44 protein-coding genes and 1 pseudogene (1 of these 45 running past the window's edge) are annotated in these 46,587 nt (G+C 64.0%); 21 read left to right on the top strand and 24 right to left on the bottom strand.

The genetic code is table 11. The features are described from left to right. The 5 genes and pseudogenes from F600_RS31835 to F600_RS0101490 all read left to right on the top strand — a co-directional run. Positions 1–1,434, top strand: a pseudogene (locus F600_RS31835) (hypothetical protein); the annotation flags it as partial. After that, on the top strand, positions 1,409–2,020 hold the full coding sequence (locus F600_RS0101505) for a hypothetical protein (protein WP_018158811.1): 612 nt from the start codon (positions 1,409–1,411) through the stop codon (positions 2,018–2,020). The pseudogene F600_RS31835 and the gene F600_RS0101505, both read left to right, overlap by 26 nt. Further along, positions 2,020–3,018 carry an HTTM domain-containing protein gene (locus F600_RS0101500; protein WP_018158810.1) on the top strand — a complete coding sequence of 333 codons (999 nt, stop codon included), beginning with the start codon at positions 2,020–2,022 and terminating at the stop codon, positions 3,016–3,018. The genes F600_RS0101505 and F600_RS0101500 overlap by 1 nt, the downstream gene beginning before the upstream one ends. Positions 3,019–3,089: 71 nt before the next feature. Next, positions 3,090–4,310: a PucR family transcriptional regulator gene (locus F600_RS0101495; RefSeq protein ID WP_018158809.1), complete on the top strand. Its 1,221-nt coding sequence runs from the start codon at positions 3,090–3,092 to the stop codon at positions 4,308–4,310. A 136-nt stretch (positions 4,311–4,446) separates the two neighbouring features. Next, positions 4,447–4,833: a hypothetical protein gene (locus F600_RS0101490; RefSeq protein ID WP_018158808.1), complete on the top strand. Its 387-nt coding sequence runs from the start codon at positions 4,447–4,449 to the stop codon at positions 4,831–4,833. Positions 4,834–4,837: 4 nt separating this feature from the next. On the opposite strand, the gene F600_RS0101485 is transcribed toward F600_RS0101490, so the two are convergent. The 11 genes from F600_RS0101485 to F600_RS0101435 form a co-directional block, all read right to left on the bottom strand. Next, positions 4,838–5,095 carry a LuxR C-terminal-related transcriptional regulator gene (locus tag F600_RS0101485; protein WP_018158807.1) on the bottom strand — a complete coding sequence of 86 codons (258 nt, stop codon included), beginning with the start codon at positions 5,093–5,095 and terminating at the stop codon, positions 4,838–4,840. A gap of 101 nt (positions 5,096–5,196) precedes the next feature. Further along, positions 5,197–5,904, bottom strand: coding sequence for a LuxR C-terminal-related transcriptional regulator (locus F600_RS26370; protein WP_051090705.1), 708 nt, complete (start codon positions 5,902–5,904; stop codon positions 5,197–5,199). Positions 5,905–5,945: 41 nt separating this feature from the next. Beyond that, positions 5,946–6,974 (bottom strand): hypothetical protein, encoded by a 1,029-nt coding sequence (locus F600_RS0101475; protein WP_156024351.1) that lies wholly within the window; start codon positions 6,972–6,974, stop codon positions 5,946–5,948. Then, entirely contained in the window at positions 6,971–8,149 is a 1,179-nt protein-coding gene (locus tag F600_RS0101470; protein WP_018158804.1) for a sensor histidine kinase, read from the bottom strand. Before F600_RS0101470 ends, F600_RS0101475 begins: the two co-directional genes overlap by 4 nt. A 64-nt stretch (positions 8,150–8,213) precedes the next feature. After that, a complete protein-coding gene (locus tag F600_RS29965; RefSeq protein WP_018158803.1) occupies positions 8,214–8,978 on the bottom strand; it encodes an adenylate/guanylate cyclase domain-containing protein in 765 nt (254 codons plus the stop codon). 9 nt (positions 8,979–8,987) lie between these two features. Next, on the bottom strand, positions 8,988–10,709 hold the full coding sequence (locus F600_RS0101460; protein ID WP_026306046.1) for an aldehyde dehydrogenase family protein: 1,722 nt from the start codon (positions 10,707–10,709) through the stop codon (positions 8,988–8,990). 81 nt (positions 10,710–10,790) lie between these two features. Next, the gene (locus F600_RS0101455; RefSeq protein WP_245541449.1) at positions 10,791–11,711 is read right to left on the bottom strand and encodes a MerR family transcriptional regulator; all 921 of its coding nucleotides are present in this window, start codon (positions 11,709–11,711) and stop codon (positions 10,791–10,793) included. A gap of 13 nt (positions 11,712–11,724) precedes the next feature. Beyond that, on the bottom strand, positions 11,725–13,257 hold the full coding sequence (locus F600_RS0101450) for a flavin-containing monooxygenase (RefSeq protein ID WP_051090710.1): 1,533 nt from the start codon (positions 13,255–13,257) through the stop codon (positions 11,725–11,727). A gap of 65 nt (positions 13,258–13,322) precedes the next feature. Beyond that, on the bottom strand, positions 13,323–14,243 hold the full coding sequence (locus F600_RS0101445; protein WP_026306045.1) for a reductase: 921 nt from the start codon (positions 14,241–14,243) through the stop codon (positions 13,323–13,325). 1 nt (position 14,244) lies between these two features. After that, positions 14,245–15,147 carry an SDR family NAD(P)-dependent oxidoreductase gene (locus F600_RS26360; protein WP_018158798.1) on the bottom strand — a complete coding sequence of 301 codons (903 nt, stop codon included), beginning with the start codon at positions 15,145–15,147 and terminating at the stop codon, positions 14,245–14,247. Continuing rightward, positions 15,147–16,124 (bottom strand): alpha/beta hydrolase, encoded by a 978-nt coding sequence (locus F600_RS0101435; protein ID WP_040629986.1) that lies wholly within the window; start codon positions 16,122–16,124, stop codon positions 15,147–15,149. Before F600_RS0101435 ends, F600_RS26360 begins: the two co-directional genes overlap by 1 nt. An 84-nt stretch (positions 16,125–16,208) precedes the next feature. On the opposite strand from F600_RS0101435, the gene F600_RS0101430 reads away from it, so the two are divergent. Together F600_RS0101430 and F600_RS0101425 are read left to right on the top strand one after the other, a co-directional pair. After that, positions 16,209–17,240, top strand: a complete 1,032-nt coding sequence (locus tag F600_RS0101430) for a ferredoxin--NADP reductase (protein WP_026306044.1) — start codon at positions 16,209–16,211, stop codon at positions 17,238–17,240. 124 nt (positions 17,241–17,364) lie between these two features. Then, on the top strand, positions 17,365–18,723 hold the full coding sequence (locus F600_RS0101425; RefSeq protein ID WP_018158795.1) for an ABC1 kinase family protein: 1,359 nt from the start codon (positions 17,365–17,367) through the stop codon (positions 18,721–18,723). A 14-nt stretch (positions 18,724–18,737) separates the two neighbouring features. On the opposite strand, the gene F600_RS0101420 is transcribed toward F600_RS0101425, so the two are convergent. From F600_RS0101420 to F600_RS0101410, 3 genes are all read right to left on the bottom strand, one after another. After that, on the bottom strand, positions 18,738–19,280 hold the full coding sequence (locus tag F600_RS0101420; RefSeq protein ID WP_018158794.1) for a carboxymuconolactone decarboxylase family protein: 543 nt from the start codon (positions 19,278–19,280) through the stop codon (positions 18,738–18,740). A gap of 50 nt (positions 19,281–19,330) precedes the next feature. Continuing rightward, a complete protein-coding gene (locus F600_RS0101415; protein WP_018158793.1) occupies positions 19,331–20,374 on the bottom strand; it encodes a hypothetical protein in 1,044 nt (347 codons plus the stop codon). Between the two features lie 94 nt (positions 20,375–20,468). Beyond that, positions 20,469–21,110: a TetR/AcrR family transcriptional regulator gene (locus tag F600_RS0101410; protein ID WP_018158792.1), complete on the bottom strand. Its 642-nt coding sequence runs from the start codon at positions 21,108–21,110 to the stop codon at positions 20,469–20,471. A 110-nt stretch (positions 21,111–21,220) separates the two neighbouring features. Here F600_RS0101410 and F600_RS0101405 point away from each other — a divergent pair, with 110 nt between their 5' ends. From F600_RS0101405 to F600_RS0101370, 8 genes are read left to right on the top strand one after another with little or no spacing between them, the layout of a single operon-like run. Further along, entirely contained in the window at positions 21,221–22,351 is a 1,131-nt protein-coding gene (locus F600_RS0101405; RefSeq protein WP_026306042.1) for a VOC family protein, read from the top strand. After that, positions 22,348–23,286, top strand: a complete 939-nt coding sequence (locus tag F600_RS0101400; RefSeq protein WP_018158790.1) for a fumarylacetoacetate hydrolase family protein — start codon at positions 22,348–22,350, stop codon at positions 23,284–23,286. Before F600_RS0101405 ends, F600_RS0101400 begins: the two co-directional genes overlap by 4 nt. Before the next feature lie 5 nt (positions 23,287–23,291). Further along, the gene (gene mhpA / locus F600_RS0101395; RefSeq protein ID WP_040629985.1) at positions 23,292–24,839 is read left to right on the top strand and encodes a bifunctional 3-(3-hydroxy-phenyl)propionate/3-hydroxycinnamic acid hydroxylase MhpA; all 1,548 of its coding nucleotides are present in this window, start codon (positions 23,292–23,294) and stop codon (positions 24,837–24,839) included. Further along, the gene (locus tag F600_RS0101390) at positions 24,836–26,581 is read left to right on the top strand and encodes an AMP-dependent synthetase/ligase (RefSeq protein WP_018158788.1); all 1,746 of its coding nucleotides are present in this window, start codon (positions 24,836–24,838) and stop codon (positions 26,579–26,581) included. The genes mhpA and F600_RS0101390 overlap by 4 nt, the downstream gene beginning before the upstream one ends. Positions 26,582–26,625: 44 nt before the next feature. Further along, positions 26,626–26,964, top strand: coding sequence for a DoxX family protein (locus tag F600_RS0101385; RefSeq protein ID WP_018158787.1), 339 nt, complete (start codon positions 26,626–26,628; stop codon positions 26,962–26,964). Positions 26,965–26,974: 10 nt separating this feature from the next. Continuing rightward, positions 26,975–27,724, top strand: a complete 750-nt coding sequence (locus F600_RS0101380; protein ID WP_018158786.1) for a 1-acyl-sn-glycerol-3-phosphate acyltransferase — start codon at positions 26,975–26,977, stop codon at positions 27,722–27,724. After that, positions 27,721–28,887 (top strand): cytochrome P450, encoded by a 1,167-nt coding sequence (locus tag F600_RS0101375; RefSeq protein WP_018158785.1) that lies wholly within the window; start codon positions 27,721–27,723, stop codon positions 28,885–28,887. The genes F600_RS0101380 and F600_RS0101375 overlap by 4 nt, the downstream gene beginning before the upstream one ends. 19 nt (positions 28,888–28,906) lie before the next feature. Continuing rightward, entirely contained in the window at positions 28,907–30,547 is a 1,641-nt protein-coding gene (locus F600_RS0101370; RefSeq protein WP_018158784.1) for a 4Fe-4S binding protein, read from the top strand. Here the strand turns inward: F600_RS0101370 and F600_RS0101365 are convergent, their stop codons facing one another. The 5 genes from F600_RS0101365 to F600_RS0101345 are packed head-to-tail and all read right to left on the bottom strand — an operon-like array spanning position 30,548 to position 35,583. Next, positions 30,548–31,588, bottom strand: a complete 1,041-nt coding sequence (locus F600_RS0101365; protein WP_018158783.1) for a tocopherol cyclase family protein — start codon at positions 31,586–31,588, stop codon at positions 30,548–30,550. A gap of 32 nt (positions 31,589–31,620) precedes the next feature. Further along, the gene (locus F600_RS0101360; protein WP_018158782.1) at positions 31,621–32,160 is read right to left on the bottom strand and encodes a putative antibiotic biosynthesis monooxygenase; all 540 of its coding nucleotides are present in this window, start codon (positions 32,158–32,160) and stop codon (positions 31,621–31,623) included. Then, positions 32,157–33,140, bottom strand: a complete 984-nt coding sequence (locus F600_RS0101355; protein ID WP_018158781.1) for a VOC family protein — start codon at positions 33,138–33,140, stop codon at positions 32,157–32,159. Before F600_RS0101355 ends, F600_RS0101360 begins: the two co-directional genes overlap by 4 nt. Position 33,141: 1 nt before the next feature. After that, complete coding sequence (locus tag F600_RS0101350) at positions 33,142–33,999, bottom strand: alpha/beta fold hydrolase (RefSeq protein WP_018158780.1); 858 nt, start codon at positions 33,997–33,999, stop codon at positions 33,142–33,144. 18 nt (positions 34,000–34,017) lie between these two features. Then, the gene (locus F600_RS0101345; protein WP_018158779.1) at positions 34,018–35,583 is read right to left on the bottom strand and encodes a bifunctional 3-(3-hydroxy-phenyl)propionate/3-hydroxycinnamic acid hydroxylase; all 1,566 of its coding nucleotides are present in this window, start codon (positions 35,581–35,583) and stop codon (positions 34,018–34,020) included. A 233-nt stretch (positions 35,584–35,816) separates the two neighbouring features. Here F600_RS0101345 and F600_RS0101340 point away from each other — a divergent pair, with 233 nt between their 5' ends. Genes F600_RS0101340 through F600_RS0101325 form a run of 4 tightly spaced genes read left to right on the top strand, consistent with a single transcriptional unit; the run spans position 35,817 to position 39,608 of the window. Further along, a complete protein-coding gene (locus F600_RS0101340) occupies positions 35,817–36,617 on the top strand; it encodes a 2-keto-4-pentenoate hydratase (RefSeq protein ID WP_018158778.1) in 801 nt (266 codons plus the stop codon). A gap of 8 nt (positions 36,618–36,625) precedes the next feature. Next, positions 36,626–37,579, top strand: a complete 954-nt coding sequence (locus F600_RS0101335; RefSeq protein WP_018158777.1) for an acetaldehyde dehydrogenase (acetylating) — start codon at positions 36,626–36,628, stop codon at positions 37,577–37,579. Further along, positions 37,576–38,586, top strand: a complete 1,011-nt coding sequence (gene dmpG, locus F600_RS0101330) for a 4-hydroxy-2-oxovalerate aldolase (protein WP_018158776.1) — start codon at positions 37,576–37,578, stop codon at positions 38,584–38,586. Before F600_RS0101335 ends, dmpG begins: the two co-directional genes overlap by 4 nt. Further along, a complete protein-coding gene (locus F600_RS0101325; RefSeq protein WP_018158775.1) occupies positions 38,583–39,608 on the top strand; it encodes an amidohydrolase family protein in 1,026 nt (341 codons plus the stop codon). The genes dmpG and F600_RS0101325 overlap by 4 nt, the downstream gene beginning before the upstream one ends. 2 nt (positions 39,609–39,610) lie before the next feature. Here the strand turns inward: F600_RS0101325 and F600_RS0101320 are convergent, their stop codons facing one another. After that, positions 39,611–40,243: a TetR/AcrR family transcriptional regulator gene (locus tag F600_RS0101320; RefSeq protein WP_018158774.1), complete on the bottom strand. Its 633-nt coding sequence runs from the start codon at positions 40,241–40,243 to the stop codon at positions 39,611–39,613. A 253-nt stretch (positions 40,244–40,496) separates the two neighbouring features. Between F600_RS0101320 and F600_RS0101315 the strand changes: the two genes are divergently transcribed. Then, the gene (locus tag F600_RS0101315) at positions 40,497–40,994 is read left to right on the top strand and encodes a hypothetical protein (RefSeq protein ID WP_018158773.1); all 498 of its coding nucleotides are present in this window, start codon (positions 40,497–40,499) and stop codon (positions 40,992–40,994) included. A gap of 9 nt (positions 40,995–41,003) precedes the next feature. On the opposite strand, the gene F600_RS0101310 is transcribed toward F600_RS0101315, so the two are convergent. Beyond that, positions 41,004–41,834, bottom strand: coding sequence for a lysophospholipid acyltransferase family protein (locus F600_RS0101310; protein WP_026306040.1), 831 nt, complete (start codon positions 41,832–41,834; stop codon positions 41,004–41,006). 149 nt (positions 41,835–41,983) lie between these two features. Here F600_RS0101310 and F600_RS0101305 point away from each other — a divergent pair, with 149 nt between their 5' ends. Beyond that, positions 41,984–43,819 carry an acyl-CoA dehydrogenase gene (locus tag F600_RS0101305; RefSeq protein WP_018158771.1) on the top strand — a complete coding sequence of 612 codons (1,836 nt, stop codon included), beginning with the start codon at positions 41,984–41,986 and terminating at the stop codon, positions 43,817–43,819. A gap of 61 nt (positions 43,820–43,880) precedes the next feature. Here the strand turns inward: F600_RS0101305 and F600_RS0101300 are convergent, their stop codons facing one another. From F600_RS0101300 to F600_RS29960, 3 genes are all read right to left on the bottom strand, one after another. Further along, positions 43,881–44,783, bottom strand: a complete 903-nt coding sequence (locus F600_RS0101300) for a cyclopropane mycolic acid synthase family methyltransferase (protein ID WP_018158770.1) — start codon at positions 44,781–44,783, stop codon at positions 43,881–43,883. Positions 44,784–44,954: 171 nt separating this feature from the next. Further along, positions 44,955–46,361 carry an acetate metabolism transcriptional regulator RamB gene (ramB, locus tag F600_RS0101295; protein WP_018158769.1) on the bottom strand — a complete coding sequence of 469 codons (1,407 nt, stop codon included), beginning with the start codon at positions 46,359–46,361 and terminating at the stop codon, positions 44,955–44,957. Between the two features lie 52 nt (positions 46,362–46,413). Continuing rightward, positions 46,414–46,587: the 3' portion of a DUF2510 domain-containing protein gene (locus F600_RS29960; RefSeq protein ID WP_018158768.1), read on the bottom strand. It continues 423 nt past the right edge of the window; 174 of the gene's 597 nt are visible here — the last part of the coding sequence; its start codon lies off the right edge, out of view; its stop codon occupies positions 46,414–46,416.

Below are 46,587 nucleotides of genomic sequence, written 5' to 3'. Positions count from 1 at the left end.
CTGGCGACAGGTGGCGCGACCGGCACTGGCCTCGCGACGGGCACTGGTCTGGCGACGGGCACTGGTCTGGCCACGGGTCTTGCTGCTGGTGGTGCGACCGGCACCGGCCTCGCGACGGGAACCGGGCTCGCGACGGGAACCGGGCTCGCGACGGGAACCGGGCTGGCCACGGGTCTTGCTGCTGGTGGTGCGACCGGGACGGGTCTCGCGACCGGAACCGGCCTCGCGACGGGAACCGGGCTTGCGACGGGAACTGGTCTGGCGACGGGTCTTGCTGCTGGTGGTGCGACGGGCACCGGCCTCGCGACGGGAACCGGGCTCGCGACGGGAACTGGTTTGGCGACGGGTCTTGCAACCGGAACCGGTCTTGCCACGGGAACCGGTCTGGCGACCGGCCTTGCCACTGGAACGGGTCTAGCGACCGGCCTTGCCACTGGAACGGGTCTAGCCACTGGAACTGGCCTCGCGACCGGAACTGGCCTCGCGACGGGGACTGGTCTGGCGACGGGTCTTGCTGCTGGTGGTGCGACTGGAACTGGTCTGGCAACGGGAACCGGTCTGGCGACCGGCCTTGCCACAGGTACCGGACTCGCAACAGGTTTGGCCACGGGTCTCGCAACCGGAACCGGGCTTGCCACGGGAACCGGTCTTGCGACCGGTACCGGTCTTGCGACTGGAACTGGCCTCGCGACGGGGACTGGTCTGGCAACCGGCACCGGTCTTGCAACCGGGACTGGCCTCGCGACGGGAACTGGCCTCGCGACGGGGACTGGCCTCGCGACGGGGACTGGTCTGGCAACGGGCACCGGTCTTGCAACCGGGACTGGCCTGGCGACGGGCACCGGTCTTGCGACCGGAACTGGCCTCGCGACGGGGACTGGTCTGGCAACCGGCACCGGACTTGCAACCGGGACTGGCCTGGCAACCGGCACCGGTCTGGCGACCGGCCTCGCGACGGGCACTGGTCTGGCGACCGGCCTTGCCACCGGAACGGGTCTGGCAACCGGCCTCGCCACAGGTACCGGACTCGCAACAGGTTTGGCTACGGGTCTCGCGACGGGCGGTGCCACGGTCACAGGTTTGGCCACGGGTCTCGCGACCGGCGGTGCCACAGTTACCGTCGGCGGTACCGTCACGGGCTTCTCGTCGGTAACGGTGACCGGCGGTGGTTTCGGATCGGGGACTGGTTCCCCAACAGGTTCGGTGTCGACCGGTTTGGGTTCCACGCCTCACGGCACCTCGTCGAGTACGGTGTCCGGGGCAGCGACGGCAGCATCGTCGACCGGTGTTCCGAGGCTGCCGCGCACGGGAGTCTTCCTGGCACGGTTGGTCAGCATCGGTCTGGTCGCTATCGCCGTCGGCTTGCTTCTCGTGGCATTGGGTCGCCGGCGAGTGGGGAGACATCATCGTGGAGCTGTTGCAACGAGCGCGTAGGGCTGGGAGCCTCCAAGAACAGATCGAGAGCTCATTCGTCGGTCAGGTCGCGATCACCGCTTTGGTGCTCCTTCTGATGGGCGTGTCGCTCGTGTTGTGCATGCCGGAATCCGCACTCAAACGGGCGATGATCTCGACCGCTGCTCCCGCCGGAATGGCGCTCGGACTCGACCAGGATTGGCGGGTCTTCGCGCCGAACCCGCCGCAGCGCGTCGACGTTGTGAAGGTCAACGTCCGGCTTGCCGACGGCGATCAACTCAACTGGACCGTGCCGCATGGGGACGGGCTCATCGGCCAGTACAGCTGGTACCGGTGGCAGAAGCTCAAGGAAAACCTGACCAGTTGCCTGCAGATCCAAGGCAACCCACTCCAGGTGACGAACGCCGGCCAACCGTGCGCGAAGTATTGGCTTGACTTCGAACGTTGGGTTTTGCGCGATCTTGACGTTGCCACTGGGACTCAGTCGCTCGTGACCATCACGGTGCACTCGAAGGTGCTGTTACCGCCCGGCGTGCCGGGCAAGGACCCAGAGGCGATCGTCCTCGTGTGCCAGAGCGACACCTACTGCGGACAACAGGCGAAATGATGACGAAGACGACCAACCGCGTTCGCGGAATCGCAGGGGCGTGGCGGAACTTCTGGTTCGAGCCACAATCGATGATGACGCTCGGGCTTCTCCGAATTGTGTTCGGCGTGGTCGTCTTTGGCTGGGGTCTCTCGCTGGGGCCCGATCTGTTCGACCTCTTCGGTCGCGACGGTGTCATGCCGGAGCCGATCTCGAGCCCCTATCTGTGGGGCCTGCTCCACGTGTTCCCCTCGGACACCGCGGTCGTGATTCTGTGGGGGCTGCTGCTGGTCGCGGCGGCCGCGCTGACCGTCGGTTGGCACAGTCGTCTTGCCGCGCTGGTCGTGTTGTTGATCGTGCTGTCGTTCGAGCGCCGGAACATGTTCGTCTTCAACTCCGGCGATGTTCTGCTGCGAATTGAAGCACTCTTCCTGGTGCTGAGTCCGTGTGGCTCGGCGCTGTCGTTGGATCGGAAGCGCACCGCGGGCTCGTTCTGGAGTGCGCAGATGCGGGCGCCGTGGACCTTGCGCCTGTTCCAGTTGCAGCTGTCGCTCGTCTATCTGGTTTCCGTCCAGGGCAAGCTCGCCGGCGGTACGTGGATCGACGGGACCGCGGTGTCGTACGCGCTCCGGGTTTCGGACCTGACGACGTTCAGCCTGCCGTCGTGGGTCATCAACAGTCCCTTGTTCATCAACTTCGCATCCTGGTCGACGTTGGTGCTGGAAGTGGCACTCGCGATCCTCGTCTGGAACAAGGCGGCCCGCCCCAAGGTGCTCGTTCTCGGCGTGATCATGCACGTGACGATCCTGATGTCGCTGGCGGTGGCCTTCTTCTCGTTCGCGATCTTTGTGCTCTATCTGTCGTTCCTCAGTCCGGAGACGGCAGAGCGCTGGGCTCGAAAGTTGTTCGGTTGGAAGATTGCCGAGCGACCCATCGAGGTTGTCGACGCCAAGAGCGGCAAGCGCGCCAAACGTTCCTCGGAGCCGGTCGAGGAATTGGTCGGCGCAGCTTCCTCATAATTCGAATCGGGGCCTGCTGGCTCAGCGACGATGGACGCATTGCCCAACATGAATCGTGTTGAGGAGGCGCAATGCACATCTGGGGACCGCCGTCGGATCAAGTAGCCGAGCTGATTCGAATCGGAACGTCGAGGATGCTCGAGGATTCCACCCGGTTGCTCGATGAAGTGGATCGCGTGGCGATCGAAGCAGCGGATCCCATCGTGCAGATCGAACCCCGCCTCGTTGACGTCATTCGGGCGAGCAGTCGGGCGAACTTCGCGCACTGGGCACAATCGAACTCGCGAGCACCTGGCATGCCCGTACGCCCGAATCTTTCGGCCGAAACGGTGGACCTTGCCCGGGACGTCATCCGCTACGGCTTCGACGAGGCCATCATGCGGACCTTTCACAGTGCCCAGCCCGTTGCCATCAAAATCTGGACGGACGTCGCGTTCGAACTCACCGACGATCCCGCGCTGCTGCACGAGCTTCTGCAAGTTGTCACGCGGTCCGTCTTCGCGTTCGTCGACGACACCGTGGCCGCTCTCTACGAACTGATCAATCGGGAACGCAGTCAGCTCACCGACGCGACGCATGTCGCACGAATGGAGACGGTGTCGCTGATTCTGGAGGGTTCACCGATCTCGTCCCGGCGGGCGAGCGATCGGTTGCGCTATGAACTCGATCGCCGGCACATCGCCGCGATTCTCTGGAGTGACCACAACGAGATCGACGCGGGCCTCATTGAGCAGGTCGCGGACGCCATCGCCCGTTCTTCTGGCGCGCTCCGTCCGCTCCGCCTCCTGGTCAGTTCGTCGACGATGTGGGTCTGGGTGCCCACGATCGCGGAGCCCGACCTCGCGGTGGTGCGGGCCGCGCTGAAGTCCTCACCTGGAGTCCGGCTCGCGATCGGGCGCGCCGACTCCGGCATGGCTGGGTTCCGGCGCAGCCATCTCGACGCAGTCGTCACGCAGCGATTGATGCGCAGACTTCCGGCGTCGACCCAGCTCTCGACTTACGACGACGTAGAGGTCGTCGCGCTCGCGACGCAGAATCAGGAACGCGCCGCCGAGTTTGTGACCCGAACCCTTGGCGACCTGGCGACCGCGCCCGACGAGTTGCGCGAGACCGTCCGCGTCTACTTGAGGGAAGGATCGAGTCCGACCCACGCGGCCCGCGCGATGTACACGCACCGGAATACGGTTCTGAGCAGGCTCGATCGAGCACGCGCACTCCTGCCTACGCCGCTCGATGGCCGCGGGTTGCAGATTGCGCTGGCCTTGGAGATTGCGCACGTCTTCGCCGACTAGATGTGCAATTCGCACTGTGAAGCGATAAATCCAAGGCACTTCGTCCGTGCGTCGCCGATATTTCCTTCGCTACTTTGGAGACAAGCACGAATCGGACCCCCCGGGCCGACAGTCACTCTCTGGAAGGAGAACAGCAATGACGCTGGAGACCGACACCAACAAAACCGTCGAGTCGCTCAAGGAGGCGAGCCGCGAGCTTGCCGCACTCGTGGACGTGATCGGCGAACAGGTCCGCCCGGCCGTGAAGTTCACCGTCGACCGTGTGGACGAAATCGCGGCGGTCTTCGCGAGCGAGGCGCCCGCGCCAACCGCGCCCATCGAGTTCGAGGCCAAGTCGACCAAGGATGAACTCGACGCTGTCGCCCGCGATTTCGGTGCACTCGCCGACGCCATCGGCGATCAGCTTCGTCCCGCGATCAAGGTCGCGGTCACCGCGGCCGACGGCATCGCCTCCGCCGTCGAGTCAGTCCGGACTCGTCTGTGGAAGTCCATGATCGACCTCGGTGCCACGCCAGCCGTTTAGCGGACTACAGCGCACCTAGATCGAGGAAGCCGTCCTGCAATGCCCGCGCCAACAAGGCCGACTTCGTCGGCGCAGGACGGCCGACCATCTCGTACTTCGCGCGGATTCGGAGCAAATGGGTGTTGATCGTGCCCATTGCCACGTAAAGCTGGCGGCCAACCTCCTCTTTGGAATCGAGGCGCAGCCAAGTTGTCAGTACCTCTATCTCGCGCGGGCTCAAAGCCGGAATGCGCCACCCTTGCTCCATTACGCTCACCGTCACCGGATCTCCCGAGTCTCATCCGAACCTGTCGGTATCGACGTTAGGGCGATCAGCGAGGCAGCAGAATCCCGCGATCTTCGTCCCCGATTTTGGGGTCTTGACTAGCCGCGCTTCGTCCGTATCATCTTCGAGATCCACGATCGCTGTAGGACTGGAGGCGGAGTCGGCGTCGGAATGTATCCGTCCTCGATCGCCCTTTTTGCGAGGTCGACCTGTGAGCGTGCGGGTCTGGCCGCTTCCGCATATTTCCTTCGAACCCGGTCGACGTATTGGTTCACCGTGTGCGACGACAGGGAAAGCCGACGAGCAATCGCGCTCTCGGTCATACCGCTCGCGATCAACTCGAGGACCTGTCGCTCTCTCTCGGTCAGGCCCACCGCCTCGACCACCGGATCGCCGTCGACCGCGGACGCCCATTGCACCGACGAGACGGTGTGGCCGGACGCCGCGTCGCGCACCGCAGTCACAATGCTCTCGGCCTCGAGCGTCTTGAGCAGAACGCCGAGCACACCCGCGCGTGCCGCCTGCCGCACGAGAAACTGGTCCTCGCCGCTCGTGAACACGAGCACGTCAAGACCGGCGTCTCGCAGTTCGGCGACGTTTGCCACCGGCGAAGACCCGTCGCGTAAACGCAGGTCCAATACGACGAGATCGAGGTCGGAAGCCTTCGACAACAGGCTGCTCACCGTCTCGGCATAGGCGACGAGTTCCAGGTCGTCGGTTGCCGCGAGAGTGGCCTGCAACCCTCGACTAAAAGTCTCATGGTCATCGACGTGACCGATTCGAAGGCGCTTCTTCACGTTAAGCATTAGATCCTCATTCGGTGGGACCGCACAGTCGGCGAGGTGAATTACGCATGCACTTCGACATTTCCGTTGGCAAGAATGCCCATTTGTTCAAACTCGCCGTTCTGCTCGAAGACGAATGTCGCGACGTACTGCCGCCCAGCCGGCAGAATGCGCGCGGTCGCGGCGCCTCCCTGCAAGATGTTGAGCTCGCTCGCCAGTCGCTGCTGCACCGTTCGCAGAACGTCGTCGTCCAGTTGGCCATCTTCGACGAGAACCACGCGCGCACCTCGTTCGCGTGCGCTCCGCGCCGCGGCCGCAACCTCGTCGTTCGCCAATGAACGGCCGGACAGCCGGTCCCGCAGCGCTGCCTCGATGAGCCTGCATTCGCGCCGCATGTCATCGGTAATCGATCCTCCGCGCGCGATTTGCTCGAGCATCGGCACGGCCTGCTGCCGAATCGCTTCGAGCTCGCGATCGCGTTCTTCCGAGCGGGCTGCGATGGCGCCTTCGGTAGCGGCAACGTTCACGGCTTGACGGCGGAGTCGGACGATCTGGTCAACGGCGGGGCGTATCGCAAGCGTGAACAACGTCGCCATGAGCATCGGAGGGAGGTTCTGAAGTGACAGAACGAATCCAAACATCAAGCTGCCGCTGACGCTGAACGACCACCCCGACATGACCGCCGCGAACGACACCCAGCCGATCCAACCCCACAGCATCGCGCCCCGGGCGCATAGAAAGGTCAGCACCGCCGCCGAGACGATCATCTGCGGGAAGTACAGGTGGTCTTCACCGAGAATAGGCGGTCTCAATTGCGCCATTTCCAGCGCCGAGCCGCAGGTCACACAGCCGACGACGATCGCTGCGTAGCGCGCAGGAAGCGGATCTCCAGGCAGGAGCATGAGGCCGAGCCCGCCGAGCAACAAGAACAACAGGGCGAGCGCGATGACGGGAATCGAGGTATTGAACTGGTCCAAGAACGACTCACCAATCACGCCGGCGAAGAACCATCCGAAGACCGTCCAGCCGCCCCAGGAGACGAGTCCCGTGAAGTCTCGCACGTCGGCATCGAGAAACCTTTTGGTGTTCATGCGGCGACCCACCCAAGTTCCACCATCGTGCCGACACCCGGTTCGGACTCCACTCGGGACCAGCCACCGTCGATGGCGTTAAGGCGCGAATGAACGCTGACCGCCAACCCCATGCGCTCGCGCGATACCGCGCGCGGATCAAATCCGATCCCGTTGTCCGCGACCCGGATTCGAAGCTGGGTGGGGTTGGCGTCGACGGAGACGCGCCATTCCCGTGCCCCAGAATGGCGCAGCACATTCCGGACCGCTTCCAAGGTCGCCGACGCCATCGCATCGGAGACTTCGGCGGGAATGAGGTCGGGCTCGGAATCGACCTGCAGATCAATGGAAGCGAGGTCGTCGGCGAGAGCAACTGACGCTCGAATACGTGCGACAAAGTCTGTGAAATGAACGGCAGAGGATGTACTTCCGTCCTCCAGCGCCCGAAGTTCGGCCAGGGCCGCGGCGGCCTGTCGTTGGGTCAGCACATCGATTGTCGAGTGCGGAGTCCGCATCGCCGTGATAAGCGCCGCGAGCACGCCATCGTGGGTGAGTTGCTTGAACCGTTCCCGCTCGAGTGCACGTGATTCGGAGGCGGCCGCCGTGGACGTCTGTGCCCGAGTTTCGTCGAGCGTCTCATCGAGCACTCGACCGGTCTTGACCATTTGCCCGACGGACAGGGCGAAGATCGCTATGAAGGCGGAGTTGATTGTGATCATCATCCACGCCGGTTCGTCGTACGCCGTGATGGCGCGAAGGTTCACTTCGTACGCGGTGGTCGTGATTCCGACTGAATACCCAACCACGGTCGGCCATCGTCGAAAGAGTGCAAGGGCAATCGCACCCAAGCCCGGCATGGCATTGAACCAGGGAGTGTCCAGCGCCGGAATGTGCTGGCTATCCCACAGAAACAGCCACGAAAGATGGAGCACGACATACCCGATCGCGAAACTGTGCATTACGCGCGATAGTGCCCAGATCGACCCTCTGAGCGACGCCGCGATCGCCCCGATACCGCAGGCAACGATGAACCCGAGCGCACACGGCGTCCACCAAGCCGGAACGAGCGACGATTGGCCGCCTAGGGTCGTGGACAACACCAGCGCGTAGAACAGCGCGCCGGAACCCGTGAACGCGGCAGCGAGTCGAAGAAGCCGTGCCTGAGCAGGGCCGACGGCGTTAGTTCTTGTTGCCACCGCATGAGATTAGGTGGTCAGCGGGCAAATCGGTCACTCGAAGCGCGACGTTCGGCCGATGAATCTACGACTCGACCAGCCAGATCTCCACGGGCTGGTCGATCCCTTTGAGCGACACCTCGCGCGGACCGCGGAACGTGAGGTCGGTCTTCCCGGCGCCCAGCTCATAGAGGTCGCCGGAGATGAGAAATTCGCCGCCATTGGCCTGTCCGGCCACGCGGGAGGCGATGTTGACGACGTTCCCGAACACGTCGTTGTCGGTCACGATGGCGCTGCCCGTGTGCGCACCCGCCCGAAGCGGCAACGGGTGGTCGCCTTGAACAAGCTCCAGACCCGCGCGGATGGCCTTTGCGGGGTCCTTGAAGACGATCATCATGCCGTCACCGATGTGTTTGACCGTCATTCCGTCGAAGCGGCGAACGACCGGGCCCACCGACCGATTGTGGGTCGTGAGCAGCTCCATCGCCTCCGCGTCACCGTGTTCGGCGGTGAACTGGGTGAAGCCCTGCAGGTCGATGAACAGCACCGAGACCACCGCCTCGGTGCTGCCGCGCACCGCGAACCGATTCCAGGCGACATCCCACGACATCAACTGCAACGCATTGAGACCGAGTGCGTTGAGCGACGATGGACTGCGCTCGACGGCCCGCTCCATGAACCGCCGCATCGTTTCGACCGGCGGTACTGGTGGCAGGCCGGCCTTGGGGTTGGCGAGCCAATCCTGATCGACGATCCCGACTTCCACAGCGAGGCCGTGGAGTGCCGGGTTCGACCTCAAGAGGGCCGCCAGGCGTTCGGCGACGAATTCTGGCGGCCGCGGGCGACGCAAAGGCAAGGGCTAGCCGCGCAACGCCGAAGCGAAGATTCCCGGAATCTTCCGCAACTGCGGCCGCGCTGCGAAGCTCGCGATCCGGCGACCCGTGGTCGCGGCGGTCTTGTTCGTGACGAACCACGGCGGCTTCGGGAGCAGGTCTTTCTTGCCGTGTTTGAACGACCGCGGGAACGCGTACCACGGTCCGCTGACCACGGTCTTTTGCGGCTTGTCGAACAACAGCACGTTGTGGACGACTCCGGTTCCGGACTGGATGTCCGTCCGGGCGTGACCGGGGAAGGCGCCCCAGGTCGCCTCGGAGATCAGGAACGCACCGGCGTTCCATATGTTGACTCCGATGGCACCGTACTTCAGCCTCGCGACCTCGTTCTCGAGAGCGTCCTTGCCGATCTCCTTGATGGTCTTCGGGTGAATGAGGATCGTGGAGCCGAGCGTGCCCATCAGCTTGTCGTTGGCGAAGTCGATTGCCGTGCGCAGGAATTCGAGTGGGTCCGTGGCCGGCAGCGTGGTCTGCGCGAGCGCGGGGCAGAAGTACTCCTCCTGGAACGCGGTCTCGGCGGCGGTGGAGTCGAGGCCGCGGACGAATTCACGACGCTGGTCCCCAGTCCCAATGACTTCTGCGGATGGATAGCTCTCGTTGACGGCGTCCAGGCGTGCCGAGGCGCCCGGGTAGTAAACCGAGCGGGGCGGGAGCGAGCGGAACTGCTCATCGATCTTCTCGAGCAGCGGCTCACGCAGTTCCCAGCCTTCGGACAGGATCACGACCTGAGCGGCAATGCAGTTGTGGCCCGAGTTGTGCAGCTTCATCGTCGCGATGTTCTCGGCCTGGAACTTGACGTCATTCTTGTTCCACGGACCCGGCACGACGATGACCGGACCGACGCCACCGAGCTCGCTCGTGAACGGCTTGTCGATCTCGGGCTGGTCCTTGGCCTTGCGCTTCTCGCCTTCCTTGCCGACGCCGAACAGGATCGCGTCATGGCTGCGGGCGCTGCCGGTGATGTGGATCTTGTCAATGCCGTCGTGTCGCGTGAGGTACGCGCCGGTGGGCGTTCCGCCAGACACCACGGCGACGAATCCGCGATCGATGAGCGGCTTGAAGATCGCGCGCATGACGTCGGCGAGGTAGTCGTTCACCGGGTTCATCTTGAGCAATACGACGCGGCGATCGGCGACGAGTTCGTACAAGGTGTCCAGCGGCGGGATGGAGTTGATGTTGCCGCCACCGAGAACGAGCGCAACTTCGCCGGCGAACGGTGAGTCGTACGCGACCGCGGTCGTGCTGGCGAGGTTCTCCGGGGTGACGCCCTCCTGCATCCAGACTTCGGCGGTTACGCCGTTCATCAGGAGGCTGTCGATCACCGACATCGGGTAGACCTTCGCGATGACCTGGCCATCGGCGCGGGTTCGCACTTTCTTCGGCTTCGGCTTCTCGCCCATGGCGATCTTGCGAAGCGAGTCGGCGTAGCCCTCGAGGGCCGCGGCGGTCGCCCACGGTCCCGAGATCCACTCCTCGCCGGCCCATGGGGACGACGGATCGACCTTCTTGCCCGCGACGGATCGCTTGACCCACTCGTCGGCATTGTCGGCGATCAGGCCGCGAATCTCGTCCATGAAGTCCGCTTTGTCCGCGGCCGGAAGGTCTGCCCACTCCTTCGCGTGCTCGTGAAGGCTGGCGACGATGGCATCCAATTCCGCTGTGTCAAGCGGTGTATCGGTGGCGGTCATGGCCTGACTCTACGCCCGCGCGCGGGGTGGCCGGGGCGCGTTGAAAGTCCGGAATCGTGGCAGCTGGGAGTACGAATACGGTCAGTCGCTCGGCTTCCGTCCGCGCTTATCGGCGACGCCGACCAGATAATCGGCGAGCTCGGTCTCCACCGCTTCATCGAGTGCGCTGGCCAAGGTGGTGTGCACCGCGGACACCCCCACTTCGCGGAGGGTGTTGAGCATCTCTGTGAGGTGGCTGACTTCGTCGTCGCTGTTGGGTAGCCAGCCATTGCCGTGTTGTGCGGTGATGTGGGATCTCGCCGCATGGACCAGTAGGTCCGCGATCTCTTTGACTCGTCCGCTGACCGACGTGAAGAGATCGATGAGTTCGGCTAGACCGAGTCCGTACTTATTCAGCGCCTGAAATGTCTCGAGCAGTTTGGGCTGAGTGATCGTGACGTTGTCGGCGTCGAGTTGTGCGATACCGAGGCCGCTGAGTTTGGCGAGGAGTTCGGCGTCGCCGTCACCGAGGAAGGCCGAGGCGAGTTCACGCGGAATCACGATGGCCTCGGCCGCCTTGGTCCACGTGGCGGTCACCGCATGTTGGAGGCCCAGGACCTCGGTCAGGTCCTTGCCTGTTTCCCAGCTGGTGATGAAGTCCGCGATGTGGGCGGTGGTGAACCCTCGTTGCAGGAGGAGGTCGATGATCTTGAGCCGTTCGAGGTGCGACTCGTTGTAGATCGCCGCCCGGCCTTCGCGACGCGCGGGTGCCATGAGCAGACCCCGCTCTTGGTAGGCGCGGACGTTTCGTACCGTCGTGCCGGCGGCGCGCGCCAAGTCGTCGATCCGGTACTCGCCGGTCACTGCGCTCCTCTCGGGGTTGACTCCCGAGGTCCAGCTTATCGACTTCATGGCAGGTCCAAGGCCCGGCAGGCGGGACAGCGGCCGGCGGAGGGGAAGCCCCACCGAGGCAGTACGCGCCCGGCCCGTCGACTGGTTTCGACTGGTGGCCGGGCGCGTCATGATTCGTTCTCCTCTAGTTCGATGCGGATACCGTCGCCCGCTTGGTCTGCCGGGGTAGGCGGCGGGCGGGGATCGCGGTGTAGTCGGTCAGCTCGACGCTCTTGAGCTGGCCGACGAATTGGGTGGCGAATCCGGGGAACATCGATGGATTGAATCCGTCCTCGGTCAGGTACCAGCTCTTACAGCCTGAGTTCCAGGTGGTGGCTTTTAACCGTCGTTGGATGTTCTCGTTGTAGCGGTCCTGTCGCTCGCGCCGGACCTCGAGGATTCGCAGGTTGCGATCGAGAAGGACGCCGATCGCGTTGGTGAGGTAATCGATCTGAGCTTCCATGTAAACGAGCGCGGAGCTGTGTCCCGGTCCGGAGTTGGGGCCGAACGTGAGAAACAGATTCGGATACCCGGAAACGGCGACGCTCTTGAACGCGTACGCGCCGCGTTTCCACTCGTCGTCGAGAACGCGACCGTCCCGGCCGGTGATGGGAATGGGAGCGCCCGTCTTCGAAACATCGAAACCTGTGGCGAAGACGATGCAGTCGAATTGGTGCTCAATTCCTTCGACTGTGCGGATGCCCTGTTCCGAGATCCGTGCGATCGGCCACGTGACCAGCTTGCAGTTGTCCCGCTGGAGGGCGGGGTAGTAGTCGCTGCTCATGAGCAGTCGCTTGCAGCCGGCGTGGAAGTCGGGTGTGAGCTGTCGCCGCAACCACGGGTCGTTGACCTGGGCACGCAGGTGTGCCTTGCCGACGAGTTCCACGACGCGGGTGAGCGGCGTATCCCAGACGACACCCAGCGCGACCGATTCGTGGCCCCAGAACCAGGCCTGTCGGGCCAGCGACTCCGCGCCCGGAATCTGCCGGTAGATCTGTTTGGAGAGTGCATTGGTGCGATGGTTGACCCGGGGCAGGACCCAGCCCGGGGTCCGCTGGAACACCTTCACCGAGGCCGCTTGCTTGACGAGTTCGGGGATGATCTGGACCGCGCTCGCGCCGGTTCCGACGACGGCGACTTTCTTGCCAGTGAAGTCGTAATCGTGGTCCCAGCGGGCGGAGTGAATCTTGTGGCCCCGGTAATCCTCGATGCCGCGGATGTTCGGCAGGCTCGCGTTGGCGAGGGGGCCCGATGCGAGCACTACCGTCCGCGCGTCGATGGTGCTGTCGTGGCCTTCGACTCGGATTCGCCACAGACCGGCGTCCTCGTCGAAGTCCATTCCGATGATGTTGTGCGAGAAGCGAATCGAGGGGAGGATGCCGTAGTCGTCGACCATGCGATCGATGTAGCCGAGGATTTCCCCGCTACCTGAGTACGTCTGCGACCAGTCGGGGTTGGGCGCGAAGCTGTACGAGTACAGGCGCGACGGGATGTCGCACGCCGCGCCGGGGTAGGTGTTGTCGCGCCACGTTCCGCCGACTCGGTCGCTCCGCTCGAAGATCGCGACGTTGGTGATCCCCTTGCTCTTCAAGCGGATCGCTGTTCCGATTCCGGCGAAGCCGGCACCGATGATGGCGACGTCGAGTGTGGCCATCGGAGGCGTGTGTTGGGTTGTCATCTGGTGACCGTCCTCGTCGTTGAAGATGTCGGCATTCGAGATGTTGGCGTTCGAGATGTCGTTTGTCATGCGGCCGGCCGGTAGGTCAGTTCCTTCGACCACGTCGGTTGGCCCGAGAGCATTCCGGCGGGGATGTGCGCGGTGATCTTCACCAGCGCATCGGCGAGCAAGTGGTACGGATGATTGCGGTTGATGACCATCGAGCCGTGGAATCTGACGATCTGGTACATCGGCAGTCGTCGCGCCCACTTGCTCCGTTCGCCGACCGCCGAGTAGCGGCGCAGTGCGGCGTAGAGGCGCTCTTCGTCGACGCCCATGGCTACGACGTTGTCCCGCATCTTGTTCAGGAGCGGCACATAGCTCAGGATCCCGATCATGAGGGATGGGCTGAGCCACCCGCCAACCAGGTCGATGATCAGTTTCCGGGTGCGGGCGTGCCCCAGCAGGTCCATGACGGCGTAGTCGGTGGCCAGGTGGCGAGATTCGTCGGAGTTGATCCGGCGGAACACTTCTTGCGCGACCGGGTCCTTGATTTCATCGGTGATGAACTTGATGAGCGCGCCGTCGAGCGCGACTTCGAGCATCGGGATCACCGTGCCGAGGAACGACAGCGACATTCCGTCGGAGTACTTGTCGAGGAAGTCGATCACGAGTTTGACGTTGATGTTCGGCTGGGGGATCTCCTCGCCGTCGAGCATGCCCCAGCGGCGCATCAGTGCGAGTTCGGCGTTGGCGTGCTTCTGCTCCTCGGCGTGGAAGTGCCGATAGATGTCCTTGAGTGTTTCAGTCGGCGCTTTTTTCGCCATGGCGGCGAATCCGCGCGCGCCGACGTTCTCGATCCACATCAGGTCCGCCATGAACGGTTTGAGCTTGCTCCACAGTTCGGGGCTCATGGTGTCCGCTCCGGGGGCATCCCAATTGATGTCCGCCAGAGCCCACTGCTTGTCCTTGATCGTTTCGAGCATGTGATCGAAGTCGTATGACATGTCAGACTCCTGTTGTCTGGGTGGGGAGAAGTGGCTGAATCGAATGCGAGTTGTCTTGCGGCAGAATTCGATTCAGAAGGCCGAGGGCGGCTGTGTACTGCGCCGGCAGGTGCCGTTTGAGATGCCAGATGAGATTGGCGTCGAGCTGTGGGAGGACATAGAGGTGGCCTTTGTCGTGTGCGTCGAGCGTTGTCCGCGCGACGCGCTCGGGGGAGAAGCCGGTCCACCGCATCAAGGTGTCGGCGATCTGGAGAGACTTCTCGGTGAGGTCTCCGTTGCGGGCGACGTTCGTCTTGACGAACGTGGGGCACAGGGCCGTGACCGTCACGCCGCTGCCGGACATTTCGGCGGACATCGTTTCGGACAGCGCCAGCACCGCGGCTTTGGACACGTTGTAGGCGGCCATCCGGGGTGCGGCCGCGAAGCCGGCTGCTGAGGCGACGTTGATGATTCCCGCGCGGGCCGAGTTCGCGCGGAGCAGCGGGGCGAAGACCTCGCAGCCGTAGACGACTCCCCACAGGTTGATTCCGAGCGCCCACTCCCAATCGGCGAATCCGATGTTGCCGACCGTGCGTCCGCCGATGCCGACGCCAGCGTTGTTGATGACGAGGGTCGGCGGCCCACCGAAGATCAGCTCGGCGTGCATCGCGAGACTCTCGACGTCGTCGCGGCGCGAGACATCGCAGAAGACGGCGTGAGCTTTTCCGCCGTGCACACGTTCGATGAGGCGGACCGTGTCGTCAGCGCTGTCTTTGTTGATGTCCGCACAGAGCACCTCGCCGCCCCGTGCAGCGAGTTCGACCGCGAACGCGCGACCGATTCCGCTGCCGGCTCCGGTGACTACGGCTTTCGCGTTGTACGAAACTCCGTCTTTGCCTCCGAAAATCAAGTCCAATCCAAACATCAGCTCACCTTTTCCTCGGGGGTGGAAGCGCCGGCGAGCGTTTCGCCGACGAACGACGCTGCGCGATCGAGGGCCGGCTCGGCCTCGGGAATCAAGCGCGGCAGGGCCTGGAAGACGTGGAACTGCCCGGGCCAGATCTCGAGCTCGCACGAATTTCCCGAGGCGCTGACGACCTTCTGCAGGTAGCGCGCGTCGGCTGCGAGCATTTCGTCGCCACCTGCTTGGACGAGGATCGGCGGCAGTGCGATGCGCGGGGGGAAGGCCAGTTTGAGTCGGTGGTGGTCGTCGGGCTGGCCGGCGGTATACAGCGCTACGGTCCGCCGCGCCGCGCGAGCGGTGATGAGCGGGTCTGGTCTGTGGCGCTCCTCGGCGGCGGCGAGTTCGAAAGTCAGGTCGACCAGCGGCGAGAACAGCGCGACGCCGGCGGGCTGTGGCGTACCCGTCCGGGCGTTGTCGATGAGCAGATCGAGTGCCAGATGGCCGCCTGCGGAATCGCCTGCGACGACTATCTGGTCGGCGGTGAGCCCGCGCGACAGCAACCAGCGATAACCCGATTCGACGTCGTCGGCGGCAGCGGGAAACACGTGCTCGGGGGCGAGGCGGTAGTCGATGAGGAAGACCGGCAGCCCGGTTTTCCGTGACAGCCGGGAGGCAAGACCGCGATGGGTGCGTGGAGAGCAGATGACGTACGCGCTGCCGTGGATGTAGTAGATGGCCCGGTCGGCGTGCCGCACGCCAGGAGCGAGGACCCATTCTCCTCGAACCTTTGGGTCCCGTACGGGAACGACCGTGGTGCCGGGGAGCGGAGGTCCGAGGGCGGACATGAATGCGGCGACCGCTCCGCGGCCGATCGCCACGCCGAGTCGGTTGCTCGGTAGCGAACTGTTGAACTGACGAATCGTCCGGCGGGCCGCGGCGGATGCGGCGCGCGAGCGCCACGTCGGTGACGCTGGGACATCGAGGTTGGTGGTCGTCATTGACCGGCTGTTTGCCATGACAAACAGGATCACTCGACTATGTGCCACTTGTCAATGGCTCATTGGATGCGCACACTTGTGTTCATGAATGAAGTGACGTCCGGTGCGCGGTCCTTACGCGTGTGCGCCACGGTGCAAGAGACACCAGATGCGGTTTCGATCGTCTTCGACGCCGGTGCGATTGACGTTCCGTACCGGCCCGGTCAGTTCCTGACGGTGCGAGTATGTGGCGAGTTCGGTGCCCTGGCGCGCTGTTACTCGTTGTCGAGCGCGCCGGGAGTGGACGATCGACTCCAGATCACGGTCAAGCGCACGCGGGCTGGCCGTGCGTCGAACTGGATCTGCGACAACGTGACTGACGGCTCGTATCTCGATGTCCTGCCCCCCTCGGGGCAATTCGTGCCGCGTCGGTGGGATGTCGACTTTCTGCTGTTCGCCGGCGGTAGCGGTATCACGCCACTGCTCTCGATCCTGAAGGCTGCGCTCCACGAGCATCAGAACAAGGTCACGCTCGTGTTTGCCAACACCGATGCGCGGTCGGTCATTTTCGCTGCGCAACTCGACGACCTGGCCCGCCGCTTTCCGGACCGACTCGACGTTGTGCACTGGCTCGAGTCCGAGCGCGGCCTGCCCACTGTCACCGGTCTTCGCACCATGATCCGCCCGCCGCGTGGGCACGTATTCCTCTGCGGTCCCGGACCTTTCATGGCGGTCGTGAACGACTACCTCGAGGGCGTGGATGTCGGTCGTGACCGCGTCACGACCGAAACGTTCACGTCGCTGCGCAACGATGTGTTCGAGGGCGCGCCGGCGGTGGTGCCGGCTCCGGACGACTCCCACGGCACCCGGCTACTTGCCGAAATCAATGGTGATTCGCATCGACTGACCTGGCCCCGGGACGTGCCACTCCTGGATGTTCTCCTGGCCGCGCGACTCGATCCGGAGTACGTCTGTCGTGAAGGTTCCTGCGGTTCGTGCGCGTACACGCTGGTGAGCGGCGAGGTGAAAATGCTCGCCAACGACACCCTCGACACCTACGAGCTGAACAAGGGGATCCGGCTGGCGTGTCAGTCGGTCCCGATCGACGACAACGTACACGTCCGCTTCGATCAGTGATCGGCGCTCGACGCGCGAGTGGGGGTTCTTGAGGTGTGCCGGGTCTGTACATACCGTGATCCACGAATGTAGGTTTCGACCCACAGACCCGGCATCGATGCCCAAACCACAAGGCGAGCGTGCGATGAACAAACATGACGCCTCGTCACCGACGCTGCGCGCTGTTCCGCTGGCGACGGAGGTGGCGCGCGTCGGCTCGACGGCAGGTCAAGCAGTGTTGGGGCTTGGCCGCTTTGCGATGCGATCCAGCGTTCGGGGACCGTCCGGCGCTCGACGGCGGGCGGCCCGTGAAACCCGTGAGACCTTCGCCCGCCTCGGTCCGACGTATGTGAAGTTCGGACAGCTCATCGCGTCGAGTCCGGGAGTCTTTCCCGAGGTGCTGGCGACCGAGTTTCGCGGGCTCCTCGACCGTGTTCCACCGGCCGACCCGGTCGAAATTCGCCGGGTATTCGTCGAGGAGTTCGGCGAAGGCCCGGAGAGTATCTTCACCGAGTTCGACCCGAAACCGATTGCGTCGGCATCCATCGCCCAGGTGCATCGCGCAACGCTGCGCAGCGGTGAAGACGTTGTCGTCAAGATCCAGAGACCCGGTATCAAGGTGCGGTTGGCGGCCGACCTGCGCATTCTTCGTCGCGTAGCAGCTGTGCTGGAGTGGTCGGTATACGGGCGCATGCTCAACGCGCAGGAGATCGTTTCCGAATTCGAGGCGAATCTCAATGACGAGCTCGATTTCCGCGATGAAGCGCGGGCTATGGAGCAGTGGTACGCCGCCGTCAAGGACTCCACCTACAGCGCGAAGGTGCGCACTCCGAAGGTGTACTGGATGTTCACCGGCAGCCGCGTCCTGACCCTCGAGCGCGTCGATGCGATCCGCATCGACGACCTGTCGGCCATCGCCGCCGCTGGGCACAGAGGCGAGGACCTGATCCGGACACTCCTACTGAGTCTGCTCGAATCGGCTTTCCACGGCGGCATCTTCCATGGCGATCTGCATGCGGGGAACGTCTGGGTCGACCACGATGGACGGTTGGTCTACCTCGATTTCGGGATCGTCGGCCGGTTCGATTCAGCGACCCGGGTGCTCCTGCGACAGCTGGTCAGCGACCTGCTCATCCGCCGCGATTACGACGCCGCCGGACGTGCCTTGCAGCAGATGGGTGCCGTTCGGCGATCGCGCTTGCCGGACACCACCGCCAACGACATCGCGACGTTCGTGGCGCCGGTGGGTGTCACCGCACTCGGCAGCCTGTCCTATGGATCCCTGGTTGGGCAGCTCACCGAACTCGCTAAGAAGCACGATGCTCGCCTTCCGCGCGAACTCGTGCTCGTCGCCAAGCAGCTCCTCTACGTGGAGGGCTACATGAAGCAGCTGGCCCCGAACTGGCGACCGTTCGTCGATCCCGAGGTGTTGAAGTTCTTTGCCGGGCTGGTGCGCGAGGCAGAGGCCGAACGCGCCAGGATGCCGTCAGCCGCGATCGGGTAGGCGTCGGGAAGCCCCTAGAACTGATCGCGCCCGATCTGCAAGACGCCGATCGTCGTCGCTAGTCCGTCGTACTGCGTGATGACCAGGCAGATTTCGATGAGTCGCCGCTCGTCGTAGTGCTTGGCCAGTTCGTTCCATTCCGCGTCCTCCAGACCGCGAGTCAGCAGAATCTGGTCGACCGCGTTGAGGAGCGCTCGTTCCTTGTCGTTCCAGCCGGCCGCTTCCGGGCCTTCCTTGATGCGCTGCTGAAGCTCTGGAGTGAGTCCGGCCTTGGCGCCGAGTCGGCGGTGGTGGTCCTGCTCGTAGTCGCAGGCACGCAGGTGCGCGACGCGCAGGATGATCATCTCGGTGTCGCGTCGACTCAGCGAACCGCCGGGCATGAGTTGGCCGCTGTAGTGCAGCCAGCCGAGGAACGTCGCACCGGTGCGACCCAATGTGCTGAACAGTTTCGCGTTCGACGTCCCGGCCGCCGTGCTGATGACCTTCGCCAGTCCCCAGTTGATCGGACCGAGGTCGCGGAAGCCGCCGGGGTTGATGCGAGGGGTTTTCTGTTCCACAGGGTCGAAGGTAGTCACCGCAACCGGCGCGGGGAACGGTGACGCGCTGGCTAGCTGGCAGACGGAGTCTTCGGGTCAGTCACCTCGTGAAGCTGGCGAACCAATTCCTCGAGTCCGGGACTACCGGTCTCGTCGGCAATCCGCTCGCAGATCGTGAGCAGATTGCGGCCGGCGTGCGGCGGCATCGCGATGACCAACCAGGTCAGATCCGCCCACAATGATTCCTGTACGGCAGCGCGGACGACCGATTCCAGAAACTCGGTTGGTCGTTGCGCCATCAGGCCCGCGAAGTATTCGCGGCCGGGCTGGGGAAGCACGCCGAACAGTCCGAAAAAGACGTCCCACGCATTGAACGTGCCAACCGTTTCAAGGACGTGGGTGCGCAACGTCTGATCGAGGTTCATGAGGATTTCTGCGAGCCGAGCCCGTTGACTGGTCCCGACGACGGCAATGAGTTGCAGGATCTCGACCCAGCGGTCTTGTTCGTCGACGAAGTGAAGGATCTTGATGATGCGCTCGTCATTCAGGCGGTCGAGAATTCGATCTATTCCGGTCGAATTTTCCACGAATGGAATCGTGCGGACGATCGAGTCGTCTGACACCGCGTCGAAGGCGACGCGCAGCCGGGCATCGTCGAGATGCGACACCACGCGGCCCATCGAATGAAAATCGTGCCGTGCGTCGAGGATTCGTGCGACGTGTTCGACGGTGTCGATCGGAGCGACCGCAAGCAAATGGGTGACCCGGGTCGGATCGATGTACGGGGCCATGTCGGCGACGTATTCGGCGGGCACCCGAGTGGCGAGTTTGACGGCTCGTGGTGGGGCGAGAAGTTCGGCCACTCGCGCGGCCAGGCGTGGTGGAACCCGTCGGGTTGCGATGCGGGCGACAAACGAGACGGGCACCCGGGAAACCGCACGCGCAGCGCGCCCGAGTTGTTCGCGGTCGGCGTCAAGAAGCATGTCGGCGGCTTGTTCGCGAAGTTCGATAATCGTCGCGGTATCCAGCGGCTCGAGATACCTCAGCTCGTCGGCAGGGACGGCGAGCAAAGCGGCTAGCTTGGCCACTTCGGCGCGATGAACGAGCTTGCTCAATGTGCGAACTATCTTGTGCGGTGGTCGATTTGGTGGACGACGCTGTCCGGCACGCAGATTGTGGGTGCGCGGTGTCAGTTAAGCATGCGCCCGGCTAGCTCCGGGGTGAAGTCATCGGCAACGGGCGCGACACGATGTCCCGAGCTTCGTCACCGGAAAGCCCGAACATTCGAAGCACGTTGATGGCGACCTCGTCAGACGCGCGATCGATCTCGGCGTCGGACGCACCTTCGAGGATGTGCAGAACGCCCAAAATCGATCCGCCCGTGCACGCAAGTGCGACGACTGGATCAGACACCTCGAAGCGGCCGGCGGCTTTCGCTGTGTTGATGTCCCGCAGGGCTCGGGGAGCAAGTCCGCCGTTCGACTTCAGGTACTGCGGCCCGGTGTTGGACATGATCTGAGCGATCTGGCGGTGGGTCTTGTAGAGGCGCACGGTGAGGCGGACGCACGAAGCGAAGACTTCCGCGATGTCGTCGATGCCTTCGGTGATCTCATCGAGAAGCGCGCCGTGCTCGTCCAGGGTCTCGGCCACGGCCGCATCGAAAAGCTCTGTCTTGCTGGCGAAGTGGTTGTAGAACGTCCCGAACCCGACATCGGCGAGCTCGGTGATCTCCTGAATGCTCACGTCGGCGCCGCCGTCCCGGGCCAGAAATTGGCGGGCCGCTCCGATGAGCGCGGCACGCGTGCGCGCCTTTCTGCGGTCGACGCGATTGACCACTGCGGGCTCAGTCATGGTGCCCAAGTTATCACACAACTGATTTGTTCATCAGTTTTGATGAGACCCCTTGACATCGTCGTGGTACCTAACTGATGATTGCATCAGAAACGGTGAAGGGATCGAAAATGACGAGGACATCGAAGAATGTGCACGAGGACCTGCACAGCGAGCAGGGTGCAATCAAAGGGGGCCGGGCCCACAAGGCCAAGAACCCGGTGATCAAGGTCGAAGATCTCGCCTGGCTGGAGTTCGAGAAACCGGACCTCGACGCGGCTGAGCAGTTCGCGCACGACTTCGGCTTCGTGACGGCGGGCCGCTCGTCCGACGCGCTTTACCTACGCGGAGCCCTCGCCGGAACTCAGTGCGTCGTCATCCGGCAGGGCGCAAAGTCACGGTTCATCGGTCCGGCGTTCAAGGCGGTCGACACCGCCGACGTCCGCAAGCTCGCCAAGGAAACCAATTCGCAGGTCACCGAGCTGACCAGCCCGGGTGGCGGCATCGGCGTCGACCTCGTCGATCCGTCGGGCATCCCGCTTCGCGTCGTGGCCGGGGTCGCGGAACTGCCAGAACTCCCTCTGCAGGAAAAGCTTTCGTTCAACTTCACCGGTGAACTCAACCGCGTCAATGCCATGCAGCGCCCGCCGCGTGAGCCGGCTCGCGTCGAGCGCCTCGGACATGTCGTGCTCGAATCGACAAACTTCAACCGCGCGCTCGACTGGTATCAGCAGCACCTCGGCCTCATCGTCAGCGACTTCCTCTACTTCCCCGGTCAGCGCCAGTTGGGCCCCACTATGGCCTTCATCCGCTGCGATCGCGGAAGCACGCCCGCCGACCACCACACCCTCGCAATGACCCTCGGTCCAGGACGCAAGTACATCCACTCTGCCTTCCAGGTCTCTGATCTCGACGCGCTCGCCGCAGGTGGCGAGTACCTCAAGGAGCAGCGGTACAAGCACTCGTGGGGCATCGGCCGGCACATCGAGGGCAGCCAACTTTTCGACTACTGGCGTGACCCGGATGGCTTTCTTGTCGAGCATTTCGCGGATGGCGACATGTTCGACAACACGGTCGAACCCGGCTGGGCGGAAATGGCCGCCAGTGGCCTGTCGCAGTGGGGTCCCGCGGTGACGCGCGACTTCCTCGAGGCCAATCCCTCTCCGCACTTCATCAAGCACCTCGTGTCCGCGCTCGCGGACCGCGACAACGAATTCACCGCCCAGCGTCTGCTGGGCCTCGCGAAAGTAGCAATGCGATGAGCATCAACCTGATTCGGTACAGCGACGGCTGGGGAGTCGTCCGTCGCGCCGAAGTCCTTCCGCTGCCGGGGAACTACACCTCGACAACCGAGGTCCTGACCGAAGGCGTGAAGGCCGCGCGTGACGTCCTCGCAAAGCCCATGGCGAGCGCGATTCCGCTGGCCGACGTCACGCCGCTGAACCCTCTCCCCGGCGTGAAGGTCTTCTGCCAGGGAGCCAACTATCGCTCACACATGATCGAGTCGGGAATGGACCCGGCCCGCGCGTTCAACATGCTCTTCACCAAGTCGACCGCATCGATGTCGGGCGCCGATGACGACATCGTCACCCCGTCTCACGTGCAGCTTCTCGACTACGAGGTCGAACTCGGCATCGTCGTCGGCAAGCCGATCACGGAGCCGGTCACGGTCACCGCCGAGACGCTGGCCGAGTATGTCGGTGCATTTGTCGTCGCTAATGACGTCAGTGCGCGAGACATCCAGCTGCCGCAGGGACAGTGGTACAAGGGCAAGAGCTACCGCACGTTCTGCCCGGTCGGCCCGTACCTGTGCGTACCCGAGAATGCCGACGAAGTCGCGCGCTGGTCTGAGCTCCGCCTCACGCTCGCGGTCAACGGGAAGCAGCGCCAAGACGCGCTCGCGGGTGACATGGTCTTCAAGCCGGCCGACACCCTCACCGAGTTCTCCCAACTCGAGACCTTCGAGGTCGGCGATGTCATCCTCACCGGCACTCCCGGCGGCGTGGCCCTCCAGCCGCCGAAGGCGATTGCGCAGAAGATCGCCGGACTGCTGCCCGAAGACACGAAGTGGCAGCTGTTCGTCAAGGCCCAGGCCAAGAGCAGTGCTTACCTCAAGCCGGGCGACCAGGTCGTGACGTCGATCCGTACCGACGATGGTGCGCTCGACCTCGGTATTCAGCACAACACTGTTCGGTGATCGCTATGCAGTACGTTCCCGCCGTGGTCATCGGCGCCGGGCCGACCGGCGCCAGCGCCGCGATCATGCTCGGCCAGCGCGGAATTCAGACGCTGGTTCTCGAACGCTGGCCGGAGGTCTATCCGCTGCCGCGTGCGGTGCACTTCGATGACGAGGTCTTCCGCATTTTCGCGTCGATGGATCTCGAGCACGAGGTGCGAACCATCTCGCGGCCCGCACCCGGCATGCGCCTGACTGATGCGCGACACCGCATCCTCGCGGACCTTCGGCGCGACCGCCAGGTCCACGGCTTTCCGCAGGCCAACATGTTCGACCAGCCCGACCTCGAACGCGTTCTTCGTGGTGCGCTCACGAAGTACCCGACCGTCGAATTCCGTGGCGGTGTCGAGGTTTTCGCGATCGAGCAGGTGGCAGGGGGCCCGGCCCCGGTTCGCATCCGCTATCGCGATGTCGACAGCGGCACCGAACACGACGTGTGGACCGACGCAGTACTCGGCTGCGACGGTGCAAACAGCATCACTCGTTCCGCAGTTGGCGCGACCATGGAGGACTTCGACTTTGAACAGCAATGGCTGGTCGTCGACATCGCCACGCCGGAACCGCTCGATGTCTACGACGGTGTCCAGCAGGTGTGCGATTGCGAGCGGGCCGCGACCTTCATGCCGGTCACACCCGGGCGCTACCGCTGGGAATTTCGTCTGAAGCCAGGAGAGAAGCCCGAGGAGTTCGACCACACTAAGGTCCTCGAATTGACCCGGCCATGGCTGACCGGAGTCGACTCCGACAAGCTCACTTTCCTGCGCCAGACTTGCTACACCTTCCGCGGCGTGGTCGCCGACAAGTGGCGGAGCGGTCGGGTGTTCCTGCTCGGTGATGCGGCGCACCAGACGCCGCCTTTCATCGGCCAAGGGATGTGCGCCGGTATCCGAGACGCGGCGAACCTCGCGTGGAAACTTGCTCTGGTTCTCGACGGAAAGGCCGACGACCGGATTCTCGACACCTATGAGAGGGAGCGGCGCCCCTACTCACGACGGGTCGTCAAGCTCGCGATTCTCGTCGGGGCCTTGATGACGGGCGGTCCCGGCCGTCTCACGGGTTCGAGAAATGCGGCAATTCGCGCGATAACCCGTGTGCTGGGCGCCGAGGACAAGTTCGTGAGCACGTTCTGGCCGACATTCGGAAAGGGCCCGCTCGTCCACGACGGCGGACGCCGGAAGAAACGAACCGGAGATGTTGTCGCGCAGCCGCCGATAGGTGGGAATCGACTCGACGACCTCGTCGGCCCGGGGTGGGCGCTCGTCTACCGCGGTGCTGACCGCATTGACGCCTTCGAACCCGACCTCGTGCAGTTCTACGACGAGTTGGGTACCGCCATCGTTCGCGTCTGCGACACCGATTCCGAAGCCAACGCACTTCTTGACCACCAGCGCGCCAACGCCATCCTCGTTCGCCCCGACCGCATCGTGGCCGCCGCGGCCGATACGCCCGATCTGCGTGTCTGGCAGCGCCGACTTGTCTCTGCTGGCATCACCAACTGCAAGGAATCCCGATGAACCACCCATCAACGGGGGCACTGTTCCTCGATCAAGCTCGCCGCTCGGCGGGTCGCGAAGCGTTCCGCACACCCACCTCGGACGGCGGATGGCGAACCCTGACCTGGGAGGACACAGCACTCGAGGCTCGCGAACTTGCCGCTGGACTGCTTGCTCTCGGCGTCCAGCGCGAACAGCGAGTCGCGATCGCGGCGACGACCCGACTCGAGTGGGTGCTCGCGGACCTGGCGGTTGGACTCGCCGGCGCTGCTACGACAACGGTGTATCCGAGCACCAACGCTGAGGACGTCGACTACATCGTGAGCGATTGCGGTGCTGTGGTCGTGTTCGCGGAGGATGCGGCCCAGCTGGCGAAGCTGCGCAGAGGTGACGGATTCGTGGGCAACGTCCGGCACGTCGTGTTGTTCGATGGGGACGAAGAAGAAGGCGTGCTCACCCTCGACCGCCTTGCCGACCTGGGCCGCCACCACCTGAGCGAGCACCCGGACGCGGTTGAACAAGCGCTTGCGGAAGTCACGCCAGACAGCCTCGCGACGATTGTCTACACATCCGGAACGACCGGGCGACCGAAGGGCGTCGAACTCACCCACGGCAACTGGATGTACCTCGGTTCGGCCATTGCGTCCGAGAACGTCATCCGCGCGGATCACGTGCAGTTTCTGTGGCTCCCGCTGTCGCACGTGTTCGGGAAGTTGCTGCTCGCCGCTCAGTACGAGATCGGGTTCGTCACCGCCATCGACGGACGCATCGACCGGATCGTCGACAACATCGGGATCATCAAGCCGAGCTTCATGGCCGCGGCGCCGCGCATCTTCGAGAAGATCTACAGCCGCGTGGTGACAACAGCCGAAGCTGAGGGCGGTCTCAAGGCGAAGATCTTCGCTCGGGCCTTTGCCGTCGGCGTTGACGCAGTCCGCCGGAAGGCTGCGGGGAGGTCCATCAAGCCGTGGCAGTCGGTCGAGCTAGCGATCGCAGATCGCTTGGTGTTCAGCAAGATTCGCGGAAGGCTTGGCGGCAACCTCGAATACCTCGTTTCCGGAAGCGCGGCCCTCTCGCCGCAGATCGCGGAGTGGTTCGCGGCTGCTGGTCTGCCGATCCTCGAGGGCTACGGACTCACCGAGACGACGGGCGCCTCGTTCGTCAACCGACCGGGCAACGTCAAGATCGGAACAGTCGGCCAGCCGTTCCCGGGTACCGACGTGAGGATTGCCACCGACGGCGAGATCCTGCTGCGCGGACCGGGCATCATGCGCGGTTACCACAACCTGCCGGACAAGACGGCAGAGGTACGGGACGCCGACGGCTGGTTTGCCACTGGTGACATCGGCGAAGTCGATTCCGACGGCTTCCTCAAGATCACCGATCGCAAGAAGGACCTCGTCAAGACGAGCGGTGGAAAGTACATCGCGCCGACTGCGATCGAGTCCGCGATCAAGGCCGCATGCCCGGTCGTTTCCAACGCCGTGGTCATCGCCGACGGGCGCAACTTCGCGAGCGTTCTGCTGACCCTCGATTCCGACGCGGCCAAAGGTGTTGGCAACGTCAACGCGGTGATCGAGGAAGCGATCCGGGGCGTCAACGCCGGGCTCAACAAGTGGGAGACCCTCAAGCAGTTCCGGATCCTGCCGCATGAGCTGACCGTCGAGAGCGGCGAACTGACACCGAGCCTCAAGGTGAAGCGCCCGGCGGTCATGAAGAACTATGCCGACGTCATCGACGACATCTACCTCGGGTCCCGTTGACCCAACAATCCGCACCCTTATCGCAATCTCGACAGGAACACCTCATGATCAACACCCTCACCGCCGTCGTCGCTGTTTTCTTCGGCGCTCTCGGCCTCGCAAAACTCGCGGCGGTAGCGCCGATGCGTGCCGCCGCCGGACACCTCGGATTCACCGTCAATCAGTACCGAGGACTCGGAGTGCTCGAAATCGGCGGAGCGGCCGGCGTCGCGCTCGGCCTGGTGTTTCCGCCGCTCGGTGTCGCGTCCGCCGCCGCCCTTATTCTCATGATGGTGGGCGCGGTCATCTCCCATCTGAAGGCCGGCGATTTCGTGCAGGTTGCCGTGCCGGTCGTGACCGCGCTGATCGTGGCCGCGTACGCAATCGCTCTCGTGCAGGGCTGAGGTGTCAGTCATGCCAACCGAACTCAACGCGGCCGTGAACCTCGTCCGCCGTGGCGCCATCGAACTCGTGCGTCGCTACAACAGACATGAACTGCAGGTCGACACATCGCTTCCGGAAACGCCGGCGTTGATCGTCAGCAACCACGGCTTCGGCGGCGGACACGACCTCAACGTGTTCGCGCTGCTCCGAACCCTGGATGAGCTCGGTGTCGCCGATCGGGTCACCTACCTCACCCACCAGATCGCCTGGACCCTCGGCGTCGGGCCGCTCGTCCGAGAACTCGGCTGCCGACCGGCCAGTAAGCACTCCGCGGAGGAGGCCTTCGCCGAGGGCCGTCACGTCGCGGTCTTTCCGGGCGGTGACGTCGAAGCATCGAAGGCCTGGCGAGACCGGAATCGGATCCTCTTCGGAGGACGGACCGGATACGCGCGGCTGGCCATCGACAACGGTGTGCCGATCGTGCCGGTCGTCACCGCGGGCGCCGGCGATTCCCTGTTCGTCCTGACCGACGGACAGGATCTAGCGAAGGCACTGGACCTGCCTCGCCGTCTCCGTTTGAAGGCACTGCCGCTGACGGTGTCGATTCCGTGGGGAGTATCGATTGGCGTGCCGGCGCTGCTTCCGTACGTTCCGCTTCCGGTGCAGATCAGAACGGCGGTGCTGCCTGCGATGTACGCCGAAGAAGGCGAGACTCCGGAGTCCTTCGCGGCACGGATCGAGCACGCGATGCAGGCCCGCATGGACGGACTCGCCCGATGAACCGGCGTGCGGTGCCGTCGGTCGACGTCGATCTGTACGGCCCGAAGGCGATTGGGGATCCGCAACCGGTCTATCGACAGATCCGCGACGCGGGACCCGTCGTGTGGTTGCCTCGGCATCGGATGTGGGCGATGGGCCGGTTCGACGATGTGCGGGATGCCCTGCGCGACGATGTGACATTTCGGAGCAGTCGGGGAGTAGCGGCAAATCCGGTCGCCAATCTGCTCGGGCGTCAGACGACGCTGTCGAGCGATGGTTCGACTCATCTGAACCGGCGAATGATCCTGATGAGATCGTTGACATCACGCGCGCTGTCGCCCTCGGCGGAGGTGTTCGAAGCCGAGGCGGTGCAGACCGTCGAGCGGCTGCTCGCGCAGGATTCCTTCAACGGCGTTGCGGATTTCTCTGCGCGATTGCCGGTGCAAGCAGTGGCCGAACTGGTGGGTGTCCAGGTCACGCCGCAACACATGTTGCGCTGGGCCGCAGCGACATTCGATGCGCTGGGTCCGGTCAATCGGCGCGGCTTGTCGACGATGCATCGGTCCTTCGCGTTGTACCTGTACACCTTGCGTCTCAATCGCACCGCCGTGAAGCCGGACAGCTGGGCATCGTCGATCTTCGACGCCGCCGATCGCGGGGAGATCTCGCAGCTGGAAGCCAAGAATATGATCATCGACTTCGTGGCGCCGAGCCTTGACACGACGATTCTGGCGACCGCTCAGCTGCTGTGGAGCTTGGGCACCGTGCCGGGCCTGTGGGCGCAACTCCGGAACGATCCCAGCTTGGTTCCGACCGCGGTCGTCGAGGCAGTCCGGATGGCGTCGCCGATCCGCGGCTTCACCCGAACGGTGGCCACCGACACCAACGTGCATGGGGTGCGGCTCCGGAGAGGTGAGCGAGTCGCGTTGCTCTTCGCAGCCGCGAACATGGACGAACGCCACTTCGACCAGCCGGAGACATTCACCCTCAACCGGCGCGGCAGCAACCTCGGCTGGGGCCACGGCATGCACACGTGCGTCGGGATGCAACTGGCCAAACTCGAGATGCAGACGTTGCTGCACGCCATGATCCCGCGCGTCGAGACGATCCGGGTCAGCGACCCGGTTCCGTTGGCCAACAACACATTGCAGGGCTTCGCTGCCTTTACTGCCAGTTTCACCTGAGACCCTCGAAGGAAGTCCGATGGCGCATGTCATCACCCAGGCCTGCTGCAACGACGCCAGTTGCCAAACCGTCTGTCCCGTCAACTGCATCCACCCAGGGCTCGATGAGCCCGAATTCGCGACTGCCGAGATGCTCTACATCGACCCCGCGGCGTGCATCGACTGCGGTGCGTGCGTCGATGAATGTCCGGTTTCGGCGATCCGGCCCGATGACAAGCTCGACGACACAAACCACCACTTTCTCGGCATCAACGCCGAGTACTACACAGATCACCAACCGAGTCGCCGTAAGCCCGTGCTTCTCCCACTTCCGCAACTGCCGAGGCACCGGAACTTGCACGTCGCCGTGATCGGCAGCGGGCCTTCCGCGTTCTATGCCGCAGAGGAACTCCTGTCGCAGCCGGACGTCACGGTGGACATGTTCGAACGGCTGCCGACCCCATTCGGGCTGGTACGTGCGGGGGTCGCCCCCGATCACCAGTCCACCAAACTCGTGACCCGGATGTTCGCCGCTACCGCCGCACGCCGATCGTTCCGCTACTTCCTCAACACCGACGTCGGCCGTGTGATCAGCCTTGACGAGCTCGCCGAGCGGTATCACGCGGTATTGCACGCGAGTGGCGCGGCCGGCGATCGACGGCTCGGGCTGCCGGGCGAGGATCTACGGGGTTCGTTTGCCGCAACGCGCTTTGTCGCCTGGTACAACGGTCACCCGGACTTCGCCAACGAGCAGTTCGATCTTTCGAGCGAGACCGCGGTGGTCGTCGGCAACGGAAATGTCGCCCTCGACGTCGCTCGCATCCTGGTCAGCGATCCGGAGACACTCGCATCGACGGACATCGCGGATCAGGCGCTGGAAGCGTTGAGGCAGTCGAAGGTGCGGGACGTCGTGGTTCTGGGGCGTCGCGGAATCGCCGATGCGGCGTACACCAACGGCGAGTTTGCGGCGCTGGGAAATATCCCGGGCGTCGACGTGATCATCGACCCGGAGGATCTGGTGCTTTCCCCGCCGGCCGCCGCTGCGCTGGCACGAGGATCTCTCGAGAGCACCATCGCCACGAAGGTCAACCTGGCCCGCGAGTATGCAGCACGGACGAGAACGCCGGGCAATCGCCGGATCGTGATGCGGTACCTGCAGGCGCCCGCCGCGATCGTTGGAGACACCGGGGTCGTTGCCGTCGATTGTGTCCGCAATGCCTACGCCGACGATGGGGCGATCGTGCCCACCGGGCGGCGCGTGCGGATCGACGCAGGTGTCCTCGTCCGCGCGGTGGGTTACCGCGGTAGTCCGATCGCGGGGCTGCCGTTCGACACTGCACGTGGCATTGTGCCGAATGATCGAGGTCGTGTCATCGATGCCGACGGGCACTACGTCGCGGGGTGGATCAAACGCGGACCCTCCGGCGGCATCGGAATGAACCGCACGTGCGGACGCGAAACCGCGCACACGATCCTCTCCGACTTCGCTGCCGGTCGACTCTCGTCGCCCCGCACCTCGCACCACGACGTCGCCGATCTCCTCATCGCCCGTGGTGCCCACCCGATCGATGGAGACGGCTGGCGGCGGATCGACGAGCGCGAGAAGGCGTCGGGCCGTCGGCTCGGTCGGCCCCGGGTGAAGATCGTGGAAATGGCGGAACTCGCGGCGACCGCACGCTGATCAGTTGGCCGCGATCGGCGCGGCCTCGCTGTCCTCGTCGGTGCCGCCGCGCCGCCTGACCTCGGCACGTGCGCGCTCGATGCCGCCGTGTTCCAGGCCGGCCAACCGCGATTCGCCTCGCCACGTGACATGGCCGCGCTCGCGCACCTCGACCGCGACCCGGCCACCGAGATGCTCGATCGCACCCGCGATGTTGCGTCGTTCGGCGGGCAGTGGGACCGGCAAGACGTGCGCCGAGCCGAGCGGGGCAGTCCCCTCAAGCGTCACGGTTGTTCGCCCTCGTCGTCCACGCAGCGACCATCTCTCGTCGGAGACGGAGGCTTGAACTGGAGACACACCGGGATTACCGAGCCGAAGGACACGGCCGTCGGGAAGTCTGACGACGACCGCGGTCACCTCGGTCTTGAGCGGTCCCGCCGTGACTTCGCCACCGGCGAATGCGACACACGCTTCGGGTTCGGCGAATCCATGCGCCTGTCCCCACCACCACGAGTCGGGGAAACCGCCTTTGCCCCAGTTCTTTTCGCCGTAGACCCGAGCGCCGTCGAGGTTCCACTCCGCGCCGCCGACGATCGCGGTCCCCTCGGCTCGTCCGCCGAGAAGCCACGGATGCCAGTACTGGTTCAATGCCGGGACCGACTGGAAAATGCTCGATCCCCCAAAGGGGCGGTGCGGCCACTCTTCGCGATCGACGATCCGGACGTCGAGTTTGGCGTCAGGTCCGAGATCGACCTGGACTCGGTCGATCGACGCTTGGAAGGCCGTGCCAGCCGTCGCGCCCAACTTATCCGGATCGGCGAAACCCTCCGGGTGGGCCGTCGTTCGCAGGAAGCCGTTCGGGTAGGAACCCAATCCCAAGGTCGACCAGGTGGCCTCCGCGGACCGGTTCACCCCGATCAACGCGATGATGCAGCGATCCGAGTCGGGGAGGGTGAACCGCCAGAAGTAGCCCTCCATCGCAACCCCGTGGGCTCGGCGCGGATCGCCGAAGGGGAGATCGGCTCCGCTCGCGCGATAGATGTCGTGCAGGCGAAAGGTCATACCTCCCGTCTACTCCGTTCGAGCCCACAAGGTCACCGTTCCAGCCAAGGTTTCAATGCCCGGGTAAGCGGCGGCATCACCACCCAGGTCAGTGTCGAGACGTTGAGTGCCGCCGTGATCGCGATGGCGAGCATGAAGGGGAGTCCTGGCGCCAGTGCTTCGCGAACCAATGTCACGCCCGTGGAGATCGGTATCAGTGCGGCGATCACGGTCACCGCTTGTTTCCACTTTCGCGGTGCGGACGATTCGTCGGCAAACCAGCCGGCAAATCCACCCACGACCGTTGTGGTTCGGGCGTTCTCGACCAGCGCATTCATCTGTTCGAGGACCTCGCGCCGCGCGGATGAGCTGAGCCAGCGGTCGAGGTCAGCGCGTGTGGCGAACGTCAGCATGGCGACGGTCTCCGGTTGACTGCCAGCCCGGGCAGGGACCAGTTCGGCACGTACGAGACCACCGAGTGCTCGCGCTTGGTCCACGCCGAGTTCGTGGAGCGTGCGGTGCTGGTATTCGGTGCCCGGGCGCAGCCTGACCGCGCTGATGAGGGTCAGGCTGTCTGCCGTCGGCGACGTCATGCCCGGCTCAGTGCCGGCACGGTGTCTTCCCGTTGCGCGATATGGCGCGCAGCTTGGCGGAACTGGCCGACCTTGTCCATGATCGTCTGGCCCATCGGGGTGTGACCCCAGACGCTGATGCCTTCGTAGCCGACCGGCTCCCAGCCCGCGTCGTCCGAGATCGTGACTGGATTCCACCCGGTCTCCCACTCGAATCCCGACGGGGTCTCCACGTAGTACGACAGTTCGCGGTCGTTCGTGTGTTGGCCGACGCCCAGCGCCATGTGGAATCCGAGCCTGCGCAGACGCTGATACGACTGCGCCATGTCGTCGAGGCTCGCGACCTGGACGTTGAGGTGCTGGATCTTCGTACGAACCGGGTCGACGCGGTACGGCTCCGTGTTCGCGAGCGCGATCGAGTGGTGGCGTTCGTTGACCCGCAAGAACTTGATCTTGAATTTGATTCCGCTGATCGTTTCGTCGATCCAGTCGGTCAGCCGGGCATCGAACACGGTGTTGTAGTAATTGCGCAGCTGGTCCGGACGAGTGGTCGTGATGGCCAGGTGGCCCATTCCGGCGTCACCGGTAACGAAGCTGCTCGTGACCATGTCGAGCGGTGTCGGTGCGGCCTTGGCGCGGGTGAAGATTTCCTGATCGATGCCCTTGGGCCCGGGGAAGCGCAGGAACCGCTCGACACCGCGTAGTGCGGCCGCTTCCTCGGTTCCTTCGACTACGGGCACGCCGCGGTCGCGAACTCGGCCCACGATCTGCTCGAATGTTTCGTGGTCGTCGACGAGCCAACCGGTCGCGGCGATGTCTTCGGCTGGTCCGCGCTGAAGGAGGAAACGGCATTCCTGGTCATCCATGCGGAAGCGCATCGCATGCGCGCCGAGGGTATCGACGTGCATGCCGATGGCGTCCTTAGCGAAGCGATGCCAGTCGGTGAACTTGTTCGTCTCGATGACCACGTAGCCCAGATGGACTTTTCCGTAGACGCTCATGTCAGTGTCCCTCGCTGAGGAAGTCACGTGTGACGGCGTTGAACAACTCGGCGCGCTCCCACTGCACCCAGTGCCCGGTGTTCGACACCAGGAGCAGGTCGCAGTTCGGCATAGCGTCGGCAAGCATGCGACCGCCCTCGGGTCGGTTGACCTTGTCGTCGGCGCCCCAGACGACCAAAGTGGGAGTCTGCAGGTTCCTCAGGCGCGAGTCGCGCGTGAAGTCCATGCGCCACAACGTGAGTGGGGCGCCGAGGCCGGACGGCCGACGCAGCGGCGGGTTGGCGACGACCTCGGGGTCGATGCTCGACTCGTACCGGATATCGATGATGTCCTCGGGTACCTGGGAGCCGTCGAACACGAGATACTCACGGATGAACCGCGCGAGCTTCGCGCGGCTGGGTCCACTGCCGCCGTAGTAGTCGAACAGGCTGTTCAGGCCAGCTGTCGGCAGTGCGCGAGTTGTGCCTATTCCGCCGGGACCCATCAGGACGAGGCGGCCCACACGCTCGGGACTTTCAAGTGCGAAACGCAGGGCTGCGGCTCCGCCGTACGAGTTGCCGACGAGATGCGCATTCTCAATGCCGAGTGCATCGAGCAGGCCGCGGACTCCCGCCGCAAGTCCACCGAACGGGTCTCCTCGATCGACGACCTTGCTCGACTTTCCGTACCCGAGGAGGTCGGGAACGATGACGCGGAAGTTGGCGGCGAGGGCGTCGATGTTGCGGCTGTAGTTGGAGACGCCCGACGCGCCCGGACCGCCGCCATGTAGGAGCACGACGACCGGGCCAGAGCCGGCCTCAGCGTAGAAGACTGTCTTGCCGTCGAAGGAGACGGTGTTCTCAGTGAGTGTTGTGGTCATGAGTGGGTCCTTGATTGATCAGGCGTTTGAAAGGGTGCGGAGGGTGAGGCCCATCGGCGGTGGCGGCAGAGTCCGACCGGATTCCGTTGCGGCGTAGACGAATCCGTCTGGACGCAATGCGATCGCGGTGACTCCCTTGCTCTTCATCCAGAGGGTGAGGGCGTTTTCGACATCGACCACGCGATCGACGGCAGGAGCACTGCCGGACTTCGCGACCTCGACGACGTTCACGCCGGCTGCCGCCCAAGCCGCGATGCCGTCGGCACGGTCGATGTAAAGCACTGTCCATTCCTGGTGGAGAACGTCGTCGAGTCGCTGACGGTTGCCGTCGATGTCGAGAACCCACGGCTGGATGACTTTCCATCCGGTCGCTCCGCGCCGCTTCGTCGTGAAGTAGCCGGCGGGGTAGTGGGCCTCTGGCACCCACAGGCCCGCTCGGAAGGTATTGCCCAGGTGGGGCAGTGAGTTGAGAACGCGCAGCGCGGGGTTGCGGAGCGCGGCCAGGACGGAGTTGCGCTCGGTGATCATCTTGCCGACGAAAACCGCCCGCTCGGTGATGTCCCGGACGTGCGGCATGCGCTCGGACTGGTACGAGTCGAGCACCGACTCGGGGAGTTCACCGGTGATCACCGCGGTCAGCTTCCAACACAGATTCGCCGCGTCGCGGACGCCGGCGGCCATGCCCTGACCGATCCACGGCGGCATCGCATGCGCGGCATCGCCGGCGAGGAAAACTCGGCCCACGCGCCAACGGTCGGCGAAGCGTACGTGGTGGCTGTAGACGACGGCCCGCATGATCTCGACGTGCTCCGCCGTGATGCCCTGGCGGTTGAGTAGCCGCCACACGGCTTCGTCGGTGACGAGTTCTTTCTCGTCTTCGCCAGGCAGGATCGGGAATTCCCAGCGGTGGTGATCGAGAGGGGTCGGGCAGTCCACCGCGGGCCGCTTCGGATTGCAGTGGAATCGCAGGCGGTCGACATCGGGCCACTTCTTGAGGACCTTCGTGTCGATGACGACCCACCGGTCCTCGTAGGTCTTGCCTTGGTATCCGATGCCGAGAAGACCACGAGTCGGGCTCGAGCCGCCGTCCGCAGCAATGACGTACTTGGCGCGAATTCGGGAGAACGTGTCGGTCTGCAGGTCCGCGACCATGAGCTCAACACCGTCGCCGTCCTGGCGAATGCGCACGCATTCACGTTCGAGGAGCAGTTCGACGTTCGGGAACCGCTCGACTCCATCGCGCAGCACCTGTTCGAGCGCGGGCTGGTAGATGAACATCTGCGGCGGGTGGCCGTGGCCACGAACCGGCGCACAGAAGCTGACGAGCGAGCGGTTGTTGGAGTCAACGAAGTCGATCGGACGCTCGGCGAGCATGTCTTGCTTGAGTCGTTCGGCGAGGCCGACCTGCTGCCAAATCCGAACGACTTCCTCGTCGGTGGAAATCGCCCGAGCGCGGGTGTAGATCGACGGTTCGCGTTCGATCGCGACGACTTTGAGCCCGGCTTGACCGAGCAGGTTGGCAGCAGTGACGCCCGTCGGGCCGTAGCCGACGATCGCGACGTCGTAGGCCGATTTCTCGGTCATAGCGGTGGACTCCCTTGCCTGATGTGCGTTGTGGATCTGTCGTTCCTGTATGGATGATTCCAACTAGAACGATCACTACAATAAGGCGCGCAACCGAAGCCGTCAAGAGGGCTTTCGGGCTTTTATGGCTCTAGAAGCATTCAGAATCTGGCTATTGCACCATAGTGATCGCTACAGTAACGTCATCCCTACTCGGTCAACCGATCGATCCAAGCAATCCGAAGGAACCCACCGTGACGACCACTGCAGCACCGAGCGAAGCTGCCCTGCAGGACGCGGCGGCGCAGTTGCGTCACGCGGAAATCAATCAGGCACCCGTTGCGCCACTGACCGAACTACTCCCGGGACTGACCGCTGCCCAGGCCTATGCGATTCAGCGAATCAATATCGAGGCCCGAGTCGCGGCTGGCGATCCGATCGTCGGCCACAAGATCGGGCTCACCGCGAGGGCGATGCAGGAACTGCTCGGAGTTACCGAGCCGGACTACGGCCACCTCCTCGCGAGCATGAGCTATGGCTCGGGCGAGACCGTCGATGCCGGAGCGCTGTGCGCGCCGCGCGTCGAGCCCGAAATCGCCTTCCGGCTGCACACTGCGATCACCGGACCAGGTGTCACGGCCGCCGACGTCCTTGCTGCGACCGAGGCCGTCGCCCCCGCACTCGAGATCGTCGACAGCCGGATCGCCGACTGGAAGATCACGCTCGCGGACACCATCGCCGACAATGCGAGCTCGGCGGCGGTCGTCGTCGGGGAGTGGGTACCGGTAGCCAGGGTCGGTTCCGTGCCTGACGTGGCCGTCGAACTCGAGATCAATGGTGAAGTCGTTGCGACCGGAACCGGCGCCGACGTCCTCGGCCACCCCGCTGAAGCTGTCGCCTGGCTCGCCAATGCTCTTGCGCCGTTCGGAGTGACCCTTCAGCCAGGGCAAACGATCCTGCCCGGCGCATGCACCGCAGCGCCCTTCGTCAAGTCCGGCGACTCGGTCGTCGCTCGGTTCGCCGCCATCGGCGACGTGGCCGTCATCTTCAGATAGGAACTCGTATGTCTACACCGCACGACAAGTGGCCGGTGGCCATCATCGGTCCCGGCAACATCGGTACTGATCTGATGTTCAAGGTCATTCGCAACAGTCAGCACCTCACGATGGGTGCCATGGTCGGCGTCGATCCGACGTCGGACGGACTGGCCCGCGCGGCACGCCTCGGAATTCCGACGACTGCCGAGGGCGTCGAGGGGTTGCTCGCCCTGCCGAACTTCGGCGACATCAAAGTCGTGTTCGACGCGACCTCGGCCAGTGCGCACGAACGCAACTGGGCGGCGCTCGAAGGAACGGGCGTCCGCATGATCGACCTGACGCCGGCGGCAATCGGTCCGTACTGCGTTCCGGTCGTCAATCTCGACGATCACCTCGATCAGCGGAATCTGAATATGGTGACGTGCGGCGGTCAGGCGACCGTTCCGATGGTCGCCGCGGTCGCGAAGTGCGGCGTGGTTTCGTATGCCGAGATCGTCTCGTCGATCTCTTCGAAGTCCGCCGGACCGGGCACGCGCGCCAACATCGACGAGTTCACCGAAACAACGTCCCGCGCATTGGTCGAGGTCGGCGGTGCGGTCCGGGGCAAAGCTGTCATCATCCTCAACCCCGCCGAGCCTGCGCTGCTCATGCGCAACACCGTGTATTGCCTGGTCGACGGCGATTGCGACCACGACGCGATCCGCGCGTCGGTCGAAGAGATGGTCGCCCGGGTCAAGGCGTACGTGCCCGGCTACACCCTCAAGCAAGCCGTGCAGTTCGACCTCCATGGCGAGGACAACCCGCTCCTTATTCCGGAGACGGGGAAGTGGACCGGCACCAAGGTGACGGTCATGCTCGAGGTTGCCGGGGCGGCCCACTACCTGCCCGCCTATGCGGGCAACCTCGACATCATGACCTCTGCCGCGCTCGCGGCCGCAGACAAGATTGCATCGCTCGCTCAACAGGGAGTTCCGGCATGAGCACCATCCACATCAGCGACGTGACCCTCCGCGACGGAATGCACGCAGTTCGGCACAAGTACACACGGGAACACGTCACCTCCATCGCCTCCGCTCTCGATGCCGCGGGTGTCGATTCGATCGAAGTCGCCCATGGCGACGGATTGTCGGGCTCGAGCTGCATCTACGGCTTTGGTGCGCATACCGACCTCGAATGGATCGAAGCTGCGGCCAGCGTCGTTCAGCGCGCCCGGCTTGCGACGTTGGTCCTGCCGGGCATTGGCACGGTTCACGACATCAAGAACGCAGCCCATGCTGGTGTCTCGATCGTTCGCGTGGCCACCCACTGCACGGAGGCCGATATCGCCGCCGAGCACATCCACGCCGTTCGCGAGCTCGGACTCGAAGCCGTCGGGTTCCTCATGATGAGCCACATGGCGAGCCCGTCGAAACTCGCCGAACAGGCCAAGCTCATGGAGAGTTACGGCGCGACCTGCGTCTATGTCGTCGATTCCGGAGGCGCGATGACGATGGGCGATATTGCCGAGCGTTTTGATGCGTTCCGGCAGGTTTTGAACCCAGAAACGGTCCTCGGTATGCACGCCCACCACAACCTCTCGCTGGGAGTCGCGAACTCGATCACCGCCGTCGAACATGGCTGCACCCGTGTGGATGCCTCTCTGACCGGAATGGGTGCCGGTGCTGGAAATGCACCGCTCGAGGTCTTCATTGCGGCCGCGAACAAGCTCGGCTACCAGCACGGATGCGACCTGAACGCCCTCGAGGACGCGGCCGAGGATCTCGTCCGCCCATTGCAAGAGCGGCCCGTCCGGGTCGATCGTGAGACCCTGACGCTCGGTTATGCCGGGGTGTACTCCAGCTTCCTGCGCCACAGCGAATCCGTCGGCGAGAAGTATGGCGTCGACGCTCGTGACCTGCTCATGGAAGCGGGCCGCCGCAAGATGGTCGGCGGCCAGGAAGACATGCTCGTCGACATCGCGCTCGACCTGCGGGGGGTGAAGTCATGAACCGGATCGACGTCCATCAGCACCTCATTCCGCCGGGATATCGGGAGGCGTTGCGGCGGGCGGGAATCACCGAAGTCGGGGGTCGCGCGTTGCCGGACTGGGGCGTCGAGTCGGCGCTCGAGGTGATGGATGATCTCAGCACGTCGAATGCTGTTCTGTCGGTATCTGCACCGGGCACGACCTTTGTCGACGACGGCGTGCGTCTTGCGCAAGCGATCAACGACGAAACCGCCGAAATACTCGCGCCGCATCGGGACCGGCTGGGCTTCTTCGCGACCGTGCCGCTTCCCGATGTCGACGCGGCCGCAGCGGAGGCCGAACGTGCGCTCGACCTGGGTGCCGACGGCGTGATCCTGCTTGCGAACAGCAACGGGACCTACCTGGGGGAGGACCGTCAGGATCGGCTTTGGCAGGTGCTCGACGAACGGTCCGCCGTCGCGTTCATCCATCCCGCCGAATTGCCGGGCCCGCAGGTACCGGGTGTCGCGCCATGGGCTGCAGACTTCCTGCTCGATACGACCCGTGCCGCTTACTTATTGGTGCGCAACGGGATTCGACGGGATTATCCGAACATCCGGTTCATCCTGTCGCACGCCGGCGGATTCGTTCCATATGCGTCGCATCGCATGGCGGTGGCGATCACCGCCGACGCTGGTCGCAGCCCACTCGACAATCTCGACGACTTCGCGTCGTTCTACTTCGACACCGCGCTGTCGGCGAGCCCCGCTACCTTCCCGAGCTTGATGGCCTTCGCGCAGCCGGGGCATGTCTTGTTCGGCAGCGACTGGCCCTTTGCACCCGCGACCGCTGGCCAATACTTCGCCGGGAACCTGGACACGGACCCGAATCTGACGAACCCTGTCCGGCAGGCGATCAACCGTGACAATGCGTTGCGGCTGTTCCCACGGTTCGGCGCGGCCGAGCCGCTTGCTGAGCCCGCTGCCGTCGCAAGGATGCGTCGACAGATGAAGCGGTCGGTGTTCCGTGCTGCCGCGCGTGCGATCAGCAAACGCGACCTCTGAGCTCAGCTCCTATTCGCCTCAGCAAACTGGGCGGCCATCATGTCGATCGTGTTGGCGAGCATGTCGAACTGCACAGCCAGGTCGATCTCATCGCCGACCGCCTCGCTCGCGATGAAGTAGCCGTCCGCGGCGGCCTGAATGAACGCGGCAAGCTGATGAATCTGGGCCTCGTTGAGGTCCGGGTAAATGCCGCGCAGGCGCTCACGTCCGAATGCTCGCGCGTTGTCGCGCACGCGGATGTACATGGCTCGAGCCTTGGGCTCTTCCGGCCGCCTCTCGAGCACCAACATGAGCCCAAGGCGGAGAAAGTCGGGTGCCGCGTGCAGGCTCTTGAGAATTTGGCCGGCCATCACTCGCGCAAACGTCTCGCGGGTGACTTCGACCGGAGCAGTTACCGCAGCGATCCACTTTCCGTAGCTTCGTTCGATGACTGCGGCGAGGAGGTCGTCTTTGTCGACGAAATGCCAGTAGATCGAACTCGCCGGCAGTCCGGACGCTTTGCTGACCGCCCCGATCGACGTTCCCTCGTATCCGCGCATGGCGGCGATTTCGGTCGCGGCATCCAGGATGCGTTCTCGCGAGTCTTCGCCGTTTGCGCGCTTCTTGCGGCCAGCACTTTTGGCAACGTCAGCCATGCTGCCCCCTTCGAAGTCGTGTGGATGCCATCCTACGCGGGGTTAATGTTCGAGTTGCTACAGCAACTGGCATGATATCGGTACGAATCTCAGCTCGGTCCCGGCAATTTTGGGCGTCTACTAGGGAAAATGCAGACTTTGCTGCTCCGATACCCGACGCGCATCCATTACGGCATCGATGGTGTGTCGAACGGATGCGCGTCCGAACGGCCGATACTCTTACCCGGACAATTCGCCCGGCAGGAGATATCGCATGGCCATCAAAATGCCCAACAAGGACGATGCGATTGCCGCCGGGATCGATGCCTATGCCATGGCCGATCGCTACAACCGGCTGTCGAAGGTTTGCGACAAGGGCTGCGACAGCCTGGGGATTGCCGATGCCATCCTCTGCCGCATCAAGTGCATCGACCTGCTCAAGCTCGAAAACTGGTGGTACAAGCACGCCGAAGAACTCAATGCGGCGATGGGCGATAACCGCCGCCAGCTCGAGCCGGGGCAGTCGGCCGCCGACCGCCTCTATCTTGGGACCTTCCAGAAATACAATGCCGAGGGGAAGGCCGCCGCCGCTGCCGCGCTGGACGAACTGATCGACCGCAAGAACAAGGGCGGATGGACTCCCGCACTTGCTGCGCAGATTCAGGCGCTGTTCGACGTTGTCAACGGCCGCCCGTGCAATCCGCGGCCCTACAGTCACGATTTCTTCACGACGCCGCCGACCGTTCCCGTGAACGAGCTGCCCGAGATCTGAGGCCGCGCGTCAGGCCTCCGAGCCGCTTCCGAGAATTCGCCTGAGCAACGATCGCTCCGGATCGTGCTCACGCTCAGCCTGCAAGAAGTCCAGCCCACCCTCGATCGCCGCGGCCGTGCGAGCTCGCAGGTCCCGTGCACTTTCTTCGTTGGCCACCCCGTCGTACTCGAGTGTCGAGATGGGTTCGCCAAACCAGAAGTAGAGCCGGTCGGGCCGGGGGATCGGCAGCGGCCCAACGCCCCGCACGATCGGCAGTGCCTCGGCGTCCAAGAACTTCTTGGCAAAAATCCGGGCGGGAGCCAACACCGGGTTCTCGGTGTCCAGGACGATGTCCAGGGCATCTTCGATGCCCAGCGAGGCGAACGGAATGATCGGATACCGGCCTTCGATCGCCATCAGCGCAAAGCCGATCCGGTTCTTCCAGATCAGCTGATATTTCTCGCCTTTGCGCTTGGCCACCTCGCGTGCCCCGCCCGGAAAGACCAGGATGTTGTCGCCGCGACGCATGAGTTCGCGAACATTGTCTCGGGTTCCCGGGACGGCGCCCATGGCGGTAATCGCGTCACGGTGGAGCGGGACTTTGAAGTGGAAGTGGTCCGCAAGGCCGCGCACCACGATCTTCCGGTCGATGAACTCCGGTCCCAGCAGCGCGAGGTCGAACACTCCCCACAACGTGTGGTTGCCGACCAGCAGAGCACCGCGCTCTGGGACGTTCTCGATGCCGTACAACTTCGGCTTGATGATCCGTCGCAAGGGTGCCAGCGCGGAAACGAACGGCGCCAATGCCTCTGGTGAGGGTGCTGGAGGCACCACATAGCTGGAGTCTTGACGTTTCGCCACGTTCGGAGCGTAGCTCTGCAGAGTTGCTTGGAGCGATTGACAAAGCAACTGCCCCAAACGCTGTCCGCCTCGCCGATTCTATTGCGGCACCGACGCCGTGGTGTTTAGCTCAATCCGCCAGCACCCCTGCGCGCGCTGAGGAGATCATTGTGGGTCATTACAAAGCCAACCTTCGTGACATCGAGTTCAACCTGTTCGAGGTTCTCGGAATCGACGAACTGCTCGACAACGGTGTCTACGGCGACCTCGACACGGAAACGGTGAAAGCCGTTCTCGAAGAGGTCGTTCGCCTTGCCGAAGGACCGGTCGCCGACTCATGGGCCGAGGCTGACCGCAACCCGACCGAGTTCGACGTCGCGAATGCCTCGGTGAAGCTGCCGGACGCGCTGAAGCGCTCGATCAAGGCGCTCATGGAGGCCGATTTCGTCCGCCTCGGACTCGACACGGGCATGGGTGGTGAGCCGGCCCCGGCGCCGCTCTTCTGGTCGATCCAGGAGCTGCTGGTGTCCGCGAACCCCGCCGCGAACTTCAACAACCTCGGCCCGGTCATGGCAAACGTCCTCTACAAGGAGGGCAACGACCAGCAGAAGCAATGGGCGTCCTTCGCCTACGAGAACAAGTGGGCCGCCACGATGGTCCTCACCGAGCCGGACGCCGGTTCGGACGTCGGCGCCGGCCGCACGAAGGCGATCGAGCAGCCCGACGGCACGTGGCACATCGAGGGCGTGAAGCGCTTCATCACCGGCGGTGACGTCGACGACGTATCCCCGAACCTGTTCCACCTGGTGCTCGCTCGTCCCGAGGGCGCTGGCCCCGGTACCAAGGGGCTCAGCCTGTTCTATGTGCCGAAGTTCCACCACGACCCGGAGACGATGGAGATCGGCGAGCGCAACGGCGCTTACGTGACCGGCGTCGAGCACAAGATGGGCATCAAGTCCTCGGCCACGTGTGAGGTCACCTTCGGCGCTACCGACAACCCGGCCGTCGGCTGGCTCGTCGGCGACAAGCACGACGGCATCGCGCAGATGTTCAAGGTCATCGAGAACGCCCGCATGATGGTCGGCACAAAGGCGGCGGGCACGCTTTCGACCGGCTACCTCAATGCGCTGGCCTACGCGAAGGAACGCGTCCAGGGTGCGGACCTCACGCACTCGATGGACAAGGCCGCGCCGCGCGTGACGATCATGCACCACCCGGACGTCCGCCGAAGCCTCGCGATGCAGAAGGCGTACGCCGAAGGCCTCCGTGCGGTCTGGATGTATTGCGCCGCACACCAGGATCCGGTTGTCGCCGAAAAGGTTTCGGGTGCGGATGCCGCTATGGCGCATCGCATCGACGACTTCCTTCTCCCAATCGTGAAGGGTGTCGGCTCCGAGCGCGCGTACGAGATGCTGACGGAGTCGCTGCAGACGCTCGGTGGCTCGGGCTTCCTGCAGGACTACCCGATTGAGCAGTACATTCGCGACGCGAAGATCGACTCGCTCTACGAGGGCACGACCGCGATTCAGGCGCAGGACTTCTTCTTCCGCAAGATCGCCCGCGACAAGGGTGGCGCCTACGGCCACGTCACCGGTGAGCTCAAGAAGTTCATCGACTCGGACGGCCCGGAGTCGCTCAAGGACGAGCGCGAACTGCTGCAGACCGCGCTCGACGACATCCACGCGATCAACGGTCAGCTCTTCGGGCACTTGATGGGTTCGCAGCGCACGCCGTCGGAGCTGTACAAGGTCGGCTTGGCTTCGGTGCGTTTCCTGCTGGCCGTTGGTGACCTCATGATCGGCTGGCGTCTGCTGCTGCAGGCGCAGATCGCGCTCGAGAAGCTCGAAGACGAGGACACCCACGACAAGGATCGTCGCTTCTACGAGGGCAAAGTCGCGGTCGCGAGCTTCTTCTGCTACAACGTCCTGCCTCGGATCACGGCGACTCGCCAGATCATCTCGACGGTGTGCAACGACATCATGGAGCTCGACGAAGCAGCGTTTTAGATCCGATCAGCACTGGCTGGCCTGCCCCCGGCGCAGGCCAGCCAGTGCTGCATTCGGTTGGCTAGAGCACCGAGGGGATGTCGCTGGACAGCGTTGTCCACGGGCTCTTGCGAAGCGTGAACTGCATGACGTCGATGTAGCCCTGCCGGAAGTGGTCGGCGCAGCCCGTCAGGTACTTCATGTAGCGGTCGTACATTTCAAGCGAGTGGATCGCGATCGCGTCCTCGCGACGGGCTTCGAGGTTGGCCGCCCAGATGTCGAGGGTCTTCGCGTAGTGCTGTTGCAGGGGATGTACCCGCTCGACGTTGAATCCGACCGCGGTCGCGCCGTCTATCACTTGCTTCGGCTGGGGCAGCTGCCCGCCGGGGAAGATCTCCGTCGCGATGAATCGGAAGAATTGCAGATTCTCGCGTCCAAGTCGGATTCCGCGGTCGCGAAGGGTGTGCCGGTCGAAGTTCGTAATCGTGTGCAGCAACATCGAGCCGTCCGAGGGCAGCGCCGAGTACGCGAAGTTGAAGAAGTCGTCATAGCGCTCGTACCGGAAGTGCTCGAACGCGCCGATGCTGACGATTCGGTCGACCTTCTCGTTGAACTCTTCCCAGCCCTGCAACCGAACCTCGGCATGGCGCGTCGAGTCCAGCTTCTTCAGGTCGGCGTTGACCGCCGCGTGCTGGTTCTTGCTCAGCGTCAGGCCGATGACGTTGACGTCATAGCGTTCGACCGCCCGCTTCAACACCGCGCCCCAGCCGCAGCCGATGTCGAGCAGGGTCATCCCGGGACGAAGATCGCACTTGTCGAGTGCGAGATCGATCTTCGCGAGCTGAGCTTGTTCGAGAGTCAGGTCATCGCGCCGGAAATACGCACAGCTGTAGGTGTGCGTCGGGTCGAGGAACAAGTTGAAGAATTCGTCCGACAGGTCGTAATGAGTCTGGACGTCCTTGAAGAACGGCTGCAACTCTGTCATTGCTCTCCTAGAGCAGTCGACAGCAAAATGTCCGCCATCCACGTCGATCGGACGGTGCTGTCGAATTTGGGGTTCATTGGCGGCTTTGCCGACGTTGCGGACGCTACGCCGTCGCGTCTTTATCCTTCAGGACCCTGCTCGGCGTGGCGTACATCACATGTGTCCGAATTGTCAGCCGATCAGATATGGCGCGATCGAACTCTGATGTTCGCTGATGTCGATCTCCTTGCCGAGGGGCGGGAACGCCCGCTGCGGGCAGTTCGATCGCTCGCACACTCGGCATCCCGCACCGATGGGGGTCGCCTTCGCATCGACGAGGTCGATGCCGTCGGCGTAGACGAGTCTATTGGCATGGCGAAGTTCGCAGCCGAGTCCGATGGCGAACGTCTTGCTTGGCTGGTTGAACTGCGACGCCCGCCGCTCGACCGTGCGCGCGACCCATAGGTATTTGCGTCCGTCCGGCATCTGTGCGATCTGAATCATGATCTTGCCGGGGTAGGCGAACGTCTCGTACACGTTCCATAGCGGGCACGTGCCGCCGCTCGACGAGAAGTGAAAGCCGGTGGCGGACTGCCGTTTCGACATGTTGCCGGCACGGTCGACGCGCACGAACGAGAACGGGACGCCCCGGAGCTTCGGTCGCTGCAGCGTCGACAGTCGGTGGCAGATCGTCTCGTAGCTCTGTGCGAAGAACGCCGACAGCCGTTCGATGTCGTAGCGGTACTCCTCGGCCACTTCGTGGAAGTGCGTGTATGGCAAGACGGTCGCTGCGGCGAAATAGTTCGCAAACCCGAGCATGGCAAGTTTGCGCGACGCGTCGGAGGTGAAGTTCCCCTCCTCGACGTTTGCCTTGATCAGGTCGCCGACCTCGAGGTAGGCGAGTTCGGCTGCCAGTTTGAAGGTGCGCTGACCGGCGGAAAGGTGCGGCGCGATCTCCAGCACCCGGGTATCGGGGTCATATCGGTGCAGCAGCCCTCCGCCGAGGTCGATGCGCTCGACGACCTGAACATCATGCTGGCTGGCGAGCCGCCGGCGGATCTCGCGATGGACGTCGCCGCCGTGGAAACGCATCCGGGCCGTCAGTTCTTCCGCCGCGACGTCGAGATCGTGAAGGTAGTTCTGCCGTTGGTAGAAGTAGTCGCGGACCTCTTCGTGCGGCTTGCTGATCGCGGCACTGCCGCTGCCGTCGGCGCGGTCTTCGGTTGCCGCCGCCAGGGCCGCGGACGTGTTCCGGTAGCGGCGGTGGAGGTTGACCATCGCGCGCGCGAGCGTCGGATACGTGGACACCATGTCGGCGATCTGGTGGGCGTCAGCGTCGATGCCCATCTCGACATCGAGCGCGACTTCCTGGAGTTCGGCGACAAGTCGGGTGTCGTCCTGGGACGCGAAGAACGACGCATCGATGCCGAAAACCTCGCTGATGCGGAGTAATACGGGCACCGTCAGGGGACGGACATCGTGCTCGATCTGATTGAGATAGCTCGCTGAGATCTCGAGCTGCTTCGCCAAGGCGCTTTGGCTGAGGCCGCGTTCATGACGTAGCTGACGAAGTCGAGCCCCGACGAAGGTCTTCGACATAAGGTCAGCCTACGTCGGATTCGCAAGCCTGCAAATGGTCATTTGCAGGCTGTTACTCGGCGCACTCCGCAGGGTCGTCGTCGTTGCCGTGACACCACTGCATGCCCTTGATCTTCCAGCCGTCGTCGAGCTTCGTCAGTTGCATGTGGATCTCGAAGCCGCCCTCTTTGTCGGCGTCCGGATCGGTGCCGCGGTAATGCCACGTGCCCGTGACCGTGAATTTCGC

The sequence above is a fragment of the Smaragdicoccus niigatensis DSM 44881 = NBRC 103563 genome (genome assembly GCF_000380645.1).
Classification (GTDB): Bacteria; Actinomycetota; Actinomycetes; order Mycobacteriales; family Mycobacteriaceae; genus Smaragdicoccus; species Smaragdicoccus niigatensis.
Note: the sequence above shows the minus strand (reverse complement) of the source record. Positions and strands in the feature narration are given on the sequence as shown.

Excerpts from the sequence above, each read along its gene's own strand:
- F600_RS0101500 (WP_018158810.1), top strand. The coding sequence starts at position 2,020 with ATGACGAAGACGACCAACCGCGTTCGCGGAATCGCAGGGGCGTGGCGG.
- F600_RS0101495 (WP_018158809.1), top strand. The coding sequence starts at position 3,090 with ATGCACATCTGGGGACCGCCGTCGGATCAAGTAGCCGAGCTGATTCGA.
- F600_RS0101490 (WP_018158808.1), top strand. The coding sequence starts at position 4,447 with ATGACGCTGGAGACCGACACCAACAAAACCGTCGAGTCGCTCAAGGAG.
- F600_RS26370 (WP_051090705.1), bottom strand. The coding sequence starts at position 5,904 with ATGCTTAACGTGAAGAAGCGCCTTCGAATCGGTCACGTCGATGACCAT.
- F600_RS0101475 (WP_156024351.1), bottom strand. The coding sequence starts at position 6,974 with ATGAACACCAAAAGGTTTCTCGATGCCGACGTGCGAGACTTCACGGGA.
- F600_RS0101460 (WP_026306046.1), bottom strand. The coding sequence starts at position 10,709 with ATGACCGCCACCGATACACCGCTTGACACAGCGGAATTGGATGCCATC.
- F600_RS0101455 (WP_245541449.1), bottom strand. The coding sequence starts at position 11,711 with ATGACGCGCCCGGCCACCAGTCGAAACCAGTCGACGGGCCGGGCGCGT.
- F600_RS0101450 (WP_051090710.1), bottom strand. The coding sequence starts at position 13,257 with ATGACAACCCAACACACGCCTCCGATGGCCACACTCGACGTCGCCATC.
- F600_RS0101445 (WP_026306045.1), bottom strand. The coding sequence starts at position 14,243 with ATGTCATACGACTTCGATCACATGCTCGAAACGATCAAGGACAAGCAG.
- F600_RS26360 (WP_018158798.1), bottom strand. The coding sequence starts at position 15,147 with ATGTTTGGATTGGACTTGATTTTCGGAGGCAAAGACGGAGTTTCGTAC.
- F600_RS0101435 (WP_040629986.1), bottom strand. The coding sequence starts at position 16,124 with ATGACGACCACCAACCTCGATGTCCCAGCGTCACCGACGTGGCGCTCG.
- F600_RS0101430 (WP_026306044.1), top strand. The coding sequence starts at position 16,209 with ATGAATGAAGTGACGTCCGGTGCGCGGTCCTTACGCGTGTGCGCCACG.
- F600_RS0101425 (WP_018158795.1), top strand. The coding sequence starts at position 17,365 with ATGAACAAACATGACGCCTCGTCACCGACGCTGCGCGCTGTTCCGCTG.
- F600_RS0101410 (WP_018158792.1), bottom strand. The coding sequence starts at position 21,110 with ATGACTGAGCCCGCAGTGGTCAATCGCGTCGACCGCAGAAAGGCGCGC.
- F600_RS0101405 (WP_026306042.1), top strand. The coding sequence starts at position 21,221 with ATGACGAGGACATCGAAGAATGTGCACGAGGACCTGCACAGCGAGCAG.
- F600_RS0101400 (WP_018158790.1), top strand. The coding sequence starts at position 22,348 with ATGAGCATCAACCTGATTCGGTACAGCGACGGCTGGGGAGTCGTCCGT.
- mhpA (WP_040629985.1), top strand. The coding sequence starts at position 23,292 with ATGCAGTACGTTCCCGCCGTGGTCATCGGCGCCGGGCCGACCGGCGCC.
- F600_RS0101390 (WP_018158788.1), top strand. The coding sequence starts at position 24,836 with ATGAACCACCCATCAACGGGGGCACTGTTCCTCGATCAAGCTCGCCGC.
- F600_RS0101385 (WP_018158787.1), top strand. The coding sequence starts at position 26,626 with ATGATCAACACCCTCACCGCCGTCGTCGCTGTTTTCTTCGGCGCTCTC.
- F600_RS0101380 (WP_018158786.1), top strand. The coding sequence starts at position 26,975 with ATGCCAACCGAACTCAACGCGGCCGTGAACCTCGTCCGCCGTGGCGCC.
- F600_RS0101375 (WP_018158785.1), top strand. The coding sequence starts at position 27,721 with ATGAACCGGCGTGCGGTGCCGTCGGTCGACGTCGATCTGTACGGCCCG.
- F600_RS0101370 (WP_018158784.1), top strand. The coding sequence starts at position 28,907 with ATGGCGCATGTCATCACCCAGGCCTGCTGCAACGACGCCAGTTGCCAA.
- F600_RS0101365 (WP_018158783.1), bottom strand. The coding sequence starts at position 31,588 with ATGACCTTTCGCCTGCACGACATCTATCGCGCGAGCGGAGCCGATCTC.
- F600_RS0101360 (WP_018158782.1), bottom strand. The coding sequence starts at position 32,160 with ATGACGTCGCCGACGGCAGACAGCCTGACCCTCATCAGCGCGGTCAGG.
- F600_RS0101355 (WP_018158781.1), bottom strand. The coding sequence starts at position 33,140 with ATGAGCGTCTACGGAAAAGTCCATCTGGGCTACGTGGTCATCGAGACG.
- F600_RS0101350 (WP_018158780.1), bottom strand. The coding sequence starts at position 33,999 with ATGACCACAACACTCACTGAGAACACCGTCTCCTTCGACGGCAAGACA.
- F600_RS0101345 (WP_018158779.1), bottom strand. The coding sequence starts at position 35,583 with ATGACCGAGAAATCGGCCTACGACGTCGCGATCGTCGGCTACGGCCCG.
- F600_RS0101335 (WP_018158777.1), top strand. The coding sequence starts at position 36,626 with ATGTCTACACCGCACGACAAGTGGCCGGTGGCCATCATCGGTCCCGGC.
- dmpG (WP_018158776.1), top strand. The coding sequence starts at position 37,576 with ATGAGCACCATCCACATCAGCGACGTGACCCTCCGCGACGGAATGCAC.
- F600_RS0101325 (WP_018158775.1), top strand. The coding sequence starts at position 38,583 with ATGAACCGGATCGACGTCCATCAGCACCTCATTCCGCCGGGATATCGG.
- F600_RS0101320 (WP_018158774.1), bottom strand. The coding sequence starts at position 40,243 with ATGGCTGACGTTGCCAAAAGTGCTGGCCGCAAGAAGCGCGCAAACGGC.
- F600_RS0101315 (WP_018158773.1), top strand. The coding sequence starts at position 40,497 with ATGGCCATCAAAATGCCCAACAAGGACGATGCGATTGCCGCCGGGATC.
- F600_RS0101300 (WP_018158770.1), bottom strand. The coding sequence starts at position 44,783 with ATGACAGAGTTGCAGCCGTTCTTCAAGGACGTCCAGACTCATTACGAC.
- ramB (WP_018158769.1), bottom strand. The coding sequence starts at position 46,361 with ATGTCGAAGACCTTCGTCGGGGCTCGACTTCGTCAGCTACGTCATGAA.